The sequence below is a fragment of the Vibrio sp. 397 genome (genome assembly GCF_033339395.1).
Taxonomy (GTDB): domain Bacteria; phylum Pseudomonadota; class Gammaproteobacteria; order Enterobacterales; family Vibrionaceae; genus Vibrio; species Vibrio alginolyticus.
Window position 1 is genome coordinate 1 of the sequence record NZ_JAWOUN010000008.1, and the last position, 57,671, is coordinate 57,671.

Sequence of the window (57,671 nt, forward strand, 5' to 3'; positions counted from 1 at the left end):
CTTTCAACCACAGGCGCGTCGTTTACCGCATTCACAGTGACGTTAACCGTCGCTTGGTCAGTCAGTGCACCATCGGTCACGGTGTAAGTGATTTCGGCGTCACCATGGAAGTTCTCAGCCGGTGTGAAGACCAGTTTGCCATCAACAATCTCAACTGTACCTTGTGCTTCAGGTACAGACGCTGATTCAATCGACAGCTTATCACCATCAATATCGGTGTCGTTTGGCAGGACATCAATCGTTACTGAGCTATCTTCCTCTGTAATTGTTGTATCATTAGAGGCAATAGGCGCATCGTTAACTGAGTTTACTGTTACCGAAACTTGAGCTTCATCCTCTAACTCACCATCTGAGATGGTGTAGCTAATCGTTGCATTACCGTTGAAATTTTCAGCCGGAGTGAAAACAAGCTTACCATCGATAATCTCAACGATACCTTGCTCTTCTGGTACAGAAGCAGAGGTAATGATTAAATCATCACCTTCAATATCACTGTCGTTAGCGAGCACATCAATTACAACCAGGGAATCTTCGTCAGTTTGAATCGCATCATTAGTTGCTATTGGCGCGTCATTAACAGGCGTAATATCTAAGTTAGCAGTGCCATTAATAACACCACCATCATCATCAATGATGTCATAGGAGAATGACACTTCAGTGTCATCATCAGCTTCTGGGATGTAAGTCCAAGAGCCATCGCTGTTATCAATTAAGGTGCCATTCCCACTCTCAATAGTGACGTTTGTAATGACAAGAGTATCGGCATCATCAATATTGACATTAGATAGTAATTCTTCAGTAGTTATCGTGATTGGATCGCTATCTTCCTCAACAGCGCTTAATGTCACTGGAGAATTAGTAAGTGGCTTACTTGAGCCATCCCCACTTGTCTCGATACCTGTTGTGAAGAAGTCATTTAAGGTCAACGCTTGTGTTTCAGATAAGCCGAGGGATTCTAGGCCAATAGTTTCAAAGTTTGTTGAGGCTAGCACTTCAGTACCATCTCGTACAATCGTGGCACTATTTTGCAAACTGGAGCCACTATTTTCACCCGCTGCAGGTGCGAGTTCTTCATCAATAGCAGAAGGGTCTTGACCTTGCTCAATAGCACTAATAATCTGTGCTACATCGTCTGAAATATCTTTTAAACCTTGCTCTTGAGCAAGCTGAATTTTCAGGTCTTGAGGCGCAGCATCTGTCATTGCCACTATCACTTCACCTGGTAGAGGCTGCTGTCCTTCTGCAAGGACTCTCAGCTGCCCATCCAAACCTATTACGACGACTTGATTACCGAGTGGCACTAATGCTGTACGATCCATATAAACCTTAACCCTAAATAACTGTCAAGTTTTTGACTAACAATACTAATTTGCTATATATTGCCCGAATATATAGTGCAATAACAGCAATTTGATGCTCAATAAAGTAATTATGTGTCATACATCAATAAGAATCCAGATGCATAAGTGTTTTATTTTATTAAAATCTGGACACTCGTTTCTAGCCATTACCTCCATCTTTAATTTGAGATCTTAATTCAAGTTTTAGGCAGATTTAGTAGGTTGATTTATCAAAATTGAAACAAATGAACAGCGAATCAACAGGTTACTTCATCGCATATTAATGTTATTGTGCGCTAAATTATTGACGCTCTTATAAGTATTCCACTTATAAGCCCTATCACCTCGAGAATTTTTACCATTATCTAGGAGAATCACAGTGAAGTGGACTCGTGCCAACGCCTTTTGTATTGGTATGTTCACCGCTAGTCATGCTTTTGGGCAAACGCTAGAGCAAGCGGTTGAAAACACATTAAAAACCAATCCTGACATCAAAAGTGCGTTCAATGAATTCGTTAGCAAGCAGTATGTGAATGAAGCATCTGGTGGTGCTTACCTCCCATCCGTAGACTTAGATGCCGGTATCGGTTACGAAGGAATCAAACCTGCAGAGTCAGGGCGAGATTCAACCGATCTGACAAGAAAAGAAGCCACCGTGACACTAACCCAGCTAATATGGGATGGTTCAGCGACACTTAATGATATGGATCGAACAGCAGCTGATGCTGAATCGGTCCGTTATCAACTTCTAGCTGATGCCCAAGACACCGCTCTAGAGGTCGCGAAAGTTTATTTAGACTCAGTAAAAGCTTATGAAATTCTTACACTTTCCGAGAATAACTTGAAAGTGCATAAGAAGATCTATGAAGACATTAAAAAGCGAGTTAACTCAGGTATCGGTTCTACAGCAGACCTAACCCAGGTAGAGGCTCGTTTAGCAAAGGCTCACGGTAACTTGGTGGCAGCCCAGAACAACTTATATGACAGCCACACCACCTTTACACGCCTTGTCGGACAGTCACCACAAGGATTGATTTTCCCAAGAGCGGACCAAAACTTTATTCCCTACACCATCGATGAAGCGATTGACTTGGCATTCGAGTCACACCCAGTAATCAAAATCTCGGTAGCTGATGTGGACTCTGCAAAGTTCCAATACAAGCAATCTAAGGGAGCTTACTACCCAACGATATCGGTAGAAGCGGCTCAAACATGGCGTGATGATGCAAGCGGTATTGAAGGAAGCAGCGAAGAGACAACAGCGATGTTGCGCATGCGTTACAACCTCTTTAACGGTGGTAGTGACGTAGCCAACGCCGAAAGTTTTGCCTACCAACTAAACAAAGCAAAAGACCTAAGAGAACGTGCATACCGCCAAGTAGAAGAAGGCCTTCGTCTATCTTGGAGTGCGTTAGATTTAACACTTCAACAAAAAGAGTTCCTAGCGGATCACGTAGATTCGGCCTCTGAAACTGTCATCGCCTACGAAAAGCAGTATCGCATTGGAAAACGCACTCTGCTGGACTTGTTAAATACTGAAAACGAACTTTTCGAAGCGAGAAAGAACTACTTGGATGCTCGATACTCAGAGCAGTACGCCAAGTACCGCGTTATGAACGCGACTGGCCAATTGTTAAATGCCTTGCGTGTCGATGTACCTACAGAATGGAATGAAAAGGTGGAGTACTGATCATGAAACCAGTGAAGATTCTATTTGCATTGGGTATGCTCGCCATCACTCAACACGTTGTTGCTGAAGACGAATATGAGTATCGTCCTGTACCAAATGCAGAACAAATAGCAGATTTGCAAGATGACGATAACGATGGTGTCATCAATGCTCGAGATATGTGCCCAGGTACACCTGAAGGCTCAGAGGTCGACAACGACGGTTGTGGAGAATACATTAAAGCATCAGATAACATGCAAGTGCGGATACTTTTTGCTAACGACTCTGATGAGATCAATCCAGTCTTCAGAAGACAAGTCCGAGAGCTTTCCGACTTTTTAAAAGAGTACCCTACTACTTCGATAGAGCTGCACGGCTATGCTAGTAAAGTTGGTGGTTCAAAGCATAACCAAGATCTTTCTGAAAGACGAGCACGCAATGTCCGTGAAGCCCTACTAAGCTACGACATCGAACCGAGTAGAGTCCGCATTGTTGGTTTTGGTGACACTCACTTAGCACAACAAGGGACCGATGAAGTCAGCCATGCTTTAAATCGTCGAGTAACCGCATCAGTCGTTGGTTACAAAGGCGAGATAAAAAGAGAGTGGACAATATTCACAACTCTTCCAGAAAGGTAAAGTACCTGTTTTTGTTTGCTCTGCAAGCATAAAGCAAACAAAAACGAGTGAATACTTAACCTCAGAAAAGGAGCTTCGGCTCCTTTATTTTTACTCATTTCGACAACCGTATTATGCTTTAGGAATCGGCACTTTAGTGTTACTCTAGCCACGTCATAACAACGAGAGTTTTGAAATGAGCAAACTTACATCAGATATCCAAGCGAACCTTGACCTTTTTGTTGCAGAAACGAAAGAAAACCAATTGGTTTGGGGTTTACGCAATGAAGAAGGTTGGCTATCTTGCGATTCAACTGAATTCGAAAACAGCGAAGTCATGCCTTTCTGGTCTTCTAAAGAAGATGCAGAAGCACATAATGTTGAAGAATGGGCAGATTTTACTGTACTAGAAATCCCATTAGATATCTTTGTTGAAGATTGGCTTTTGACTCTTGCAGAAGATGGTGTTCTTGTTGGAACTAACTGGAACGATCAGTTAGAAGGCAAAGAAATGGAGCCTCAAGATCTAGCAAAGCTTTACATTGATTAAAGATTTCTGACCTCAACTTTATGTTGAGGTCTTTCTTTTTATGCCTCTTCTTTCAATATCTCGACCAAGTGCATAGTTTTACTACTCTTTTTCTTAGTACACCCAACTTAATCACAACGCTGATGCGTTAAAAGCGCTATGATAACTCAACTTTAAAGGCACCTTAAATTAAAGGCTCGTTTAAACATGCGCGTGCTCTATCCCTTGCTTGCGTCACTTTTGCTCACTCCAGTATATGCAAGCGACACTCAAGATATTGAACCAAACCAAAATATCACACAGTGGCACTCTGTCTACCAAACCACACTACGAAGCAACCCTGAGTCGGCATTGAGCATGCTTCAAGATCGCTACCATACAGCGAAATCGGACAGCGAAAAGCTCTACGTAAGTGGATTGATTTATGAATATATGTCAAACATAAATCAGCCTTACTACGGCAGCAGTCAAGTCTTAGACAACCATTTTTCTCAATTAGAATCAGAATATATTCTTGCCTTAAATGAACGTAAGCATGGTAGTTACGAGGCCTCAGTAGATAGCTTTTCTTCTTTGCGACAGACAATGAAGAAAATATCCGATTCCGAAGGCAAGGCTCTGATGAACTATCAACTTTGTTACACGCTGAATCAACAAGGTCGTTATCACAAAGCAAACTTTTATTGCTCATCCTTAGAGAGCCACTTAAATCATAAGCATCAAGAAAACTTCCCTGTTGATCTTGCTTTGCGCGTGGTAGCAAATAACTACAATTACCGCGGTGACTATGAAAAAGCCTTAAGTTTGTATCGACAGTTGATGGCCAACATGTCGACGCAAAGCGATCCTTCAGGGATTTACAATGACGTCGGCAATTTACTTGCAGAGCTGGGGCAATTTGAACAATCAGAGCAATATCTCATTCAAGCCTTACTGGTTCGCCAAGATGAAGGGACACCTCTTGAAGTTGCGCAAGTCGAACATAGTCTAGGAGCGATGTACAGAAAATCCAAAGAACTCGATAAGTCCATCAGCCACTACAAAAATGCATTAACGATTCTCGAACAACTTCATTACCCATACGGGCAAGGGTTGACCTATTTAGGGTTATCTGCTGCTTTGGCCGATTCTGGGCAATTGGATACCGCGGTAGATTACATTGGAAGAGCATTAAACATTGCCCAAACTTATGAGAATACGCACCTTGAAACAGAGGGTCATTTGGCTGCTGGATTGGCATATTTAAAGAACCATACACCCGAAAAATCGATTGAACACGGTACAATTGCGTTAAGATTAGCGGTAAAAAACGCTAGGCCCTTATTGCAAGCGCAAGCCCAATTACTCCTCTCAAAAGCATACCAAGCTCAAAATGATTACAAAAAGGCACTGGAGCATCACAAGGCCTACTCGACGATTGAACTAACGAACCGAGACGCGAGTAATATCAAGGCGTTAGAGGCACTAGATCTCTCTAAAAAAGAGTATGAATATGATCTACAAGTCGCGCAGTTGAACAACGAAACTCTTCTAAGTCAGTACCAGTTTGAAAAACTCACAGACCAACAACGCACTTATAATTTTGTTGTTTTCTGTTTATTGATTCTCCTCGCTCTGGCATTGATGGTTCAGCGACAAACACGCTTAAAAGCCAAAATAGACAGCTTAACGTGTGCATTAAACAGAGCGGCAATTATAGAGACGATTAAAAGCCAAACCTCCAAAGCGGAAGGAGACTTCCGCTACGTTCTAGCATTAATCGATCTAGATGACTTTAAGGCGATTAATGATCAGTACGGTCATCCGACTGGCGACTTAGTACTACAACAGGTATGCAAAGCGCTTAAAGCTAAACTTAATAAGGGAGATTACTTGGGTCGTTTAGGTGGAGAAGAGTTTATCTTGCTATTGAAAAACGTCGATGAGATTGACGTTCCCTTTAGAATACAAAGTCTGCATAAAACAATTTCAGAAAAGAGTGTACATTCGCTTAATGACCATCAATTGAATATATCTGCGAGTCTGGCCTATCTATCAACCTCAATGCCACTCACCAACTTTGATGAGCTCTATTCGATATTAGACCAAGCGTTATACAATGCTAAGAAGCAAGGAAAAAACTCCCTTGTGGACGCATACAACGAGCCGATCAGTTTAAGTGCTGAGTATATTCTCTAATAAAACCAAACCACCAGCGTAGTGGTTTGTTATAGGTGGAAGCATCAGTAAGCCATTCAGATGCAACACCATCATCAAGGAGTCTTTGTGCCCAAGGCAAGAAAAAACATTCAGTCTCTAGAGCGAGGTTTTCTAATCCTCGAGTTGCTCTCGATGAGTGAGTCTCCCCTATCATTACAGACGATCAGTAATGCGATCCAGTTAAATAAGACGACTGTTCACGGGTTACTTGCGACTCTACACTCTCTTGGATATGTATCCAAACACAACCATAGCTACAGCCTAGGGTTTAGATGCTATGAACTGTCTAAGCCGATTGAACAAAAAAACGAAGCTATCCGACAACATTTTGTTCCATTGCTGAAAAAAATGGCCCAAATGACTAACAACACTGCTTACCTCGCTGTACAAAGTGGCGCTAAAGAGTACTTGTATATCGATGCTATAGAGCAGGATAACCCTCTTACTATCCGTAGCCCGAGAGGGAAACGAGAAGGACTCACAACATCTGCGATCGGCAAGGTTTTTCTTAGTTTTGATGATGAGCTTCGCCGAACATTGCGCCTTGAAAGCCAAATATCCCCCACGTTAGAAACTGAACTTAATCAGGTTGTATTATCAGGTTACGCACTCGATTTAGAAGAGGCAGAGCCAAACCTCAATTGCTTAGCGCTCCCCCTTTACTTGGATGGTAAGGTCGTTGCTGTTGCAGGTGTCAGCGGTGCTGCCTCCGAACTGACGGTCACTAGGCTAAAACACTTTGCCAGCATCTTTCTCAAACTTTAAGATTTGACAATGTCGAATTCTAGGCCATTTTTATACTGTTTTGATTACATGCTTATACGTCGCCTCTAATATGGTCGTTGTTCAACTCAACAACGTAGGAGAAGCGATGTCTACTGTATTAATCACTGGCGCTAACCGTGGCTTAGGCTTGCAATTTGTCCGCCACTACCTTGGAAAAGGTTGGCAAGTTATCGCAACTTGTCGTTCACCAGAAAATGCTAAGCAGCTCAATGAACTAGTAACCCAATCTAATCAACTTCAACTGATGGCTCTAGACGTCGCTAACCAACAAGATATCGATCAGTTAGCCACTCGATTAGCGGATCGTCCGCTCGATCATTTAATTCTGAATGCAGGTGTATTAGGCGAAGAGTGTGCAACGCTTGGCGAAATGACCCAGAAAAAATGGCTAGAAGTACTAAACATAAATACCGTCGCACCTGCCCTGCTAATTCAAGCACTACAAGACAACGTTGCGAAAAGTCAGCACAAAACCATCGTGGGAATCTCAACCCGAGTTGCGAGTTTAAGCGATAACAGTTCAGGTAACATGTACAGTTATCGAGCATCTAAAGCAGCGCTTAATCAGGTTCTAGTATCAGCAGCACGCAATCTCGAATCGCGAGGAGTAAAAACTGTCGCAGTTCATCCCGGCTGGGTAAAAACCGATATGGGCGGTGAGGACGCAACCTTTTCTGCCGAGGAAAGTGTTGCTGGTATTGTTTCGGTCGCAGAACAGCTAACACTTGAGCAATCCGGAAGCTTCCGCGTATTTGATGGCTCTACAATCGAATGGTAACTGTTCTCTAAATGACGTCTCCCGGCCAAATTGAAGGCCGGGAGAATACAGTAAACTAATAGGCCAAAAAGATAAAAGCTCGCACTATCGTCAGACAAGCGAGCCGTTATCGTCTATGGTGTTGTACTACCGTCAAACGCTGAGGAAGTCAGCGATTGCAGAGGTGTCATTTAGACAATGATTTCCCGTGAAACTCACTCAATCATCCCACTCAGGCGCTAGCCCTTCAGGGTTTACTTCGCGGCCATTTCTTTCCAACGCATCTATCTTTGCAATCGTCTCTTCACTCAGATTAAGTTCAAGTGCTTTCAGGTTACTTGCCAAATTCTCTCGTTTAGTTGAAGACGGGATCACCGCGTAACCTTTTGACAAAGCCCAAGCAAGCGCGACTTGAGCGGGCGTGGCCTGATAGTCCTCAGCAATACCTGCAATAGTTGGGTCCCCAAGTACTTTCCCATATGCCAAGGTCATGTAAGACGTTACCTGAATATCGTTTTCCTGCATGAAGCTGACCAACTTACGATTTTGCAAATAAGGGCTAAGCTCGATTTGGTTAGTAACAATATTCTCTTTACCGACCACTTCTATCGCTTGTTGCAACAAGTCAATATTAAAGTTGGATACGCCAATATTACGGGTTAACCCTTGCGATTTAGCTTCAAGTAATGAAGCCATGTATTCGTTCAAGTTATTGTTATTGCCAGGCCAGTGGATCAAGGTCAAATCCACATAATCTGTATTTAGCTTTTCTAAGCTCTCTTTTAGACTTGGAATGAGTTGTTCCGTGTTCATGTTATCAACCCAGATCTTCGTCGTAATGAATAGCTCATCACGTGCAATACCGGACTGTGTCAATACTTCACCGATTTCTGCCTCATTACCGTAAATCTGTGCAGTATCAATTACGCGGTAACCCACTTCTAACGCATTACGGACTGAATCCTTAACTACTTCACCCTCTAAACGAAACGTGCCGACGCCAAATGATGGTACTTTCATCTAAATCTCCTGAATTATCGATTTTATAGTTGATTCGAAGCAAAACTTTACGCCGCAAGAAACTTTCCGTAAAGTTAACAATACTCAAATCTAATTTGAAATATATTCAACAATGAAAGCTACTCTAGATGAAATGCGCACCTTTATGGCCGTGGTCGATACGGGTTCAATCAGCTCTGCGGCTGAACTGTTATCGATGACCGTCTCGGCGGTGAGTCGATCGGTATCTCGGCTAGAAGCCAAACTCGAAACGACCTTGTTAAATCGCACAACCCGTAAGTTAGATGTTACTAATGAAGGAACGATATACCTCGATAAAGTCAGACATATTGTAGAAGCAGTAGAGAATGCCGAAGCACAACTGAAAAGCCAGAAATATAAGCCTTCTGGCCTCCTACGAATAAACGCAGCTACCCCCTTCTTACTGCACGTACTAACGCCGCACATTGCTAAATATCAGAGCTTGTATCCAGAAGTCGAAATCGATCTCAATTCCAATGAGGAAAATATTAGCCTTTTGGGAACAAAAACCGATATTGCTTTTCGTATCGGTGAGCTACAAAACTCAACCATGCGCGCGATATTTCTTGGTAAAAGTCGGATTCGAATCGTCGCAAGTCCAGAGTATTTAAGACAACATGGTACTCCAACCTCAATAGATCAGTTACTCAATCACAAGCTACTTGGATTCAACAAGCCGGAGTATCTTAAGGAATGGCCGATCATGGATGATAAGAACAAACTTCTGCGTATTATGAGTAGCCTAAGATCTGATAATGGCGAGACGCTAAGATGTTTAGCCTTACATGGTGCGGGGATAGCTTGCCTGTCTGACTTTATGACCTACTCTGACCGACAAGCTGGTCGCTTAGTGGGCGTGCTTAGTGAACACACGCATAATGTCGAACAGCCCGTTCATGCGGTGTATTACAAAAATGCCAGTACCTCACGCCGGATCAGCTCTTTTATTGACTTCATCAAGCAAGAAATCAAGGTAGAGAACCACCAGTTCCTTTAAAGACCACCGCTGTTTGTGGCAAAACACTTTTGTCTTTTTGCCGCTTTTTCTCACAACAAAAATCTCATAGTGTCCTGAATATCAGGGAGGCACCTTGCCTCCTAGTACTCACAGTAATAGTCAGGCTTCATAATGCATAAAGATTTAAGTAACAGATTCACCATCGGGGTTGAGCTCCCCCTAGATAATGACTGGACCCAAGAAGGCCAGAAAAAACGCCTGCTCCAACGAAAACCGTTCGGCGTACCAGACATGAGTGCACATAAACAGCGTATTATGTTAGCCGATAAGTTAGGCTTTAACGTAGCGTGGGTGAGAGATGTCCCGTTGTACGACCCTAACTTTGGAGACGCGGCACAAATTTATGAACCGTTCAGTTATCTTGGCTATCTCTCTGCGTCCACCGACAACATTCTACTAGGGACAGCAGCGATAGTATTACCGTTAAGACAACCTTGGCTAGTGAAAAAAGCCGCTGCGACCATCAACGAGTTAAGTGGTGACCGCCTGATACTCGGTGTGGCTAGTGGAGACCGCCCTAGTGAATATTCCGTTTTTAATGCCAACTTTGACAGCCGTGGCTCAGCTTTTCGAGAAAGTGTAGAGATTTTGAAAGATACGCAAAATGATAAGCTGGGTAACGATCTACAGTTATTACCCGAGTTTGCTGATATTCCTATCTATGTCGCAGGGTTAGCGCAGCAAAGTCCACAATGGATAGGAGAAAACCTAGACGGCTGGCTCGCCTACCCAGGCACACCTGATGATCATGAACACCGCGTTGCACTTTGGCGCTCCGTAGCGGGAAACAAACCCTACGCCAGCTTTATTCATCTTGATTTAGTCGATAACCCAAATGCACCAGTCGTTCGGCATCATTTTGGTATCCGGGCCGGAGTCAATGGCTTGAGCGATGAGCTAGAAAAAATGCAAGAAGCAGGAGTCAATCACATCGGGTTGCATTTCCGTCGTAATAGCCAACCAATTGAGAAATCAATGGAACAGATCGCTCAGTACGTGTTGCCACGCTTTAACTAAGATCAAATAAAAATATGTGCCACCTTACTAAGGGGTGGCACGCTAGGCTTGGCACTTGGAAAAACAAAAGCTGCAATAACGACAAAACTCTTTTGTTAAAACAACAATAATAGAGTTATTTTAAAGTAAGTCTTGGTTGAATAAAGTCGATGAACGCGGAAATACGTTTAGAGACTGAAGAAGATTTGTAGAAGACAGCATTGACCTGTTCTCGTCCAGTATTTGTGATTTTTTCCGATTCAAACAATGCCACTAACCGTCCAGAATCAAGATCATCTTTCACCATAAAGCCAGATAAACATGCAATGCCGTTCCCTGCCAGCACTAACTGTCTAACCGTTTCACCACTGCTGGATAGGATATCAGGCTCTATCATCTCAAACCCTCGTAATGGCCACTGATTTAACACTTTAGCGCCAGAAAAACCGATCAAGTTATGACTGCGCAAATCGCTCACCGCTTCAGGGAAACCTCGTTTAGATAAATAACCAGGCGTGGCAACGATAAATAGTGGGCTTGTTCCTAAAGGTTTAGCATGCAGTGTTGAATCCGATAATCGTCCAATACGTATCGCCACATCGGTTCTTTTTTCCAATAGATCCACAAAACCCTCATTAGAGGTAAGATCGAGTTGAATATCAGGATAAGCCTCTTTAAATGGCTGAATTAAAGGCACGAGTTGATGTAAAACAAATGGGCTAGCGGCATCAACTCTTAAGCGCCCCTTGGGTAATTCACCTCGTGTGATGATCTCTTCTTCAGCTTGCTGTATTTGTAGTAAACCTAAGCGAACCGCTTCAACAAACTGATGCCCTTCCTCAGTAACTTCCACTCTGCGTGTCGTGCGATTCAGCAAGGTTACCCCCAACTGTGATTCAACTTTACTAACCGCACGAGATACCCTAGCGACTTGAATACCTAGTGCATCAGCAGCGGAAGAAAATCCACCACTATCCACAACTGCCATAAGAATCTCTAATTCATCTGATCGGGTTAACATTTCATCCCCTTTCCTAACTGCGCATTTCCTTCACTTATAACAAAAGTATTTTGTAATAAACACCATTTTTCGCAACGAATAACTCTTTAATAATACACGACATGGAGACGGGCTATTCGTTTATCCATTCATATTCAATGATTATAAGAGAGAGTTGTTATGCCTTTAGCTTTACTTGCATTGACGCTGAGCGCCTTTGCTATTGGAACCACGGAGTTTGTAATTGTCGGTCTGATACCGACTATGGCCTCCGACCTCAACGTATCATTACCTTCAGCGGGTCTTTTAGTTAGCCTGTACGCACTTGGTGTCGCGGTTGGTGCTCCCGTTTTAACAGCGCTGACTGGTAACTGGAAAAGAAAGTACGTTCTGCTTTCTGTTATGGCACTGTTTGTTCTTGGCAATCTGTTAGCCTGGCAAGCACCTGGATACAACACACTAGTTACAGCAAGGATACTGACCGGGCTTGCACACGGTGTGTTCTTTTCGATCGGCTCGACTATCGCCACTGGCCTAGTGTCAAAAGAAAAAGCCGCTAGCGCAATTGCTATTATGTTTACCGGTCTCACCGTAGCTCTAGTGACGGGCGTGCCACTTGGCACCTGGATTGGCCAGACATTTGGTTGGCAGGCAACCTTCCTAATCGTCGCGATCCTTGGAATCATCGCACTGATAGGAAGCGCTCTGCTAGTGCCGAGTAATCTGAAACAACCACCAGCAACCAAGCTGTCATCGCAAGTAAAAGTCTTGACTCAGCCTCGTCTACTTTTGGTGTACGCAATCACCGCGCTCGGTTACGGTGGTACGTTCACAGCCTTCACTTACTTGGCTCCTATTTTGGAAGAAGTTTCGGGGTTTGGCTCTAGCGCTATCAGCCTAATTATGTTGGTTTATGGTGTATCAGTCGCATTCGGCAACATCTGGGGCGGAAAGATGGCCGACTCTATGGGGCCAATCAAAGCTCTGACAGCGATTTTCTCGGGCCTAATTGTGGTATTGCTCGTGTTTAGTGTCACAGCATTTAATCCAATTTCTGCAGTAGTGACCATTCTTGTCTGGGGTGCCTTTGCCTTTGGTAACGTTCCAGGACTTCAAGTTTATGTTGTCAAACTAGCAGAGAAATATTCACCTGATGCAGTCGACGTCGCTTCTGGTCTCAACATTGCTGCATTTAACGTAGGTATTGCACTGGGTTCTTGGGGCGGTGGCCTTATCGTGGCCAATGCTGGGCTGATGCACACACCTTGGATTGGCGCGATCGTAGTATTAGGTGCTCTACTACTAACCCGTTTCAGCGGAATGCTAGACAAGCGTGGAGAGCAGCACGCAACGGCACACTGATTCACGTTCCGAATCTATAAAAATCACTTAAATTAGCCCGGCATTACGTCGGGCTTTCAATACAGAGTTTAAATACACCATTGACTGAGGTAGAAAGTTTATTCTACCCTTAGGTAAAACAAACGTTCTACCTGGTGTATCAAATAGTGAAAGAAAAAATCGCAGCAAGCCTAGAAAAAGCATTCAGTCAGTATGGCTTCGCCGAGCCTAGCGTACCCCAACTCAAAAACGCCTGCGAAGTCAGCCTGAGAACCCTGTACAAATACTACCCCTCCAAGGAAGCGATGATTGTTGCAGCTCTCGAGCATCGCCATCAAAGGTATTTGAGTTTTTTGCTCGAAGACGCCCCTGCCAATGGAACACCGGCTGTATTACACCTATTCACTCGCCTCGAGGATTGGATGAAGGAGTTTGCACCGAATGGCTGCATGTCCATCAATGCATTAGCAGCCTATCCAGAAAATCTATCTATTAATCAAGCAGTAAAACAACACAAATTGGCGGTTCGTCAGCTTATGGTCCAACTAAGTCAGCGAGAAGACCTCGCAACCACACTCTTCTTGTTACATGAAGGTCTATCCAACGCATGGCCGGTTCTCGGTCACGCTGCCTTTGCATCCGCTGAACACACTCTGCTAGAACTAATGAAGGAGAACAATCAATGACCACAATCCCGAAAGTAATGAAAGGCGTCCAACTTATCGGTCATGGTGGGCCAGATATGCTTCGTTACCGCGATGATATACCTGTGCCAGTCCCCTCGCCTGATGATGTATTGATCCAAGTAGCCGCCGCCGGAGTCAATAACACCGACATCAATACCCGAACAGCATGGTATTCTAAAAACGACGCCAATAGCATGGATGCAAGTTGGTCAGGAGACGCGCTATCTCTCCCTCGAATCCAAGGTGCCGATGTATGCGGTACCATCGTCGCTGTTGGTGAGAATATCTGCCCATCACGAGTCGGCCAGCGCGTGCTCATCGAACCATGTATTACGCGCTTCAACAGTCAAGCACTTAGCTTGCCTTGGTACTTCGGTTCAGAATGTGATGGTGGCTTTGCTCAGTTCACTGTTGTTGACAGTAAACATGCATATGCAGTGAATAGTAGTTTATCGGATATCGACTTGGCCTCCTTCCCTTGTTCTTATTCAACTGCAGAGAACATGCTTGTCCGCTCTAATGTCACAGCGAGCGATACCGTACTGATTTCAGGGGCATCCGGTGGTGTTGGCTCTGCCGCAATCCAACTGGCGAAGGCGCGTGGAGCATACGTCATTGCTATCGCCAGCCCAGAAAAGAAAGAACAGATCACGGCATTAGGAGCAAACCAAGTTATCCCTCGCGATGCAAATTTGCCGGCGACTCTCGGAGAAAACAGCGTTGACGTAGTGATTGATTTGGTCGCAGGAGAGCAGTGGCCACAATTTCTTCAGGTACTAAAGCCAGGATCAAGATACGCTGTTTCCGGCGCCATAGGCGGCCCAATTGTCGAGCTGGATGTAAGAACTCTTTACCTTAAAGACCTAGCGTTATTTGGTTGTACCGTTTTGGCACCAGAAGTATTCGGTAACTTAGTTCGCTATATCGAACAGAACGCAATTCGTCCCTTAGTCGCGGAGTCATTTCCCTTGAACCAGATAGGTCAAGCGCAAGAAGTATTTTCACGCAAGCAACATATTGGGAAACTGGTTTTGGAAATCACATAGCTTTTGTGATTAACAACGACCTATACAAGTCATTGTAATTTGAGAACCCTTTAAGCATTCTACAAAATGTTCAGTAATTAGGAGTGCGCTACGGTTGGCTTAGCTTGTTATCCCTTTTCATCACGCTAAGCCAGCTTGTAAAAATATGCGGTGTTTGCTTCTGAGTTATAAATGTTTAATACCAACATTATCTTACTTCTGGCGTTCATGAACAGAACCGAGATCTGAACGACTTCGGTGTTAAACCTACGATTCTATTAAATATTTTCCTGAACGCGCTCACATCTTGGTAACCCACTCTAAATGATATTGCGTCAAATGTTAGGGTTGTCGACTCAAGTAAATCACAAGCTTTTTGTACTCTTAAGCTTTGTATGTATTGGTTAACATTGAAACCTGTCGCCTTTTTAAAGCGTCGCTGCAATGTCCTTTCTGTTAAACAACTCAACTCTGCAAGCTCTTTATTGCTCAGTTTTCCTTGATAATGATCGTTTATATAGTGCTGTATTTGAACAATTACCTCATCACCATGTTGGAAGTTTGGAGTAAACTGTTGATAAAAGCGTTGCTCTCTCGGACCAGTATCAATAACCAACATTTTTCCTAACAGGCGCATTACTGCCGGTGACGCAAATAAGGAAACCAACTCCAAACCTAAATCCACCCATGACATCATACCCCCAGCCGTAATGATCGTTCCTTCGTTAATAAGGATGGCTTCTTGTCTTACGTGGATATCGGGAAACTGACTCGCTAATGAAGGAGCCAAGCCCCAGTGTGTCGTACAAGACTTATTGGTCAACAACTGGGTTTGAGCAAGAATAAAAGTACCAGCGCAGGCGGAGGCTAAAATCGCACCTTTACTATATTGGACATTTAACCAGTCGAGTAGCTCTGGCTCTGGTTCTAAGTAATATTGACCAGTGCCGCTAGGCGGAATCATTACCGCTGTTTTCACATCGAAGTGCGTGTTTGACCAGTGATCCAATATCTCTACTTCAAAGTGCACATCAACGCCCAATTTAGCCGCCGCACGGTTTGCCATCTCGAAGAGTTCGCTTAAACCATATACGGAGGCTTGCGAGCTATCTGGGTAATTAACGAGTGCTATTTTCATTTTCAATTATCTTCAAGTGTCGCTTTTTGACTCTTTTGTGTCATTTTAGACTCTAAAGAAGGTAGCTAAAAGTCTTTATATTATTCGTACCGCAATGATCCTGAATAAAAGGAAAAGAAAATGACTCAAAAAGCCCTACTTGTAATTGATTTGCAAAACGACTATTTCCCAGAAGGAAAGTTTCCTTTATGGAATACAGAATCAACTTTAGACAATGTTAAGAGAGCAATAACTAAAGCCAATGAGCAAAACATTCCTGTGATTCATATTCAGCATATTGCAGATCCTGACATGGGTATTGCCCCATTCTTCAATGAAGGCAGCGACGGTGCCAATATTCACCCAGAAGTTCTTGCTTTAGCGCCGAATTCCGAAATCGTGGTAAAGCACTTCGCAGATAGCTTTGAAGGAACACGTTTAGAAGAAGTATTGGCAAGCAAAAATGTAACGGAGTTACTTGTATGCGGAATGATGACACAAAACTGCGTGACACATACTGCTATTTCAAAATCTGCGGACAAGTATGATGTTTCTATCTTAATGGATAGCTGTACCACGGTCGATGAAATGATTCACAACATTGCACTTCACGCTGTCTCAACGAGAGTTCCCCTCGTAACTATTGAAGATAAGCTGTAATACACGCAAAACCTTTCGCTCACACAATGCGGGCGAAAGGTCACACATATATGCACTTCCATTGATATTTGCTTACTTTGTGTTAAACATTGGTTTCCAAATAGTTACAAGGAAACGTTTATGAAATGGATAGTCGTATTGTTTATTAGCTTATTTTCAGTTTTCAGCCATGCGAAAGAGTGGAAACAAATTCGCTTCACTGTTGAAGGGGCTTACCCCCCATTTAGCTGGACGACAAAAGAGGGAAAGCTAGAAGGGTTTGAAGTCGACCTCGCTAACGCGTTATGCAAAGAGTTAGAAGTAAAGTGCGTTATCTCAAAAATGGATTGGGATGGCATCATCCCTTCTCTCCTTAGTCGCAAGAACGATGCGATTATTGCTGCAATGACAATCACAGAAGAACGAGAAAAGAAAGTCGATTTCACCGTCCCTTATGCAAAAGTACCGACTCGTTTTGTAATGAAAAATGATAGAGAAATCAACATGGATGACGGCAGCCTAAATCGTTTATCTATTGGAGTTCAAAGAGCCACAATTGGTGATAAGTACCTTTCTGCCTTGTATCCAGATATTGATATTCGTCGTTATGGTACGTTCGATGAGGCATTTACCGATCTACTCAATGGACGGTTAGATGCTGTATTTGGCGGCTCAATCGGTTTAAGTGCTGGTTTTCTTGAAACTGCACAAGGTAAAGGCTATCACTTTACTGGACCAGCGTTTACAGAGGAAAAGTGGTTCGGCCGTGGCATTGGCGTAGCAGTGAGAAAACAAGACAAAGAATTAAAAGCATTACTCGATAGCGGAATACAAAAATTGATCCAGAGCGGTAAGCATAAAACCATCGCCAGCAAGTATTTCTCCTATAGTATTTACGAGTAACCTCGTTATTTTTTTATAGTCTGCGCGGTATAGGAAACTTCCCTTTCCCTATATGGCGACAAAAACAGAGCCCTCGAGCAATCGCCCGAGGGTTATTTTTATAAAAAAGCCCAGCTATATAAGTAACCGGCTCCCATGGCCATCGTTAAGATAACGATTAGGAAGGCAGCGATCATTTGGTTCTTAAAAATTGATTTCAACAAAATCACTTCTGTAAGACTTGCGCCAGCACTACCAATAATAAGCGCCATAACAGATCCAAGAGCCATACCTTTTTGTACTAGTGCCGCGCTAAGTGGAATGACCGCCTCTGCACGGATGTACAATGGAATACCAATGATTGCTGCGACCGGAATCGCGTACCACTTCGCTTCACCAGCGAACTCCGCAATGAACTCCGTCGGGATGAAGCCATAGATAAATGAACCAATCGCAATGCCCATCATGAGATAAGGGAACACTTGCTTAAAGTCTTTCCAAGTTGATTGCCAAATACGTACCCAGCGGCTAGGCTCTTTCTCTTCCACGACTGTCGCTGTTGCACTACCGCCAGATGAACAGCAAGACACTTCCACTTTAGGTTCAGGTTTTGGTGCATCACCACAACAAGATGTTTTCGCCGCAACTGGCGTAGGTTCATTGCAGGCGCTGGTATCACAGCTTGATGCTGGTCTCGCTTCTTCTTTTTTCTTGCTTGAATCGCCACAAGAAGTACCGCACGAAGAAGAACCTACCGCTTGATATGCTTCTGGTTTGACGTAACGTTCAAACCCTAGTTTTTCAAGTACATAGCCTGCTACCACTGATACTGACATCGCGATAGCAAAGTAAAATACCGCAACTTTCCAACCAAAAGTCACCACAAACAAACCAATAATCACTGGGTTAAGCAACGGGCTTGCAAATAAGAACACCATCATAGGTCCAAAACCAGCTCTTGCACGCAACAAGCCTTTTAAGAAAGGAATGGTCGAACACGAACAGAAAGGCGTAATCGAACCTAGCAACGCAGCAATGAAGTAACCTTTACCCTTTTTCGAGCTGAGAATAGATTGAATTTTTTCTGGCGTTAGAAAATCTTGCAACACACCGACAATGTAGCTAATTGCCAGAAATAAGATGATAAGTTCGGTTGCTAGAAACGCAAACATATCCAGCGCTTCTTTAGCCATAGTTATAATTTCTGTATTCACATTTACTCTCCTCGTCATTTTTCGCTAACAAGCTTACCTGATAGACAAGTCTTTATTTCGATATTTCTGGAATTATAGAATCACAAAACAAAAAATCAACAGAATATTTCCATAAAAATGGAATAATAAAACTAGTCATTACTTATCATAAAGTTACATGTCGTTAGCTATGCAGACTGGTTGTCTATGATAATTTCAGAGCATCTCGAATCCTTTTTATCAAACATAACCTAAAATTATCAAAATAAGAAAAAACCATAATTATTGCAGCAGCACCCTCTGAGTTAGTATGACTTTCGACCATTCTTAATAATAAGGAAAACCTATGAGAGCGATAACTTACCAACGAGATAACGATACTTTCTCTTTATCCGAATTACCTACACCAAAACTAGAAACCCAATTTGATGTATTGGTTAAAGTTAACGCTGTTGGTTTGAATCCTGTCGATGCAAAAATTCATTATTGGTCAGACATGGTCACTAACATGGATAACAATTTTGTTGGCGGGTTAGACGTATCAGGAGAAATAGTCTCTGTAGGCGATGCGGTCGTTGATTGGAAGGTTGGCGATAAAGTGTTGTATCACGGAAACATGAGACGCCATCACGGAGGATTCGCTGAATTTGCTATCCATGATTCAAGAACGCTTATAAAGCACCCTCAGGTTCCGGTTGAAGTAGCAGCATCTACACCTTGCGCAGCCTGGACCGCATATCGCGCTTTGGTAGACAAGCTCGATATTTCAAATCGAAGCAGCATTTTTATCGCCGGAGGTGCTGGCGGCGTTGGAAGCTTTGCTATTCAGTTAGCAAAGACATTTGGTGTTGAACAGATCATTGCTACTAGTTCAGAAGCTAATCACGCATATTTGTCCTCGTTAGGAGCAACCCATACGATTGATTATCATCATGAAGATGTAGTTCAACGAGTAATGGACATTACCGGAAATCATGGCGTTGAGGTTGCACTCGATTGTGTAGGCGGTGATAACGACCGAATTGCAGCCTCGGTGTTAACCTTTGAGGGAGAAATGGTGGAGCTCGTCAAGACTGTCGACCCTTCTCAATATCCAGATGCCTTCTTAAAAGGCTTGGGCTTCCACCAAATAAGTTTGGGCTCTGGTCATGTCTTTGGCGAGAGAGGGTTTGCAAGTATCGTTAATGCCGGAAAGGAAGTGTCTGAGCTATTAGAAAATGGAGAATTGGAAGTACCGAAACTGAAGATCATCGGCTTAGAGGATGTAGGTAACGCACTCTTGGACATGCGAAATCAGAGAACAGTTGGAAAGATTGTCGTTAATCTGAACCAAAAATAATTAATAAAAATCTCGAGGCACACTGGCAAAGTAATGAGCAAGTTAAAGCATCTTGTTACTTTGCCAGATACGAAAGACTTTTATTTTATCTATAACGATGAATGAAAAACAAAATCTCTTGTCATGCTTCCCTGCACTTCACCAAAATTAGGCGTTTTCGAGAGTGTCTCTCCAAGCCGCTAGCAATTTAATATGACGTGGTTCAATCCCACAGCAACCACCAATAATGCTTGCTCCCTGCGCATGCCACTTTTTAGCATACTCAAGATATTCAGTCGGAGAGAAATGGCGAACTTCCTGAATGGTCTCGTTGGCTTGGTGCGCTTGCTTTATCGGAGCAAAGCTATTTGCGAAAGCACCTATCGTCAATTCTCTACCTGACTCACTCAATACTGCTTGTGTATCTATGATCGCTTGCTCGACAACTTCAGGAATAGAGCAATTGAAAAAGATACCTGAAACATTTGTTTTCAACAGCGTATTAACCGCGACTTTAAGAGATTCCCCTGAGCGAAGGCGAGCCAAAGAGTTAGGCTCATCCATTAAGGTGAAAGCAAGATAATTGGGCTTATCTGTTTTGGCTAAAATTATTGATAGAACTTCAACTTCAGCGAGGCTAGACACGGTCTCAGCTAACCAAATATCAACATATTGATCTTGAGCTTCAAATAACTCAGAAGCCACTTCCAGTGCCCTTTTCGGCTCGAATAATTCAGGCCTGTAAGACCCCATTACAGGAGGAAGAGAACCCGCAACGAGCACTCTATCGTTAGAGCTGGTGACTACATCTCTGGCAATTTTGGCTGCAGATTTTGCTAACTCAGTCCCCCGTTTTGCATAGAGTTCCTCGCCTAAGTGAAATGGAACACATGCATAACTGTTGACAGTGATAATCTCTGCGCCAGCGTCTATGAAATTCTCATGTGCCATTTTTACATATTGTGGTGATTCAATTAGCGCTTGTGCACTCCAAAGCGGCTGAGAAAAAGGGGCGCCAATACGTTTTAACTCTCGCCCCATGCCACCATCTAAAATTGTTACTTTCTTCATTTAGACATCCATACCGCCAAACATCCATAAGCTCTATTCAAACACAATTTTTATCAATTCAAAATGAAATTGTTATGTTTAAAGTGAACAAAAACTTAATGGCTGATTAAACACTCTAGTATTTACCAGACCTTTCATTCGGACCAAGATAATGTTATCGCCATTAACTTCGAGTAAAAAGCCCATTATCTATGTCTCTCGGCGAGGCGGGCGTTACGAGCCACAATAGTGCATGAAGTGATTGAGGGACTAACCCTCAATCAAATTTTCTTTTTATTATAAGACCTTAGATAAAAACTTCTGTAATCTAGGATTGGAGGGGTTATCAAAAAATCGCTCAGGAGAGTCAGAAACCAAAAGCTCACCATCTTCCATAAACAACACCCTATCAGCGACCTCTTTTGCGAAACCCATTTCATGAGTAACCACGACCATGGTCATTCCGTCCTTGGCCAAATCTTTCATCACATCAAGAACTTCTCCAACCATTTCAGGGTCTAGTGCTGATGTGGGTTCATCAAACAACATAATGTTGGGCTTCATTGCTAACGCACGAGCGATTGCGACGCGCTGCTGCTGTCCGCCTGATAAATGATTAGGATAATTATCCATTCTCTCCGACAGACCAACTTTATAAAGCAAATCTTTTGCTTCTTTCTTCACCGATTCAGGGTCACGTTTAGAAACCTTTAAAGGTGCCAACATGACGTTCTCTATCGCCGTTTTATGTGGAAAAAGGTTGAAGCCTTGAAATACCATGCCCACATCAGCGCGTAGTTTATTGATATCCGTAGATTTGTGGTACATATCGATACCATCTACGATTATAGACCCACTATTTATTGTCTCTAATTGATTAATCGTCCGTAAGAATGTTGACTTACCAGAACCTGACGGTCCTACGATGACAATCACTTCCCCTTTTTCTACATTTACCGATACGTCCTTGAGCGCATGGCAGCCATTAGGGTAAATTTTATTAATTGTTTTTGCTGAAATAATGTATTCCATTAATGACTCCACCATTAATCACTTGCTGCCAATTTCTTTTCTAACGTTTGTATTGCCCAAGATAAGGTACTAGTCAGAAGCAAATAAAGGGCCGCTACGGTAAACCAAACTTCAAATGGGGCAAAACTACCACTTACGACTTCCCTGCCCGCTTTTGTCAGATCAGTAATCGAAATCACGGAGACAAGTGAGGAATCTTTTATCAGGTTGATAAACTGCCCGGCTAAGGGAGGTAATGTCTGCTTAAACGCTTGAGGTAAAATGACATAAATCATCGCTTTGGGATAATTCATTCCTAGTGAACGCGCCGCTTCCATTTGTCCTCTTGGGATTGACTGGATTCCTGACCGCACAATTTCTGCGACATAAGCGGCGGTAAACACGGAGAGCGCTATCACTCCCGCAGTAAAACGCTCAAGGTCAAGCACAGTACCAATAAAGAAGTAAACGATAAAAATCTGTACTAAAAGAGGCGTTCCACGAATGACCTCGACATACACAAGCGCCAGCTTTTTTAATGCCAGATTGCTGGATATACGCATTAGTCCGACAACTAAGCCCAACGCTAGAGCAATGATAAGTGACCAGAGTGAGATTTTAATGGTCGTCACAACACCATCTAAAATTGGGCCAGAGCGCCACTCTTTTATAGTTGCTAAGGTATCTCCTTCAAAAATAAGATCACCTTCATAGACGTCGACAGACTTATATTGGCTTAGTTCAAGAACAATATCACCATGAATACTCTCCAGAGCCAGTTGGTTATTCTCGTCGAGAATGATGTTCCCATCGACAGGCGCGGTAATGGATGAAGCAGCGTTAGTGGCAATATAAGGAAGGACACGCTCCCAATTCCAGCTGTAATCGATTCGCTTACCTGACAGATAGACAAGACCGCAAATTGATAGCAAAACAAGAACAAAAACAGCGTTCCACAATAGGGATTTAAAGTTATTTTGCATGTGATTCCGAGAATGACTTTGATTAAAGTTGGTTGGGTATTTGAATAAAGAAAAGCGTTAGCTTCACAGCGCGAACCGTTTGGTTGGCGATGAACCAAGCCAGAAGCTAGCCGCTCCTCTACAATAACAATATGATTACTTAACTTGCTTTAACCATTTATCGTCGTTAAACCACTTATCGTAAATGCGATCGTAAGTTCCATCGCCCTTAATTTGACGTAAATAGTTGTTTAAGAAGTTAAGCGTATCTGGATTTCCTTGCGGCACAGCCCAACCCAAAGGCTCGTAAGTAAACGGTTTAGCCAAGTGCATTAACTGCCCTTTGTTTTCCGCCACATAAATAGAGTTGTAAGGAAAGTCATAAACAAACGCATCTACCTTTCCGTTGGCAACCTCAAGTACCGCTTCAGACTGAGTTTCGTATAGATTTATCTTAGCTTTCGGAAGGTATCGTTTTACCGCTTGCTCACCCGTTGTCCCAAGCTTAGTTGCAACAACATATTCTGGACTATTGAGATCTCGGTAACTAGACACTTTACCTTCATGTTTGAGATCTACGAGAATGGATTGACCAATAACCACATAGGGATCAGCGAAATTCACCTGAGTATTTCGCATAGGTGTGATAGTCATCCCGCCCATAATCATGTGACACTTACCAGTCAACAGTGTTGGGATAATGCCATCCCATGAAGTGTTTACCGGCACAAACTTAACATCCATGGCACGCGCCATTTGCTTACCCAAATCGATATCAAACCCGATGTACTGCCCATTTTTTGCTGTCATTTCAAAAGGCATATACCCAGAATCAAAGCAGACTTTTAGCTCCCCTGTACTTTTGATGTCGTCTAAAATTGGGTCTGCATTAACCGTCGTCGAAACAGCTAACCCCAGTGCAGCAAAACACAATAACTTTTTCATGGATATTCCTTTATCATTTGTTGTAAAGTTTTTTTATACACGACAAAAGAATAAAAAACCACAAACAATGACTTTTTAATCACTAGAATTTGTAGGATCGTTACTAAGCTGGAAGATTTGAATGAAAATCTATACCAAGCCATTGCAATTGAATTGCATGCATTAAGTGATTAAGTTGTAGGCAGGTCACTATAACGACAAGAAACATAAGCTTTGACTGAATAGTCAGCGTTTCCGAGAGTGGTTTAATTATTAACGAAACCATACAGATATTCGCTTTTTCACATTGACCGTAATGTCAAAAGTGCTTGAGTTTTATTGTTGACAATTCTTCCATAGTCAATGGTCACAAATGTGATGTACAGCACATTTCTATAGTGGCACTATCACCTTTGTCGAGAGATATTAACAAGGATTAGTTGGACATCTTGACTTTGTAATACAAATAAAAAGGTGACTATATGAAAAAACTAATGACGCTCTCATCACTATTATTATTCAGTTTATCTGCTACTGCTGGCATTCATGTCGAACACTCTACAAACAAAGTTGTTCTCAATGACTTTACGACAAAAGATGCCGCTTATAGCTCTGCGTTTGATCTTGTCGATGAATACCAAACGCTATCAAAACATGAACTTAGAAATCGTCTAAACATCATTGGAAGCGGTTTCCCTCGTGATATTGCAATCGATGATAGTAAGGTGAGAGTTGAAGAATACGCACTTAACCGTGATGAAGTTAAATATCGTGCAATCATAAACTTCAATTATCACTTCAGAACAAGTGACGGCGGTAAAAACTAAAAATCATCTGCACCTTTACTTTCTTAGAGCCCTTCCTATTTTAAGAAAGTAAAGGTGTCTAATCATATTGAAACGACGGCTTTTCATAAATCGCTCTCTCCTTACATAAGCAGTATCAATCCCTACCTCTATCGTTTACATAAAAATCATTTTTCCAATCTTCACTGAGATACATTTCGTCGTTTGGGGCTTTGTCATTCGCTTGGTTCGCCATATGGATTCCACATCACTTAAATGAAAAAGACCCTTGAAATTGAGTTCACTTTTTTATGAAGATTAACTCAACCTAAGATTGACAATTGTCGTTATATTTTTCTCGTTTATAGCAATATATAAAAAACTCTTTTTGTTTTAATTAACCATAAAGCGTGAAAATAAAAAAAGGCAACAAGACACTTCTTGTTGCCAAAGAAAAAATACATCATTCAAAAAATATGAAAATGAAAACTAGCAGTGGACTAGCTAACAAAACCATTATATTCAAAACACTTAAACAAGTAACGATCAATATAATCCATTATATATGGATGAAAATCAGCACTTATGAAATTACACCGATAAATAAAAAAGCCTGAAAATAGTTTCAGGCTTTTTAGCTTTATTAATTTTTTAGAATGAATATCTCGCAGCTATTGCAAGAATATCGTCTTCATTGTCTACATCTGTAATTCTGTATTCTGCTAGTGCTTTAAAATTAGAAGTCAAATCGTACTCTGCACCTAGTGAGTAGTAATCGACGACATCTTCATCATCACGCTCTAGATTGTTATATCCAACTAGTGCCCAAAGCTTATCTGTTACTTCATAAGTGGCAACTGCTTCAATACCGGTGTAATCAATATTACTTTCAGAACCATCTTTAGCCCAGTTTTCACCATCACTGTATAAAACAGAGGCATAAAACTTGTCGTATTCAAATGCAATAGCACCCGTTAGCAGCTCTGCATCTTCTGCACCCGATTGCCCTTCACCTTCGTTGTAACCAAGCGCAACTTTGAAGCCATATGGCAACTTGTAGTCCGCCGCCGCACCATAAGAAGCTGCATCTGTTGACACTTCATCGTTTTCAGCCTGATAGCTAACATGAATATTCAAACCTTCATAGCTTGTCGTTAGCTTAAATACTGAATCGGAGCGACCGGTACCATATAGATCCGCACTTACGCCAGCAGCTTCATTACCAAACTCCGGGAAAATATCCGTGTAATCAGATACTAAAGTGACCGCACCGTATTGACGTCCATAACTTACTGTTCCGTAATCTGCACCAACTCCTACATAGCCTTTTCGGATATCAAATTCATCATCTTCAATCCCATCAGCATCTCTGCGATTAGACTTAAATTCCAACTCATATAAGCCGAAGGCATAAAGATCTTCATTTATTTTAGACTCACCTGAAAGTCCTACACGAATGTAGCTATTATCTCCGTCAGCATTTTTATCATCAGAGAAATAATACATCCCTTGCGCTCGGCCATGAATATTTAACACTGATTCTTGATCTTCATAAACTACGGCTGAATTTGCAGCACTTGCAGAGAAAAGTGCTGCGATTGCGATCGACGTTCTTGTCATTTTCATTTAATTACCACTACTTGTGTTGTTTGAATCGAGTGAAATTATGAACAGTGGCAATTATTTTTAAAGTGCAAATTCAACCATATTCTATGGATAAATATAAACAAGCCCTCAATCTAAAACATTATGTCCTAGTACTCATATTAGTTGAGATAATCCATCCAAACAGGAGGCGTCCCTATTATTTTTTGAACAGTATCAATGAACAGTTTGGCTAATGGTTGTTGATTTCGGTGAGTATACATTGCATATATTTCTCCTATTGCGGGAAGATTATAATCAGGAAGCAACTGTACAAGATCTTGTTTACTCAAACTCTCCTGAAGAAAGAACTGCCCTATTAAAGCATACCCTAGATCAGATTTTACGGCATCGAGCATTAACTCAGTTTCATTCACGAAGTACTGCCCGTTGATATTATACGTTCTAACGTCGCTTGATGACTGGCTTGGCGCTATACGTAGCTTATCCGCCTTAAAGTTAGCATTAGAGTATATTACTGCTGGCATTTTTATAAGCTCTTCTGGAGAGCTCGGAGTTCCATACTTGTCAATAAAACTCTTTGATGCAACCAGTGCCATATTATTGCTTGCCAACTTACGTACTATCATGTTGGACTCTCGGATTGGTCCGATACGAAACACAACGTCAAAACCTTCGTGGATAACATCGACTCGATTATCATCGAGCAGCAGCTCTACAGTAATGTTTGGGTACTGTTTTATAAACTCTTTAACTGCCTGATTTAAGTATGCTCTGCCAAAGAAAGTGGAGCTTGATATTTTCAAGTTACCCTTCGGTTCATCCTGAAATGTAGCAGCAATACTACGAGTTTCGGTTAGAACCTCTCTTACTTTCTTGGCTTGCGCCACCATCTCAACACCTGCATTGGTCAGGGATAGCGAACGCGTGGAACGGTTTAACAGCCGTAAGCCCAATTCATCCTCTAGCTTTTTGATCTGTTTTGACAAAGCTGAACGATCTATATGATTTCTGTCAGCAGCTTTAGCAAAAGTTCCGTATTCAGAGACATCCAGTAGTAATTCAAGTTGGCCTGCGAGATCCACTGCACAATTCCTTATTTAGTTTTTATTCTTTATGTGATGGGAAATGGATTTTACAAAATTAATTTCAATTTTTTATGGTTCAAATTGCATCAGTGAATTGCAAATAATGCACGAATTAAAAACGCTTTAATTTTCGTCGCTATCTTTAGCTTCTGTTTAGTTATTCCTATCTATTATGGCTTATTACATTTAACAATACTCCACGTCTTTAAAACCCTAAACTGACCTTTTTCAAACCAAAAAAATGAGCATTTTGACCAATATTTAATCGTGCATTTTTATCACTACTCTATGTTCGCTGAGGGCCTATTTACCCATAGGTACAATGAATACAATGCCGTTCCTTTTAGTATGAACAGAATCATTTAGGGCGCGACAAATGTTAAAGAAAGTTTTCGGCATTGGCCTTTTATCCGTTTTAGCTGCTTGTGCAGACGAAGAGATAACCAAACAACCTAATACTCCCTTACCTACGATAGACGTCTCCAAAGTCATCTATGAGCCCGTTCAATCGTGGTTCACCTTTACAACAAGGCTTCAAGCCCCAGAGAAAGTTTCTTTAATGCCACGCGTTTCCGGAGTTATTGAAACGGTAGAGTTCAAAGACGGACAGAGTGTCAACAAAGGCGACTTACTCGTCACTCTTGATGATCGAACCTTCAAAGCTCAGGTCTCACGACTTGAAGCGCAAGTTAAGAGTGCTCGAGCTGCGCTAGAGCAAGCAGCAAACGAACAAAAGAGAGCCGCTCAACTTGTTAAGCGAAAGGCCATCTCAGCGGAACAAGCAGAGGCCCGAGATACCGCAGTAAAACAACGCTCTGCAGAACTAATGGCCTTGCGTGCTCAGTTAGAATCCGCAAAGTTAGATCTTGAGTTTACGAAGATATATGCCCCTATTAGCGGCACTATTTCAAGAGCATTCATTACTAAAGGAAACAATGTAAACGCAAATCAAAGCGTTATATCAAACATTGTCTCTAACGATCAGGTATATGCATACTTTGATGTCGATGAGCGAACTTGGAACCGTTACTTCTCGACAATCAATGCCGACTCTAACTTACCTACTCGTCTTGAACTATCTGGACAAAATGGGCAGGAGTTTTTTGGACGCGTTGACTTTGTCGACAACTCCATCAACGAAAACACCGGTACTTTGCAGGTTCGAGCGGTATTCGATGCAACAAAATCAAACTTAAAAGTGGGATCGTTTGGCCGAGTTCAGATATCAACAACCAAACCAGTTGAACGAGTTCTCGTTCCAGAGCGTTCTATTGGCACAGATCTAGAAAACCGCTTTGTATTAACACTCAATGAAGAGAATACGTTGCAATACAGCATCGTAACCTTAGGCGAACGTTACGGAACATTTCGTGCCATCGAGAATGGCTTGAACGCCGACTCAGTTATTGCGGTAAATGGCCCAGCAAAAGTTGGCCCAAATAGCAAAATCACACCAAAAAATGTCACGCTAGATATTAGCAACACTTCATTGATTATGGCTTCAAACTCAACATCGTTGCCAAACAAACGTTTAGCTCAAGACTAAGAAGACAACCGAATGAAATTTGCACACTTTTTTATTCAAAGACCCATATTTGCCTCTATGTTATCGCTATTGATATTAATAGTAGGCGCAATTTCACTTTTACAGTTGCCTGTGAGTGAATATCCAGAGGTTGTCCCTCCTACAGTGGTAGTTACAGCAAACTATCCTGGTGCGAACCCAAAAGTAATCGCAGAAACAGTTGCTACGCCTCTGGAGCAAGAAATTAATGGTACAGAAAACATGTTATATATGTTTTCGCAGGCAACCAGTGACGGCAGAATGACATTGACCGTAACCTTTGCTTTAGGTACGGACTTGGACAAAGCTCAGGTTCAAATACAAAACCGCGTCACTACAGCTTTGCCCCGATTACCAGAAGCCGTCCAACGGTTAGGAGTTGTTGCCGAAAAAGCCTCTCCTGATCTCACTATGGTTGTGCATATATATTCTCCAGATTCTAGCCGTGAAGTCAGTTATTTAGCTAACTACGCTAATTTAAACTTGAAAGATGAGATAGCTCGGCTCGGAGGCGTTGGTGATGTGCGCCTTTTCGGTGGTGATGAGTACTCAATGCGCTTGTGGTTAAATCCAGATGAGCTCGCTTCTAGAAATCTAACCGTAATGGACGTTGTCTCAGCCGTCCGATCTCAAAACCAACAGGTGGCAGCAGGCTCATTAGGTGCGCAACCAGCCGCTAATGAAAACCAATTCCAAGTTTTGTTGAACGTAAAGGGCCGTTTGGAGAATATTGATGAATTCAACGACATTGTAGTAAAAGTTGACGAAACAGGGGCTTTGACACGTCTTAAAGACGTTGCACGCGTAGAGCTAGGTCAAAACTCTTATGCACTGCGCGCCTTGTTAAATGGTAAACCAGCGGTGGCGATGCCCGTATTCCAGCGCCCTGGTGCTAATGCTATTGAGCTATCTAATCAGGTTCGTTCAACCATGGACCGTTTACAAACAGCCTTTCCAGCTGGAGTTTCATATGAAATAGCCTACGACCCGACCGTCTTTGTTCGTGGTTCGATAGACGCGGTGGTTCATACTCTGCTAGAGGCAATTGTACTTGTTGTTGTCGTAGTCATTTTGTTTTTGCAAACATGGCGCGCGTCTATCATCCCTATCATTGCGGTGCCTGTTTCATTAATCGGTACGTTCGCCGTAATGCAAATGCTTGGAGTATCGATTAACACGCTTTCGTTGTTTGGGCTTGTTCTCGCCATAGGCATCGTCGTCGATGACGCCATTGTCGTCGTCGAAAACGTGGAACGGAACATCCATAATGGACTTGCACCACTAGAAGCAACGAAACAAGCAATGACCGAAGTTACCGGGCCAATTATTGCAATTGCTTTAGTGTTATGTGCGGTGTTCATCCCGACGACCTTTATTACAGGGTTATCCGGTCAGTTTTATAAGCAGTTCGCACTAACAATTACGATCTCGACGATTATTTCAGCAATTAACTCGTTGACGTTATCGCCTGCTTTATCAGCACTGCTATTACAAGATAAGAACGCAAAACCCGATCGGCTAACCAAGCTCTTGGATGCGGTTTTTGGTAAGTATGTTTTTGCGCCATTCAATAGAATTTTTGAGTATAGCTCGAACCAATATCAAGCTCTGGTCAAGAAGCTGATTCGCTATAGCCTTGTTGTTGTGGTGGTATACATTGCGTTACTCGGGGGAACGGTTTCTCTATTCAAAGCTGTTCCTGGAGGATTCATTCCTCAACAAGATAAGCAGTATTTAGTTGCGATCGCCCAACTTCCAGATGCAGCAAGTTTAGATCGAACAGAGTCCGTTATTAAAGAAATGGAAAACCTCGCGCTGGCAACACCTGGCGTAGCACAAACCATTTCTTTCCCAGGCTTATCGGTCAATGGTTTTACTAACAGTCCGAATAGTGGCATCGTTTTTGTTACGCTTGAGGACTTCGATAAACGAAATGATCCAACTCTCGGAGCAAATGCGATTGTTGCATCTTTGAATAAGAGCTTTTCAATCATTGATGAAGCCTTCGTTGCGATTTTTCCACCACCACCAATCCAAGGACTTGGCTCTACTGGCGGCTTTAAACTTCAAATCGAAGACCGTGCGAACAAAGGGTTTGATGAGCTCTTCAAGCAATTGAACTTGATAATAAGTGAGGCATCAACAAGACCCGAGCTGATGGGATTATATTCTACATTTCGCATACAAGTGCCGCAGATGGACATCCAAATAGATCGTGAACAAGCGATGCTGCAAGGTGTTCCTCTAGAGCAGGTTTTTGATGCGCTTCAAGTTTATTTAGGATCATTATACGTCAATGACTTCAATATGTTTGGTAGAACATACAAAGTGAATGCCCAGGCAGACATGAACTATCGTCTCGAACCTGACCAAATACTTAACTACAAAGTAAGAAATGCTGCCGGACAAATGGTTCCTCTCGGCGCTGTACTGGAGATCATACCCACGATTGGGCCTGACCGCGTGATGCACTATAACGGCTACCCTAGTGCAGAACTAAACGGCAGTCCTGCTTTTGGTTACAGTTCAGATCAAGCCCAAACGGCTATTGAGGAAGTACTGGATAAAAACCTAGCAGAGGGAATGGTTTATGAATGGACTGATGTAACCTACCAGAAGATTTTGGCTGGTAACACGATGGTGTATATATTCCCACTTGTTGTTTTGTTAGTTTTCATGGTGCTAGCTTCGCAGTACGAGAGTTTAAAACTGCCATTCGCTATCATTTTGATCGTTCCTATGACCATTTTTTCTGCACTAGCAGGTGTTTGGTTCATTGGTGGTGACAACAATATATTCACACAAATTGCTTTGATTGTCCTTGTGGCTCTAGCGTGTAAAAATGCCATCTTGATGGTGGAGTTCGCTAAAGAACTTAAAGACAATGGCCAAGATACCTTATCAGCGATTTTGGAAGCATGTCGTTTACGTCTTCGGCCGATTCTAATGACATCAATTGCATTTACCGCTGGTGTTATTCCATTAATGATTGGTACAGGGGCCGGAGCGGAAATGCGACAAGCAATGGGTATTGCCGTATTCTCGGGTATGGTAGGCGTAACGGTATTTGGATTACTACTCACACCTGTTTTTTATATGTTAGTCAGTCGAAACAAAAAACGTCAAACACTATAACCATAATATAAATACTCATTTAAATTCATACTAAAGGGAGCTATTGCTCCCTTTTCTTTTGGTTATTAAGTATATTAATAATTTCTAGACAGAGCAGCAGTTATACATGAAACTAATACGCTAATATCTAACTTGGATAAACATTGTGGATTTAGCAAATAAACTACACCTGCTTTTAGAAGTCTCTAAAGCTGGATCTTTTGCAAAAGCAGCAGATGGGATGAATATCGACCGCTCTGTTTTATCTAAACACATCAAGCAGTTAGAAGAGCACTTAGGCGTTAGGCTATTAAACAGAACGACTCGCTCTCTTTCATTAACACAAGTCGGCCAGCAAATAGTAGAAAAAGCAGACCAAATATCTCAACTCCTTGATGATACTCAACAAATAGCGGAGAACTTTCAGACTGAGCCTTCAGGGAAAGTACGAATTTCAAGCTCAACATTATTTGGAAAACTCTATCTACAACCTTCGATAGAGAAGTTTTTACATAAGTACCCAAAAGCAAGTGTTGAACTAATGCTAGATGATCTTCATGTAGACGTGATTAGAAGTAATTTTGATATTGCTTTTCGAATCGGACCTATGAGGGATTCATCAATGGTAGCAAGAAAATTAGCAAAAAATACGACTGCAATCATTGCTTCTCGAAATTTAATTGAAAAACATGGTAACCCAGAAACGCCTGATGAGTTAGTTAAGCTACCTTTTATTATTTATTCAAATGGTAATTTTATTGTCGATAAACTTAAATTCTACGACAAAGCAAAATCAGATGGTTTAGATACATACCCAATATCAGGGTCATACATGGTAAATGAAGCTGAGCTAATAATTGAAAGCGTAAAGTCAGGTCTGGGCGCAGCACTTATAGGTCAATTTATGCTCCCTAACAACCTAGAGTCTTCTAATTTAGTTCAACTTTTACCAGAATATGAAACTCAAGATTTTGGTGATATTTATGCCATGTACTCACACCGTCAGCAATCACCATTGGTTAGGGCATTCATTGATATCGTTCAAGAAGAAATTGGCATACCACCAATATGGGAAAAGCATTTCAATAAAAGCTAGGTGATTCTATTTAACCAAAATTAACAGTAAATAAAAATCAAATAAAATCAATAATTTAAAACAGGAACATTTAAAATTCATAGAAGTTTAATGTTAAGTGAATTAAGTTCCATTCTAAATGGCGCTTAATTCACTAAATATAAAACATTCTTGATTTATAATACTAACAAATCCATCACCTATACAAGTTACGATGTATATTAAAGAAAAACACACCTCGGTCACTAGTTTGTTAGTATATAAAATATCTTATCTTATTTTTTTGGTTATTTATACGTTAGCAACGATTTATTTTAGCGTACAAATGGACAAAAGCACATCGGAGAACTCTCTTATAGAAATGACTCAAATAGCATTTGTGCTTTTTTCATCGTTAATGTGTTTGTATAAATCTAAGGAATATCTTGAACTCAAACACATATTAGTAATAATGTCTTCATTTTTTATGGTTATATTCGTTAGAGAAATGGACTACCACATAGAGCAGTATTTTCCTCACGGTTCATGGAAGTACCCTGCTTGGATTATAATAGTCTCGGTCTGTTATTTTTGTTTTAATAACATAGTTAACATAAAAAATGAGGTAAAATTTTTCATTTCTCATTCTAGCTTCACGACATTAACAATTGGATTTTTCATTGTTTTCTTATTCTCACGCTTTGCAGGGTATGGTGATTTTTGGGTCGAGTTCATGGGGAACTCATACAATAGAGATGTGAAAAACTTGGTTGAAGAAAGCTTAGAGTTACTAGGTTACGCGATACTTTTAAACGGTGTTTTACTTATTAAAGTAGAAAATCACTAAGTATAAATAAGAGTTCAGAGCTTGTAGTTCAAGCTTTGAACTTTTTGGTTAAAAAAAAGCAGCAAATTATATTTGCTGCAAATGATGAAAAAAACAATATGCGTAAGTTAACTTCCTAGCAATGGATGCGTTAACGAGTTAATAATAACGAACCGTAACAATTAAGTCTCGTTGAAAATAATCCATAAAGAATGGCATTTATTACACTGTTAATTATGTAACCTTATCTAATCTAGTTATCACACGCCGTCGTTTTTATATCTTATCTCTTTCCGTCAATAAATAGCTCTTCACCTCAGATCCCATTTATCATCCCACAACAGTCGGATTCACAACAAAGCAATAAAAATCAATAAATTATAAGTAGCCACTTAAAAAGTAAAAAGGAGTAAAAACGAAACTATGTCAGATAGAACATATTAAAGATCACCGACTCTAAGTAGAAAACCGTTCATACTCGTTACGCATACAATCAATAAAGACTTCCATCGCCGGCGTCACACACTTCCCAGCATGATAAGCACAGAGTGGCTTGATCATCTGTGAAAACTCGGTGAATTCAAGCTCTTGTAAACTGCCCTCTTGCAACTCTTTTTCAACCGTAAAACGAGGTAAGTAAGAGATACCAATATTACTCTCAACGCAATTTTTGATCGTATTAATACTGCTAAGTTCGATCATGTTGTCGATGCTAATATCACGCTCCTGAATAATGCTCTCAAACATCCGTCGAAAAAGGCACTTAGGGCCATTGCTTATAAACCCTAAATCAATATGTTGCTCTCTCTTCTTTAAATCTAGCCCTTTTAAAAGCGGTGAAGCAACCAATACCAGTGGCTCCTGCTCAAACTCGTGGACCTTGAGCGTATCGTCATTACCTACTCGATAAAACACACCTAAATCAGCTTTATCCGCTATCAACTCATCTCGAATCTGATAGCAATTTTGTGATTGCAGAGAGAGTCGGACATTGGGCGCCCTGATCCTGAACTCTTTTAAAACATTAGCCATCTTATAAGCAAGTTGAGTCTCAGCAACCAGCACTTTCAATTCACCGGTCGGCTCCGAGTTTTCTTGCTGTGCTGTTCCCTCAATATTTTCCATCACTCGCGCCAGTTCATAGACGTAAGGCAGTATCTTTTCTCCTGCTTGAGTCAAAACCATCTTACGCCCTATTTTTTCGAACAGCTGCAAAGACAGATCTTGTTCCAACTGCTTGATTTGAAAGGTGACGGTTGATTGCGTGCAATAAAGCTTCTGTGACGCTTTTAGAAACGATCCTTCTTCAACAATAGCTTTAAAAGTAAGAAAGCGTTTTAGATTCATGACTAGACTCCACAACCAACAGTTCAATAAATTAAAAGTCTAAGTTTTAATTTATTCAATTTTTTAATCAATTGTAGCGAAGTATAGTGCAGTAAAAACAGGAGAGATAGAGATGACCGCCATCTACACCGCATTTTTTACTTACGTAATCATTACTTCAATTACACCAGGGCCAAACAACATTTTATCGCTCAGCATCGCGACGCAATATGGACTAAAACGCTCTACAAAAGTGATTTCGGGGATGTTTTGTGGCTATGTTGTTTTGATGCTACTTTGTGGCGCTTTCACGTATAACATGATCAGCCTCTTGCCCGTGATTACACCTTGGCTAACATGGATTGGAGCAGCTTACATTGTTTGGTTGGCTTGGGGGCTTGCTACGAGTGAGATCAAAACTTCATCGGATAATTCTAAAGGTATCAGTTTCTTAACAGGTTTAGGTTTGCAGTTCGTTAATGTGAAAATCATTCTTTATGGAATTACCTCTATTTCTACGTTCGTACTGCCCCACACTCAGAATATCTACTGGATCTTAGCGACTAGCCTCATTCTTGCTTTGATCGCACTTCTTAGCAACGTAGTTTGGGCCGTTGCAGGAAAGCTACTTCAATCGCAATTCCAGAGATATGGCAAAGTCATCAATATGAGCTTAGCAGCAGCTCTGATCTATTGTGCGACACAGTTATTTACTTAAGTATATAGTTGATCATCAAGAACAATATTGCTCTTCAACTTAGACGACTACGTTTATGTGAAGAGCAAATTCTGCTCTACAAATCGCTGCGGTTTCTCGTGCCCTTACTCGCTCCTCCCGCGCCTCCATACGGCAGTTTTTGAAGAAGTAGATTCAACGTCACTTAATCAACCTAAAGATACGAAATCTTGTTTAGCTATACATACACGGCCTTGGCGACCTCGGCAATAACTAAGCATTACTTAGTATACACAAATCAGAAAAACTAAGATAATCTTAGTCATCCAAGTCCTTCGTATGAACTTTAAGTGTTGTTTAATAACCCACTCCCAGCCCGCCTTAAGCATGCGCGTAAACAAGCGAATCTGTCCCAAAAAGCACTGGGCATCCGTATCGGCATGGATGATAGTTCTGCAAGTGCAAGGATGAACCAATACGAAAGGGAGCGCCATACTCCCGACGTAAAAACGCTCAAACTTATCGCAGATGAGCTAAACGTACCTCTAAACTATTTTTTTTGTGAAGATGAAATCACCGCTGAACTTGCTGTGAATCTCCACAAGCTGTCAAATGATGACAAGCAAAGAGTGCTTGAGAGCACAGCCCAGTTGATTGCGGACGCAATCGCTACGAACAAGTCGAGTACGTAATTGGGATTAAACGCCTAAGAATACGTATCAATACCAAAGAATCAAAGAGCATAACTAAGGGTTCAACATGGCTACAACAAAAGCACTTGTGGTTTTTTCCGGTGGGCAGGACTCTACGACCTGCTTAATCGATGCATTAAATACATATGATGAGGTTCATGCTATAACGTTTGATTATGGCCAGCGTCATTCAGATGAAATAGATATCGCTATCGAATTAGGTAAGCAACTTAACATCAAAAGCCACAAAGTCCTGGATGTAAAATCAATTAATGAGTTAGCGATAAGCTCGCTGACAAGAGACAACATTCCGGTATCTAATGACTTAAGCGACGCTAACGTACCCAATACATTCGTTCCAGGGAGAAACATTCTCTTTCTTACTTACGCATGTATCCATGCTTACCAGCTTGGTATTCAAGACATCATTACGGGAGTTTGCGAAACAGACTTTAGTGGTTACCCTGACTGCCGAGACAACTTTATTCGCTCTCTAAATCTCTCTTGCAATTTAGGTATGGATAAAGCCTTCAATATTAAGACTCCTTTAATGTGGCTTACTAAAGCAGAGACCTGGGCTCTAGCTGATAAGCACAATATGTTGGAGTTTGTCCAAAACAATACGTTAACATGTTACAACGGAATCGTTGGTAAAGGCTGTGGTGAATGCCCAGCGTGCCTACTGCGACAAAGCGGCTTAGAAGAATACTTAGCGAGCAAATAGTCTTTGTTAGCGGTAATAGCGCTGGGATAAAACCTTTTGCGTTAGCTTCTAAACGTTTTATCTCAGCGTGAAACTCCAGCCAACAGAGCTTTATTTTGATGCCGCCAGATTGGTGGCATCAATTAAATGCGAAACGATTGTCGAACCAAAGATAGCACTACACCACAACAGCCAACACTGCTTAGCTTTTACAACGCTATAAATTGCTTAGATATATCGACAATGTTTCGATAGCAAAGCTACCAACGGCATTACTCGCGAAACCGGGATTAGATAGAAAAGCTACCTCGAATGATGACGAGTCTCTCGTCTAAGCAATACTCAAATATTTATGAGTTTGAACAGACAAACGCCAATTGCGGGCAATACACGTATCAATACACAATTGCGTAGCACGAGGCTTCTGGCTAATTGGTTGTAGTGCAATGATAGTCTCAGCCGCTACGTTCGCATTTGCTAAAAGATCATCAAGGTGGTCGATGTCTTTCTGGGTACCGACTGGATGCTTAATCTCATTTGCCCGCTCTAACGCGCTATTAAGCACTGGTAATTTACCTTTCATTGCTACTTTTGGTGACACTGTCACCCACGTATTTTCTGAAGTAATCACTTCTGATGTGCCACTGGTTTCAATTTGGCATTGGCACCCCATATCTTCAAACGCCTTTGTTAAAGGGCGCAGATCATAAATACAAGGCTCTCCACCAGTAATCACGATATGCTTAGCATTAAAGCCTTGCTGTTGATATTGCTCTACGATGTTCTCGGCAGATGCAACACACCACGTCGGAGAGTCTTCCGTTTTCACCAGAATATCGCCTATTTGACGTTGATCATTCTCATCTGCATACCACGTTTGTTTGGTATCGCACCATGAGCAACCAACCGGACACTCTTGAAGCCGAACAAAAACAGCAGGGACTCCAGTGAAAACCCCTTCCCCTTGGATGGTTTCAAACATCTCATTTAGCTTATACAACGCAGAACTCACTCAACTCATAACATTTCGAGGCGAAGACCATAATGGACACGCGTGTCTAGGTCAATTTAAACCAAAAATTAATTGTTAAAATAGACCATTTTGTAGTTTCATAGCGTAATGAATATAGGTTTCTGGTTAACGTTAAACCAAGCCTTATTCACTGACAGCTCCCAAAAAACTTTAAGGTAAGAAATGATGTATAAACTGATCGCACTAGATATGGATGGCACGCTACTCAATAGTGATAAAGCCATTTCTGAAGAAAACAAACAAGCGATCGCAAAAGCTCGAGAAGCAGGCGTTACTGTCGTTCTCGCTTCTGGTCGCCCATTAGAAGGAATGCAAGACAAGCTCGACGAACTGAATATCCATTCCGATCGAGATTTTGTTCTTTACTACAACGGTTCGATGGTCAAGAACGTAGGCACAAACGACATCATCCACCAGCAAATCATAGATGGTAAAGCTGCAAAATTGGTGGCGCGAAAAGCCGAAGAGCTAGGTGCGTACGTCCATGCTTTTAGTCAAGTTCATGGTTTAATCACCAACGAACACAACCCTTACACCGATATTGAAGCAAAGATAAATGGCTTAAATGTCACCGAGATGAACTTCGAATCACTAGAAGACGATCATCCAATCATCAAAGCTATGATGGTTGCAGAGCCAAGCAAACTAACAGAAGTTATAGCAGCACTGCCAGCTGAAATGCGCGAAGCGTTTACGGTTGTTCAAAGCGCTCCGTTTTTCCTTGAGTTTCTTAACCCTGCGAGCAACAAAGGTATTGGTGTTGCCGCAATTGCCGAGTATCTGGGAATTAAACCGGAAGAAGTTATCTGTATGGGTGACGCAGAAAATGACCACCACATGCTGAAATACGCTGGCCTTGGTATCGCGATGGCAAATGCAATGGAAGAAACCAAGCAAATCGCTGACTACATTACGGCAAGTAATGATGAGCACGGTGTCGCTAAAGCTATAGAAAAGTTCGTGCTCAATGCATAGCCCTTTCCGCCATGTCTGTTGCGTTAAGCTTCTTACGTTTAACATCCCTAGCCGTCCAAGATAGGCAAGCGGCGTTGTTCGTGGACTAAACGTGTAAAAGCCTTGCTGTAATGCAAGGCTTTGTTTTTACTTAAATACTAATAGATAACAAATACAGCCATCAATCTAGCAACGTTTTGCTCGGTTGGTTTTCACAAGTCAGCTTCCTTGCAAGCAGCATAAATAACAACATTAATAATGGATAATGTAACGTCGACAAGACTAATGACCACAAACCGCTAAACGATACGATATTAGCCGAGTACAAATAGAGTTGATCAACAAGCAACAATGCCAGCGTCACAAAGATCATCTGCCGAGTATCTAAATGTGCTTTCGACTCTTTAAATGTCATGACCAACGCTGATGCAGTGATTAAAATTGCTAGCCAGCGACCAAACACAGGTAATGGCCAGATGACGGAGATGACCGCTGTTGCCACAGTCATAATGAACCAGACGCCTTTTGAGCTTAGAACTTGATCAACGTTCACATCTTGATTTGTTTCCAATCGAAGAACATGCCAAGCCACCAAGCTGCCTAACAGCGCGCCAAATAACATATCTAAAATAAAGGCACTGCCGAGGAAAAACTTACCTAACACCACTGTAAGAGTGATGAACACGAAGACTGCCGTTGTTCCATTCAAACCGAAATACTGGGTTCTATGAAACAAGAACGTCAGAACACAAAACCACACAGCGATAGGCAAGCTAGGAAAACTAAAGCCAAAGCTGTGCGTTAACTCCATCATTGGTATATAGACATGTGGGCGCGGTAACGAAAAGCCTTGTTGAGCGACAAGCACCATAAGCGACGTTGCACTAATTGCAAAAAAGAGTCGGTACACAAACCGGCTACCAAAGCGCATCATGGCAAAAGGAAATAGAAAGAGTAGTACCGTCGGTTCTGTCAGGTCTGTAACCAGTTTCGAGATCTGACTAGCTACCTCGTAACTCGTTTCTGACAACGCCCCTACCCAACTCTGTAAATCTATCAGCCACGCCAATTCAACCTGACGAAATGAAGGCGCGGATTCGATCAACTGAGTCACATAAGATACTGATTGCTTGGTAGCTTGATCAAAAAACTGAGTGGCTTGTGGCCATTGCTCAGGATAACGATATAAAGATGATGGTAATTCAGATGGGCTAAGCAACATCGCTGACGCAACTTCTACTCCATAATGAGGGGCAAACCAAATAGGCAGTTCATTTCCACCTAAAGAATTATTCATAGAAAAAGCGATAATGTCAGAGTCTGATATACAGTCGTAAAAAACCGCAGTGTCCGTTCTGCCAAGCTCCTCTCCAACCGTAACCACTATACCGGTTTCTTCCCACGTTTCTCGTTGAGCAGCAACTTGTGGAGACTCACCATCAATGATGGTTCCGCCAGGTAGAGAAATCTTATCCGTTAATACTTCATGAACTAGCACTAACTTGTCATCAGCGCGAACAATACAGAGCGCTCCTTTAACTTCGCTCGCAGTGGCTTTAGCCGTAGAGATCGGTGAAACAGGTAACAAAATAAAACAAAGGATGAGTAATAACAGCTGTCTCAACACAAAATATGACCTTAAATAAACATAATGATAACCATTGAATCATGGCAGTTAATCTTATCTTTTTCGACAAAAATTAAGTAACGAGTTATGCCAAACTGAGTTGATCGCGTAAAACCCGATCTCAACGCTCACTGGAGAATAATTTAATGCAAACCTGACAAAGATCAGACAAAACATAAAATGTTGATCGCAATTCTGCCAGTTATATAAAGATAACGTCAGGACAAAGTCATACACATTTTGTGGGTTCTCATAGTTGACACAATAAAAAAGGGCTTATTATTCGCAAACAATAAACCCCAGTTATAATAACTATGTACTGATCGTTGAAACCAAGAATGAATCTTATCTCATGGTCAACGAATCAAATTCACTGGCCCGATCGTTAGTTAGACTTGCAATTCGCATCGCCTACTTTTTGCCAAACACCCCAAGGCCCTGAGTCTGCTGGATTATCACCTTGAGTCCACCACTGCGCTTGCCAAACTTTACCATTCCAAGTAACCGTATCTCCTTTGAGATACACTAAGCTGGCTTGCCATACAGTTGTACAGCTATCTGTGGGAGGCGTTGTCACCGTTTTCGCTTGAGCGGATACTAACGCTTGGTATTGTGTGCTGGTCTTATCAACGTTGAAGTTCAAAGCCACTCTTGCTTCTCCGCTCTGAGTAGCACCAAATTCAACATCAACACGACAACTTGCATTCATTGCTAACGTCGCCTGAGAGCACTGATCATTGGCAATAACAGCTGCATCAGTAACACCCGAAGCAAACGCGCGAACATTTTCCACAGTGAACGTGGTGCTCCCTGAATTCTGGATAACAAAGCTATGTTGCTGTAACTCCCCAACATTAAATGATGCCAGTGTCTGTTCGGTGGTGTATCCAACAGAAACATTCTCTTTTGGTGGTGTTGCTGTTCCGATAACACCATCGACAAAATTGCGCATAGCAGCGATATCGCTATAAACCCCATACATACCAGGACGAGCACAACCTATTCCCCAACTGACCACACCAAGTTGAGTAATTACACCACTGCGATTAATGACGATTGGACCACCACTATCTCCCTGACAAGAATCTATCCCACCTTGAGGAATACCCGCACAGAATGACACTTCTCCAACCGTTGTGTAGTTGCCACCGGCTTGACGGCAAGTCATATCCGACACAAGTGGGACGTCAACCTCTTGCAATCGAGACGGAGAGCTTCCTCCTTCAGAAGTTCGCCCTAAGCCAGCAACACTAAGCCAATCTCCGATGCTCGCGTATTGCGTTAGACTGCCATTCGCAATCTCAACTGAAGAAACACCTTGAGGCACAGAGTCGAGCTTCAATACCGCGAGGTCATGAGAAAGCGTCGCGCGGCGATATGCCGGGTGCATATGGATCTCACTGACGTTTGCACGAACACCGTCACTACCGTTATAAACAACGCCACCGATTTTAACCGCTATCTGATTCGGAGAATCACCCTCAACACAATGCGCAGCAGTCAGGACGTAACCATTCCCGATATAACTGGCCCCACAATATGATCGGTTACCATAACGACTAACAATTTGGGTGTAGAATTTCCAGTCACGTGGGTCGGCAGTTACTCCGCCTACGATCTGGGGTTGGATAGTATGATTTTGCGTCTGTGACAAATCATCAGCACTTGCGAACATTGGCAAAACGGCTAAAGCAAGTAACGATTTTGTTAGTTTCAAAATATTGTCCTCTTGTTTTTGTAAGCACGATCCTCGTGCTACTAATAAACAAGCAGACAAAAACGCTGATACCAATGCAGGTGCATATCAATTTATTAACATTGCGAGCAACTTATAGAGAAAAGTCTATTGACGAACTGAATGATTTCAATTCGATAGAACCTAAATCACAATATTAAAGTTAAATACGATTATTCGTTCAGCGGTTTTCTTAAATAGTGGATATGATGTGCAAATCCTTGTTTTTCATACAAAGATATTGCGCCCTGGTTAAAATGCCATACTTCAACAAACATCTGTTTTGCACCGTAATCAGAGAACGTTGACTCAATTTTATTAATCAATGCCTGCGCCGTACCTTGTTTTCGATATTCAGGCAGCACATAGAGCTCATCCACACTTCCCATCATAACTGGCTGGCTGACGGTAGAAATAAGTTCACAGAAGTGACCAGAGATAAAGCCAATAATTTCATCTCCTTGTTTTGCTACGTAAACAAGGCACTCAGGGTCGTCAATATATCGAGCAATGCTTTTTTCTTGTTCTATCTCCTCTGCCGTTTTGAAAAGCTCAGGAGATTGAAGATGATGCTCATCATGAAGCTCGAACATAAGATCGTTGAGCAACTCTAGGTCGCTAAAACACGCAGGTTTAATCGCAAACGTGGTCATACAAAGGGTCACTAAAAATGGAATGGCTGTAGTTTGTGAGGAAAACGTCGTATTGGCAAGTCACAAATGCTTTCACGATACGTTTGTACTGTTTGAACAACAAAAAGGCCCCTGTACTTAATAAACGTACAGAGGCAGAACCAACCTACAGAGTTCGAGGATCAGGGGTTAGTTAGAATTGAGTTTTTATCAGCGTCGTAGCACTCGCTCAATTTCGTTCAAGCTACTTGGGTCATCAATCGTTGACGGAACGGTGTATTTTTCACCATCAGCTATTTGACGTATAGTTCGACGCAAAATTTTACCTGAACGTGTTTTCGGTAAACGGTCTACAACCAACGCATGCTTGAAGCAAGCAACTGCACCTATCTCACTACGCACTTTGCCAACAAGCTCACCTTCAAGGTCTAGCTCATCCACTTTGACGCCGTCTTTCAGTACAACAAAACCAAGTGGAAGCTGACCTTTTAGATCATCGTGGATACCGACCACCGCACATTCTGCAATCGCTGGGTGGCCTCCTACTATTTCTTCCATTTCACCTGTCGACAATCGGTGTCCCGCGACATTAATCACGTCATCAATACGTCCCATAATAAACAGGTAACCGTCTTCATCCAGATAGCCACCATCACCTGACACGTAGTAGCCTGGGAATTGGCTAAGATAACCAGTTTCAAAACGGTCATGATTACGCCAAACCGTTGGCAGACAACTTGGTGGTAGCGGACGTTTTAATGCGACAAAGCCTTGTTGGTTAGGCCCGACAGCCTCTCCAAGTTCATTCAGAATCTCGACCTGATAACCCGGAATGGGCTTCGTCGAAGAACCAGCTTTAACTGGCATCATTTCGACACCTGTCGGGTTGCCCGCGATGGCCCAGCCCGTCTCGGTTTGCCACCAGTGGTCAATAACGGGCTTGTCCGCTTTGCTCTGAACCCACTCCAGTGTCGGAGGGTCAAGGCGTTCTCCCGCCATAAAGATAGTTTTCAGATTCGACAAGTCGTACTGTTTTAAGTGCTCACCTTCCGGGTCCTCTTTCTTAATCGCACGAAACGCCGTTGGTGCAGAGAACAACGCATCTACTTTATATTCATCACACACTCGCCAAAATGCGCCAGGATCCGGTGTTCGAACAGGCTTGCCTTCGAATAGGATAGTAGTGCAACCGTGAATCAGTGGAGCGTAAACAATGTAAGAGTGCCCTACTACCCAGCCCACATCAGATGCCGCCCAAAAGACGCCATCTTGAGGAATGTTATAGATTGCGCTCATGGAGTACTTCATCGCGACAGCATGGCCACCGTTATCACGCACAACGCCTTTCGGCTTACCTGTCGTACCCGATGTATAAAGTATGTAGAGCGGATCGGTTGCTAACACCGGAACACAACCATGTGGCAGCGCTTGTTTGTACTCTCGCTGCCAATCTAAGTCTCTTTCTTGGTTTAGCTCAGCGTCGCACTCTGGACGTTGGAAAACAAACACTTTCTCAGGCTTCCAACGGCTGTCCATAATGGCTTTGTCTACCATTGGTTTGTATGGAATGACTTTGTTGATCTCAATCCCGCACGACGCCGTCATGATCACTTTCGGCTCTGCATCTTCAATTCGTACAGCAAGCTCATTAGGTGCAAAACCACCGAATACTACGGAATGAATCGCCCCCAAACGCGCGCAGGCAAGCATCGCCATTGCGGCTTCTGGGATCATCGGCATATAAATAACGACTCGGTCGCCTTTTTCAACACCTTGAGCAGACAGCATGCCAGCAATTTTTGCTACTTGGTCACGTAGGTCGCTATAGGTGTACGTGGCTTTACGACCTGTCACTGGCGAGTCATAAATGAGTGCAGTATTATCACCGCGTCCTTGCTCGCAATGGTAATCTAATGCTAACCAGCACGTATTCATTACACCATCTGGAAACCAACGTTCTATGCCGTTTTCATCAGATTTCAAGATAGTTTTAGGAGATTCAAACCAATCGATATTCTCCGCTTGAGCGCGCCAAAAACTCTCCGGTTCATTCTTCGCCCATAAGTATTCTTTTTCGTATGAAGACATATTGCTTCCTCCAGTATGTCCTGACATTGCTCTCGTTCTACTCAAAGATCGCTCTTTTAATCCAAAGATCGTCTCTTTTAATCGAAGACATAGAAGGGTACACGCACAAATCCCTCCATCAGTATTCTCGCACTTCGGCTCATAATGGCTTTTTGCACCACCCAGCCCTGCTCAGTTTGCTTCGCTTGTGCCCCAACTTTTAACGTTCCTGACGGGTGGCCAAAAGTCACGGACTCTTTTTCACCGCCACCAGCGGCTAAATTCACTAACGTTCCGGGCACACACGCAGCAGAAGCAATAGCAACGGCTGCTGTTCCCATCATTGCATGATGTAGCTTGCCCATCGACAGCGCGCGAACGAGCACATCAATATCCGACTCATTAACGGCTTTACCACTTGAAGACAGGTAACTTTTCGGTTTAGAAACAAACGCTATTTTCGGCGTATGTTGGCGTGTTTGAGCTTCTTCTAAATCAGAAATCAAGCCCACTTTTAACGCGCCATATGCACGGATGGATTCGAACATCGCTAATGCTGTGTCATCGTTGTTGATATCGTCTTGCAGCTCGGTGCCCTGATATCCTATCGATTCAGCATCAATAAAAATGGTTGGTATGCCCGCGTTAATAAAGGTCGCGTTAAACGTACCTACGTCCGGAACCACTAAATCATCGACTAAGTTGCCTGTTGGGAACATGCTGCCTTCGCCATCGGAAGGATCAACAAAATCCACTTGAATCTCTGCCGCTGGAAACGTGACACCATCGAGTTCAAACTCTCCGGTTTCTTGGACGAAACCATTGACGATTGGCACGTGAATCAAAATCGTTTTGCTTATGTTCACTTGCCAAACACGCACCGTCACAATGCCATTTTCTGGAATACGGTCTTGTGGGATCAGACCAGCATGAATGGCGAAAGGACCGACAGCGGCAGACAAGTTGCCGCAGTTACCACTCCAATCGACGAATGGTTTGTCGATCGACACTTGGCCAAATAAGTAGTCAACATCGTGATCGGCTCTGCTGCTGCGCGAAACAATCACTGTTTTACTGGTGCTTGACGTCGCGCCCCCCATACCATCAATTTGCTTCGAGTAAGGATCCGGGCTGCCGATAACTCGCAACAACAGTTTGTCACGCGCTGCACCTGCGACTTGTGCCTCTGGTGGCAAATCTTCAAGGCTGAAAAAAACACCTTTACTTGTGCCGCCACGCATGTACGTCGCAGGCACTTTGATTTGGCTCATTTTGCTAGGAGTACTGTTTTCCATAATTACTCCCTATTGCGCCAGGAAATCTTGAGCAAAGCGTTGTAAAACACCACCTGCGTTATACACATGCACTTCGTCAGCGGTATCTAAGCGACAGGTGACCGGAACATCGACTTTCTCACCGTTGCTACGTGTAATAACCAAGGCTAAATCTGCACCCGGCTTGATTTCACCAACCACGTCATACAGTTCAGTACCATCCAGTTCTAATGTATTGCGATTAACACCCGGCTTAAATTGCAGTGGTAACACGCCCATGCCAACCAAGTTAGTTCGGTGAATACGCTCAAAGCCTTCTGCAACGATTGCTTCTACACCAGCCAATCGAACGCCTTTTGCTGCCCAGTCACGAGATGAACCCTGACCATAGTCAGCACCTGCAACAACAATCAGTGGTTGCTTTCGGTTCATGTAGGTCTCAATCGCTTCCCACATGCGAACCACCTGCCCTTCTGGCTCTACACGCGCCAGAGAACCCTGAACCACTTCACCGTTCTCTTTCACCATTTCGTTAAATAGTTTCGGGTTAGCAAAGGTCGCTCGTTGCGCCGTTAAGTGATCGCCACGGTGAGTCGCGTAAGAGTTGAAATCTTCTTCTGGCACACCCATTTTCGCTAAGTATTCACCTGCTGCGCTGCTTGCGAGAATCGCGTTGGATGGTGATAAGTGATCAGTGGTGATGTTGTCGCCCAGAATCGTCAATGGACGCATACCAGACAATGTTCTTTCTCCCGCTAGCGCACCTTCCCAGTACGGTGGTCGGCGGATGTAGGTACTCATCGGACGCCAGTCGTACAGCGGGTTGGGATTTTGCTCTTGATCATTCAGCTTAAACATCTGAATGTAAACTTGCTTAAACTGCTCAGGTTTAACATGAGTACCGACAACTGCATCGATCTCTTCATCGCTTGGCCACAAATCATTGAGATAAATTGGTTTGCCGTTTTGGTCCGTGCCAAGCGCATCGCGCTCGATATCAAAACGAATCGTACCCGCTAGCGCATAAGCGACAACCAATGGTGGTGAAGCCAAGAAAGCTTGTTTGGCGTACGGATGGATTCGACCATCAAAGTTACGGTTACCAGAAAGCACCGCTGTCGCATATAAATCACGGTCGATGATCTCTTGTTGGATTTTTGGATCCAGCGCACCACTCATACCGTTACAAGTTGTACATGCGTAACCAACAATGCCAAAGCCAAGCTTCTCTAGCTCTGGTAATAAGCCCGCTTCTTCCAGATACAAGCGTGCAACTTTAGAACCCGGAGCAAAAGACGATTTCACCCAAGGCTTACGTACAAGACCAAGTTCGTTGGCTTTCTTCGCGACAAGGCCAGCAGCAACCACGTTTCTTGGGTTACTAGTATTCGTACATGAGGTAATAGCAGCGATGATCACTGCACCATCTGGCAACTCGCCTTCTTTCTCTTCCCACGCTCCAGAAATGCCGCGCTGTGCCAACTCAGAAGTTGGTAAACGACGATGAGGGTTTGACGGACCAGCCAAGTTACGGCTAACTGATGATAAATCGAACTCAAGTACGCGCTCGTAAACTGCGCTATCAAGATCGTCTGCCCAAAGACCGGTTTGTTTTGCGTAATTTTCTACTAAAGCAACTTGTTCTTCATCTCGACCAGTTAGTTTCAAGTAATTGATGGTCTGCTCATCAATATAAAACATGCCAGCTGTTGCGCCGTATTCTGGTGTCATGTTTGAAATCGTTGCGCGGTCTCCGATCGTTAGATCACGTGCGCCTTCTCCAAAGAATTCAAGATACGAAGATACCACACGCTCATTACGCAGAAACTCAGTAATCGCGAGGACAATATCCGTTGCGGTAATGCCCGGTTGACGTTTACCCGTCAGTTTGACACCGACAATATCTGGTAGACGCATCATTGATGGTCGGCCAAGCATGACGGTTTCTGCTTCCAGACCACCGACACCTATCGCAATAACACCAAGAGCGTCTACGTGAGGCGTGTGACTGTCCGTACCCACACAGGTGTCAGGGTAGGCAATGCCCTGCTTTGCTTGTACCACAGGAGACATTTTTTCCAAGTTGATTTGGTGCATGATGCCATTCCCAGCTGGAATCACGCTGACGTTTTCAAACGCTGTTTTACACCACTCAATAAAGTGGAATCGGTCTTCATTACGGCGCTCTTCAATCGCGCGGTTTTTGTCGAAGGCATCAGGGTCAAAGCCCGCATGTTCAACCGCTAAAGAGTGGTCAACGATCAATTGTGTCTCAACCACTGGGTTCACTTTTGCAGGATCACCGCCCTGATCTGAAATGGCATCGCGCAGACCCGCTAAATCGACTAGAGCGGTCTGACCAAGAATGTCATGACAAACAACGCGTGCTGGATACCAAGGAAAATCAAGATCGCGTTTGCGTTCTATTAACTGTTTCAGGCTATCTGTCAATGTGTTCGGGTCACAGCGACGGACCAGTTGCTCAGCTAGCACGCGAGAGGTATAAGGGAGTGTTTCATAGGCTCCAGGAGAAATGGCATTGACGGCTTCGCGTGCATCAAAATAATCCAGTTGAGTTCCCGGAAGCGGCTTACGATATTGGGTATTAATATTTGTGTTCATGGTTTGCTTCCATTCAGTCTTTACATCTTGCCTTCATCAAGGTTTTCCATTGCTCCAGAAACACAGTGATGAGAGGATCTCCTTCCTCTGTTAGAGAGAATGACAAAGGAAGGAGGTGGTCAACCAAAGCATATAATGCCCTCGTTGACCTTCGCGCTAGCGATTCTCGATAGGCACCCATTCTTGATGATCTGGGCCCGTATAATCGGCACTTGGGCGAATAATACGGTTATTGGCACGCTGTTCATAAACGTGTGCAGCCCAGCCCGTTAAACGACTCATCACAAAGATTGGGGTGAATAGTTTGGTTGGAATGTCCATAAAGTGGTAAGCCGATGCATGGAAGAAGTCCGCATTACAGAACAGACCTTTCTCTCGCTTCATCACTGATTCAACACGCTCAGAAACCGCATATAGATGAGTATCACCAACTTGTTTCGATAGCTCTTTGGACCATCGTTTTATTAAGGCGTTGCGAGGGTCACTTTCGCGATAAATCGCATGACCAAATCCCATGATCTTGTCTTTATTGGCTAGCATTTTCATGATGTTCGCTTCCGCCTCGTCGGGCGTTTGCCAATCTTCAATCATTTCCATCGCCGCTTCGTTCGCACCGCCGTGAAGTGGTCCACGAAGCGTACCGATTGCTGCCGTGATACAAGAATGGATGTCTGACAACGTTGATGCACAAACGCGTGCTGCGAATGTAGAAGCATTAAACTCATGTTCAGCATAAAGAATGAGCGAGCAATGCATCACTTGTTTGTGCAGCGCAGATGGCGCTTTGTCTGTAAGTAATCGTAAGAAGTAACCACCGATGCAATCTTCAGTCTGATCCTCGGTGTTGATACGCACGCCATCATGACTAAAGCGGTACCAGTAACAGATGATGGCAGGGAACAAGGCAAGCATACGTTCGGTTGCTTTCAGTTGCTCCTCGAAGCTCATTTCCTGCTCTAGGTTACCCAATACAGAACAACCCGTGCGCATTACGTCCATTGGGTGTGCGCTTGCAGGAATCAACTCTAAAGCTTGTTTTAGCTCGGCTGGCAAACCTCTAAGGCTGAGTAGATGTGTCTTGTACGCATCAAGTTCTTGTTGATTCGGCAAGTGACCGCGTAACAGAAGGTGAGCCACTTCTTCAAACTGTGCGTTGTTCGCAAGATCAGTAATATCGTATCCACGATAAGTTAGACCAGTTCCCGTTTTTCCGACAGTACATAAAGCTGTGCTTCCTGCGCTTTGACCACGAAGGCCTGCGCCACCTAATTCTGCTTTCTTTTCTGCAGTTTGAGACATTGTTTGAACTCCTTTTCTGTCTGACTTTTCCCTCTCTGGGGTGTTTTTAGCCAAACGAATTTCACGTTATTAGATGAGATAAATTCCGATTATCTTTTTCTTGGGCTTCCGTTTATTTTTGCTTTTCCCCCGCTATTTCCCTTCAGAGAATAACTGGTCAAGTTTGTCTTCATAGTCGTGGTAATTCAGGTGCTGATACAACTCTTTACGTGTTTGCATCGAATCAACCAGTGCTTCCTGATTACCCACTTCTAGCAAATGTTTGTAGACCGTTTCAGCAGCTTTGTTCATGGCACGGAACGCACTTAACGGATAAAGCACCATGTCCACTTTTGCTTTCGCTAGCTCATCGCAGCCATACAGCGGTGTCGCGCCAAACTCTGTAATATTCGCCAGAATAGGAACGTGCTTTCCGGTCGCTTGCTCAAGCGCATTTGAAAACTGAAGGTACTGGTCCAGCTTGTTCATCGCTTCGGGGAAGATCATGTCTGCGCCAGCTTCCACACACGCAATCGCACGCTCGATTGCGCTGTCCATGCCTTCAACAGCTAGCGCATCAGTACGAGCCATAATCACGAAACTTTCATCATTGCGTGCATCAACCGCGGCTTTTACACGATCAACCATCTCTTGCTGGCTGACTATTGCTTTGTTCGGACGATGACCACAACGTTTCTGTGCGACTTGGTCTTCCATGTGCACCGCTGCCGCGCCCGCTTTTTCCATCGCTTTGATCGTGCGAGCAATGTTAAATGCACCGCCAAAGCCCGTGTCGATATCAACCAAAAGAGGCAAATCACATGCGTTAGTAATACGGTCAACATCAACCAAAACGTCGTTTAATGTTGTGATACCGAGATCCGGCAATCCGTATGACGCATTTGCGATACCGCCACCAGACAAGTAGATCGCTTGGTGACCCAAGTTTTTTGCCATCATGGCGCAATACGGGTTTATAGTGCCGACAATTTGTAGTGGATTATTTTGTTCAATGGCGAGTCTGAATTTCGCTCCCGGTGTTAAGCTCATGACGAATTCCTTCTAGTCTTTGTCTAAACTTTCTGTATGTATAATTTGAGATTGGATGAGCTTTCGACTTCCTGATATGTGTCTTCTCATCAACATTTCTGCAAGCTCTTCATCGCGATTGCGAATGGCTTCCAAAATGAATTTGTGTTCGGTGAGCGCCTCATTCGGGCGAGATTGTGCACGTGGCGACTGGTAACGATACATCCGTAATAAGTGATAGAGTTCATCACACAGCAGAGATATTAACTTACTGTTTCTGCTCGCTTGGATGATGCGATAGTGAAAATCAAAGTCACCATGTTGATGGAAGTAAGACGCGCCTTCCATTTGGTCTATATGCTTGGAATGTGTCGACAATAGCATTTCCAAGCTTAAGAGCTCTTCTTGCGTAATGTGTCGCGCAGCTAACCTTGCCGCCATGCCTTCCAATGCTTCTCGAACGGCATAAAGTTCTATCAGCTTTTCCGGAGAAAAAGTGGTCACTCTAGCCCCAACATGAGGAATTCGCTCGATGAGCCCTAGCCCCTCTAAGCGCATCAATGCTTCACGCAAAGGCCCACGACTGACTTGATATTTCTTTGCTAGCTCAGGCTCTGATATCTTATGGCCAGGCTTCACGTCGCCATTAACAATGACTTCAATCAGTGTTTCGGTCAGCGTTTCGGATTTGGTGTGTTCTTTCTCAGAACCCAGCACTTTATAACGAGCTTTCAACTCAGAGTTCATATTCAGATACTCTTGTTACCGACATCGAAATGTCTACAATTTCTTAACCTGAATATAAAGTAGTCGATCAAAGTGTCGACAATCAAGTAAATTGTCGACAATTTAGACTAAGGTCGTAATTTAAATGGGCCAAAAATGCCTATTAAGTGCCGTTTTTAGCAGAAATCAAGAATGGGGAATTCATATTGTCGACAACTTATAAACCTTTAAGCTTATGATCTAAAAACTAAAAGCTCAGCTGTCGAACAATAATCGGATAAAAAACTATTCTTTAGGTACAAATTGATCAAAGACTTGTTGCGAAGTCATCTTTTGTGAAGCGGAATTGAGGTCATAATAAGCTGGCTTTTCATCGGTAAAAATCTCTAAAGTGAGTTTGAAATCTGGGTTATCGAACAAACCAGCGGAAAGAATGTACTCACCTGTCGGCAACAAATGATAGAAAAGGTTTGTGCCGCATTCGCCACAAAAACCTCTCACCGCCCAGTCAGACGATTGATAACGCTTTGGCTCGGCCCCCTTAAACGTTACGTTAGGACCACAATGCACCGCATGGAGTGCGCCACTCGACCATTTTCGACACATAGAGCAATGGCACAGGCTAACCTCATTTTTAACCTCAGCGATGACTTCAATTGCGCCGCACAAACACGTCCCTTTCATTCTCTTTTCCTCGTTCATTTTCCGTCATTTTATTATGGCCTACCAAAGCGTAAAGCCGCGTGACCTAACACCAACTTCTCGCCGTGAACTTTATGAACAAAATAACCGAAATGCTCAATATTCTCTTTATATCTCTTTTACAGACAGATATTTAACACTTAATTAACCTTTACACCAAGTTCAGCTTTAACGCTTACAAGGCATGACAACTGAGCAAAAACAATAAGGCTCAACTAAATAGAGTCGCTAACATAAGGAACGTGAACATGTTAAAGGTACTCAAACCAACGCTCGCCGCTTCAATCATCGCAGCTTCATTTTCATTCAACGCTCTTGCTGCAGATATTGAAAAAATGCACTTTCTTATCCCTGGAGGTGCCGGTGGCGGTTGGGACATGACCGCCCGAGGTACTGGTGATGTATTAATAAAATCAGACATCGTCGAAACCGTATCATTTCAAAACCTATCTGGTGGTGGCGGTGGCAAAGCAATCGCACATTTGATTGAAACGGCTGATCGTCAAGAAGATACACTCATGGTGAACTCAACACCGATCGTCGTTCGCTCGCTCAGTGGGATCTTCCCACAATCTTTCCGCGACTTGACTCCTGTTGCCGCAACGGTTGCCGATTATGGCGCCATTGTTACATCAGCCGATTCTCCTTACAGATCTTGGGAAGATGTCGTTAAAGCTTTTAAAGAAAACCCTCGAAAAGTGAAGGTTGCTGGTGGCTCTGCTCGTGGTTCTATGGATCATTTGGTTATAGCAGCGGCTTTCAAAGGTGAAGGTTTTGATGCGCGCAAAGTTCGTTACATTGCCTATGATGCAGGTGGAAAAGCCATGGCTGCCCTACTTTCAGGCGAAACACAACTGCTCTCTACAGGGTTAGGTGAAGTACTCGAAATGTCTAAGTCTGGGCAAGTGAAAGTGTTAGCGATTACAGCACCAAAACGTTTAGAAGCTGCGCCTAACATTCCAACTCTCACCGAATATGGTAATGAAACTGTCTTTGCTAACTGGCGTGGATTCTTTGCAGCACCAGGCACAAGCCAAGAAAAGCTAGATGAATGGAATGCCGCATTTACTAAAATGTATAACACCGACGAATGGCAAGTCGTTCGAGACCGCAATGGTTGGATCGACAACTATAAAGCGGATAAAGCATTCTTCGCGTTTCTTGAAGATCAAGAGCAACAGATGGGTGACTTAATGCGCGAGTTAGGCTTCCTGAAGTAACAATCGAATTGGGGTCCCTCAGATACCAACCTCAATGAATAACGTAGGTTGGTATTTCCCCATTGTATTTGCACTCTAAGTTTCACCGCATATGGACATTGTCGACAATCGGCATGCACACTCCTTTGTTTATATACCCAAAGCGGCTCGACTAGCAGCGAAATGCTTAATTGTTAATGGTTTAGTTTATTCATTGACGTCCATATGCGGTCTTTTTTACTTTTGTTAGGAGTTGAATATGTCTCGTTCAACCAACTTTTTCACCAAAGAATATTTGCTCTGTCGTGACCGTGTCGGCGCAATGATCTTTCTACTCTTCTGTCTTTGCTACGGTTATCAAACCTCGCAGATTCCATTGTTTCCAGGTGATGAGTATGAACCATTCACCGCACGTACTCTGCCAACCATCTTGACTTACGTTGGTGTCGGCCTTTCTTTGCTATTGCTGGTGACAGGACAACCAGATAAACAAAGTGGCGCAGTGCTGACCTTCAATTGGAAGTTACTGATTGCATTTTTAATTTTAATGGCGCTCTACGGCGTGGGCCTGACTTACTTAGGTTTTGTGATAGCTACTGCCTTCTTTTTATTGGCTGGCTTTTATCTGCTCGGGGAAAGACGTAAACCCGTTCTGTTTGGCGCGTCGTTTCCATTCGTGATCGCGTTCTACTTATTACTCACTCAAGGTTTGGACATCTATCTCGAACCGGGTTTGATTTTCACCATCTGGTAGTCAAAGAAAGGACTGAATTATGTTAGATGGAATTCTACAAGGTTTATCCACCGCAGTAATGCCAATGAACATTATGATGGTGATCGTGGGCTGCTTCGTCGGTACATTTATCGGCATGTTACCTGGACTTGGGCCGATCTCAGCCATTGCTTTGATGATCCCAATTACTTATGGCCTAGAGCCCTCCTCTGGCCTTATTTTAATGGCGGGTGTTTATTACGGTGCGGTATTTGGTGGCTCTACATCGTCGATTTTAATTAACGCGCCGGGTTGTTCTTCAACCGTGGTCACAGCATTCGACGGCTACCCAATGGCTCAAAAAGGCCAGGCAGGTAAAGCATTAGCTTTGGCAGCTTATTCGTCTTTCACTGGCGGTACGCTATCTGCCATTATGTTGCTTGTTGCCGCACCAGCATTGGCTAGCGTCTCCCTTAGCTTCCAATCGTCGGACTATTTTGCGTTGATGCTACTTGGGTTATCAGCAGTCGCGGCTTTTGCGGGGAAAGGTCAGGTAATCAAAGCGTGGATGATGACCATTCTTGGTTTGATGCTATCTACAGTTGGAATCGATAAAGGCGTAGGCGTTGAACGCTTTACCTTCGGTTTAACGGATTTAATGGATGGCTTTAGCTTCTTGTTGCTTGCAATGGCGACATTCGCACTGGGTGAGACACTGATGGGCATCCTTAAACCATCAAAAGACACCAGCAATGAAGAACAAGAAAAGCTGAGCAACATTGGCTCAATGAAAGTGACCAAGGAAGAAATCAAAGATGTTGCGCCTGTTTCAATTCGCTCTTCAATATTAGGTTTCTTCACTGGCGTTCTTCCTGGCGCAGGGGCAACCATTGCTGCTTTTTTAAGCTATGGTATGGAGCGCAACCTCGCACCTAAAGAGAAAAAGGATGAGTTCGGTAAAGGCAGTATCCGTGGTTTGGTTGCGCCAGAGTCTGCGAACAATGCAGCATCTAGTGGTTCATTTGTACCGCTATTAACGCTTGGTATTCCGGGCTCTGGTACAACAGCAATAATGCTCGGTGCGCTGATCGCTTATGGTATTCAACCTGGCCCTCGCCTATTTGTTGAACACCCAGATGTGTTCTGGTCAGTGATCATTTCCATGTACTTCGGCAACATCGTACTTGTGATCCTGAACTTACCATTGATTCCGTACATTTCAAAGCTTTTGGCGGTTCCAAGAACGGTGCTTCTACCGATGATTTTATTCTTCTCAATCACCGGGGTTTATTTGGTCTCTTTTAACACTATGGATGTGTTCGTGATGCTGATTGTGGCTATGGCTGCCATTGCACTTCGGCTCGCTAACTTCCCGCTCGCACCTTTATTGCTGGGCTTCATCCTTGGAGGATTAATGGAAGAGAACTTACGCCGCGCATTAATGATTTCAGATGGAGAACTGAGTTTCCTATGGGAGCGTCCTATTACCCTTACCTTTACTGTTTTAGCTGTATTGGTATTGGCAAGTCCACTAATCGTAAAGCTGATTCAAAAGTTTAAAGCACAGCCAGTCAGCGTTGAGCAGTAATCGCTGTCTCTTTCAACCTAGATAAAGCCATCCATCGTGATGGCTTTATCTTCCGCCCTCCAAATCGTTCGCTTATTGTGCAGATGGTATTGACAAATCACTGTCGTTATATGAAGGTGATTGTATGAACACACACTTAGCGCAACTTAACCAACGAATTATCATCATTCCATAGGAATGGTGGGATTTTTTGATGCGCTCAGTATTTATCGAACCCACCCATAGCGGTGGGTTTTCTGTCTCTACCGTATGGGAAAAGCTCTCTTGGAGGCGGTCACAATGCAAAAAATAGCAGTTTTTGGTAAACCCGGCAGTGGAAAATCGACGGTAAGTAAAGCAATCGCGTCTGCTACCGGTCTTCCTCTTCATCAATTAGATTCAATAGTCTATAAACCAAACGGTGCTCCCGTTGAGCGTAACGTTTTTGATGAAGCCCATAGCAATATACTAAGCTCAGATCGTTGGATTATAGATGGCCTTGGACCGATCAGCTCTTTCAACGCTCGTTTAGATGCAGCCGATACTCTCATTTATATTGATCTACCATACTCCGTAAGCTATTGGTTTGTGACGAAACGTCTCCTTAAAGGACTATTCATAAAACCTGAAGGTTGGCCTGATGGTAGTTCGGTACTGAAAGGAACGTTACAAAGCTACAAAGTTCTTCAGCAATGCCCCGCATTCTGGAATGATGACTTTATGTATCGCCTCGAAGGGTACTCTCAAAGTAAAGCCGTTCATGTCATCAAAAACGTTACAGAACTGAACAATTTTGTTTTAGAGCGGGTAAAGTAAACCTCATATCAGAACATTAGAGCATGTAGGTTAGATCATCTGAAGCTCTAACAATAAAAAAGAACATAACAAGGATTGTTTATGCTTTTAGAACTCTCACTTTTATTCATTGCTGGCGTAATTGGTGGGATCATTAACTCCATAGCGGGAGGCGGAAGCTTTATT

50 protein-coding genes (1 of these 50 running past the window's edge) are annotated in these 57,671 nt (G+C 43.0%); 27 read left to right on the top strand and 23 right to left on the bottom strand.

The annotated features are described in order from the left end of the window. The coding region (locus R7P36_RS13880) for a cadherin-like domain-containing protein (protein WP_225491914.1) at positions 1-1,319 on the bottom strand (1,319 nt) is incomplete at its 3' end. A gap of 400 nt (positions 1,320-1,719) precedes the next feature. Between R7P36_RS13880 and R7P36_RS13885 the strand changes: the two genes are divergently transcribed. From R7P36_RS13885 to R7P36_RS13910, 6 genes are all read left to right on the top strand, one after another. Next, positions 1,720-3,030, top strand: coding sequence for a TolC family outer membrane protein (locus R7P36_RS13885; RefSeq protein WP_017821962.1), 1,311 nt, complete (start codon positions 1,720-1,722; stop codon positions 3,028-3,030). Between the two features lie 2 nt (positions 3,031-3,032). Then, the gene (locus tag R7P36_RS13890) at positions 3,033-3,647 is read left to right on the top strand and encodes an OmpA family protein (RefSeq protein WP_005377354.1); all 615 of its coding nucleotides are present in this window, start codon (positions 3,033-3,035) and stop codon (positions 3,645-3,647) included. A gap of 175 nt (positions 3,648-3,822) precedes the next feature. Continuing rightward, complete coding sequence (locus R7P36_RS13895) at positions 3,823-4,176, top strand: DUF2750 domain-containing protein (RefSeq protein ID WP_005377352.1); 354 nt, start codon at positions 3,823-3,825, stop codon at positions 4,174-4,176. A 186-nt stretch (positions 4,177-4,362) separates the two neighbouring features. Beyond that, the gene (locus tag R7P36_RS13900; RefSeq protein WP_213899504.1) at positions 4,363-6,333 is read left to right on the top strand and encodes a diguanylate cyclase domain-containing protein; all 1,971 of its coding nucleotides are present in this window, start codon (positions 4,363-4,365) and stop codon (positions 6,331-6,333) included. Positions 6,334-6,420: 87 nt separating this feature from the next. Then, complete coding sequence (locus tag R7P36_RS13905) at positions 6,421-7,119, top strand: IclR family transcriptional regulator (RefSeq protein ID WP_176310981.1); 699 nt, start codon at positions 6,421-6,423, stop codon at positions 7,117-7,119. 106 nt (positions 7,120-7,225) lie between these two features. Then, positions 7,226-7,918 carry an SDR family oxidoreductase gene (locus R7P36_RS13910; protein ID WP_176310982.1) on the top strand — a complete coding sequence of 231 codons (693 nt, stop codon included), beginning with the start codon at positions 7,226-7,228 and terminating at the stop codon, positions 7,916-7,918. 198 nt (positions 7,919-8,116) lie between these two features. Here R7P36_RS13910 and dkgB read toward each other — a convergent pair whose 3' ends face one another. After that, complete coding sequence (gene dkgB / locus R7P36_RS13915; RefSeq protein ID WP_017821668.1) at positions 8,117-8,917, bottom strand: 2,5-didehydrogluconate reductase DkgB; 801 nt, start codon at positions 8,915-8,917, stop codon at positions 8,117-8,119. A 112-nt stretch (positions 8,918-9,029) separates the two neighbouring features. On the opposite strand from dkgB, the gene R7P36_RS13920 reads away from it, so the two are divergent. Further along, a complete protein-coding gene (locus R7P36_RS13920; RefSeq protein WP_005377343.1) occupies positions 9,030-9,935 on the top strand; it encodes a LysR family transcriptional regulator in 906 nt (301 codons plus the stop codon). A 132-nt stretch (positions 9,936-10,067) separates the two neighbouring features. Further along, complete coding sequence (locus R7P36_RS13925) at positions 10,068-10,973, top strand: TIGR03571 family LLM class oxidoreductase (protein WP_213899505.1); 906 nt, start codon at positions 10,068-10,070, stop codon at positions 10,971-10,973. 115 nt (positions 10,974-11,088) lie between these two features. Here R7P36_RS13925 and R7P36_RS13930 read toward each other — a convergent pair whose 3' ends face one another. Further along, positions 11,089-11,973, bottom strand: coding sequence for a LysR family transcriptional regulator (locus R7P36_RS13930; RefSeq protein ID WP_005377338.1), 885 nt, complete (start codon positions 11,971-11,973; stop codon positions 11,089-11,091). 159 nt (positions 11,974-12,132) lie between these two features. Between R7P36_RS13930 and R7P36_RS13935 the strand changes: the two genes are divergently transcribed. The 3 genes from R7P36_RS13935 to R7P36_RS13945 all read left to right on the top strand — a co-directional run bounded on the left by R7P36_RS13935 (position 12,133) and on the right by R7P36_RS13945 (position 15,025). Continuing rightward, positions 12,133-13,314 carry an MFS transporter gene (locus R7P36_RS13935; protein ID WP_017635963.1) on the top strand — a complete coding sequence of 394 codons (1,182 nt, stop codon included), beginning with the start codon at positions 12,133-12,135 and terminating at the stop codon, positions 13,312-13,314. 143 nt (positions 13,315-13,457) lie between these two features. Further along, entirely contained in the window at positions 13,458-13,979 is a 522-nt protein-coding gene (locus R7P36_RS13940) for a TetR/AcrR family transcriptional regulator (protein WP_031777252.1), read from the top strand. Then, positions 13,976-15,025 (top strand): alcohol dehydrogenase family protein, encoded by a 1,050-nt coding sequence (locus R7P36_RS13945; protein WP_213899506.1) that lies wholly within the window; start codon positions 13,976-13,978, stop codon positions 15,023-15,025. Before R7P36_RS13940 ends, R7P36_RS13945 begins: the two co-directional genes overlap by 4 nt. A gap of 205 nt (positions 15,026-15,230) precedes the next feature. Here R7P36_RS13945 and R7P36_RS13950 read toward each other — a convergent pair whose 3' ends face one another. Continuing rightward, a complete protein-coding gene (locus R7P36_RS13950; protein WP_193843576.1) occupies positions 15,231-16,142 on the bottom strand; it encodes a GlxA family transcriptional regulator in 912 nt (303 codons plus the stop codon). Between the two features lie 120 nt (positions 16,143-16,262). Here R7P36_RS13950 and R7P36_RS13955 point away from each other — a divergent pair, with 120 nt between their 5' ends. Next, positions 16,263-16,781, top strand: a complete 519-nt coding sequence (locus R7P36_RS13955) for a cysteine hydrolase family protein (RefSeq protein ID WP_054577005.1) — start codon at positions 16,263-16,265, stop codon at positions 16,779-16,781. Between the two features lie 120 nt (positions 16,782-16,901). Then, positions 16,902-17,663: a transporter substrate-binding domain-containing protein gene (locus R7P36_RS13960; protein WP_086046774.1), complete on the top strand. Its 762-nt coding sequence runs from the start codon at positions 16,902-16,904 to the stop codon at positions 17,661-17,663. A gap of 98 nt (positions 17,664-17,761) precedes the next feature. Here R7P36_RS13960 and R7P36_RS13965 read toward each other — a convergent pair whose 3' ends face one another. After that, positions 17,762-18,835 (bottom strand): permease, encoded by a 1,074-nt coding sequence (locus R7P36_RS13965; RefSeq protein WP_245398179.1) that lies wholly within the window; start codon positions 18,833-18,835, stop codon positions 17,762-17,764. A 346-nt stretch (positions 18,836-19,181) separates the two neighbouring features. Here R7P36_RS13965 and R7P36_RS13970 point away from each other — a divergent pair, with 346 nt between their 5' ends. Next, positions 19,182-20,174, top strand: coding sequence for a zinc-binding dehydrogenase (locus tag R7P36_RS13970; protein ID WP_005377328.1), 993 nt, complete (start codon positions 19,182-19,184; stop codon positions 20,172-20,174). Between the two features lie 147 nt (positions 20,175-20,321). Here the strand turns inward: R7P36_RS13970 and R7P36_RS13975 are convergent, their stop codons facing one another. From R7P36_RS13975 to R7P36_RS13990, 4 genes are all read right to left on the bottom strand, one after another. Next, on the bottom strand, positions 20,322-21,224 hold the full coding sequence (locus R7P36_RS13975; protein WP_054577002.1) for a homocysteine S-methyltransferase family protein: 903 nt from the start codon (positions 21,222-21,224) through the stop codon (positions 20,322-20,324). A gap of 276 nt (positions 21,225-21,500) precedes the next feature. Further along, on the bottom strand, positions 21,501-22,235 hold the full coding sequence (locus R7P36_RS13980; protein ID WP_005377326.1) for an amino acid ABC transporter ATP-binding protein: 735 nt from the start codon (positions 22,233-22,235) through the stop codon (positions 21,501-21,503). Between the two features lie 14 nt (positions 22,236-22,249). Then, positions 22,250-23,197: an amino acid ABC transporter permease gene (locus R7P36_RS13985; RefSeq protein ID WP_054579516.1), complete on the bottom strand. Its 948-nt coding sequence runs from the start codon at positions 23,195-23,197 to the stop codon at positions 22,250-22,252. Between the two features lie 135 nt (positions 23,198-23,332). Continuing rightward, on the bottom strand, positions 23,333-24,121 hold the full coding sequence (locus R7P36_RS13990) for a transporter substrate-binding domain-containing protein (RefSeq protein ID WP_005377324.1): 789 nt from the start codon (positions 24,119-24,121) through the stop codon (positions 23,333-23,335). Between the two features lie 461 nt (positions 24,122-24,582). On the opposite strand from R7P36_RS13990, the gene R7P36_RS13995 reads away from it, so the two are divergent. Continuing rightward, the gene (locus R7P36_RS13995; protein WP_104979228.1) at positions 24,583-24,927 is read left to right on the top strand and encodes a DUF3316 domain-containing protein; all 345 of its coding nucleotides are present in this window, start codon (positions 24,583-24,585) and stop codon (positions 24,925-24,927) included. A 609-nt stretch (positions 24,928-25,536) separates the two neighbouring features. Here the strand turns inward: R7P36_RS13995 and R7P36_RS14000 are convergent. Beyond that, positions 25,537-26,511 carry a porin gene (locus R7P36_RS14000; protein ID WP_005377322.1) on the bottom strand — a complete coding sequence of 325 codons (975 nt, stop codon included), beginning with the start codon at positions 26,509-26,511 and terminating at the stop codon, positions 25,537-25,539. Positions 26,512-26,651: 140 nt separating this feature from the next. After that, a complete protein-coding gene (locus R7P36_RS14005) occupies positions 26,652-27,575 on the bottom strand; it encodes a LysR family transcriptional regulator (RefSeq protein WP_213899508.1) in 924 nt (307 codons plus the stop codon). Between the two features lie 379 nt (positions 27,576-27,954). Here R7P36_RS14005 and R7P36_RS14010 point away from each other — a divergent pair, with 379 nt between their 5' ends. The 3 genes from R7P36_RS14010 to R7P36_RS14020 all read left to right on the top strand — a co-directional run bounded on the left by R7P36_RS14010 (position 27,955) and on the right by R7P36_RS14020 (position 33,352). Beyond that, the gene (locus R7P36_RS14010; protein WP_054579512.1) at positions 27,955-29,124 is read left to right on the top strand and encodes an efflux RND transporter periplasmic adaptor subunit; all 1,170 of its coding nucleotides are present in this window, start codon (positions 27,955-27,957) and stop codon (positions 29,122-29,124) included. Positions 29,125-29,136: 12 nt separating this feature from the next. Next, positions 29,137-32,277, top strand: coding sequence for an efflux RND transporter permease subunit (locus R7P36_RS14015; RefSeq protein WP_176310989.1), 3,141 nt, complete (start codon positions 29,137-29,139; stop codon positions 32,275-32,277). A 145-nt stretch (positions 32,278-32,422) separates the two neighbouring features. Beyond that, a complete protein-coding gene (locus R7P36_RS14020) occupies positions 32,423-33,352 on the top strand; it encodes a LysR family transcriptional regulator (RefSeq protein WP_033906145.1) in 930 nt (309 codons plus the stop codon). Between the two features lie 1,240 nt (positions 33,353-34,592). On the opposite strand, the gene R7P36_RS14025 is transcribed toward R7P36_RS14020, so the two are convergent. After that, on the bottom strand, positions 34,593-35,483 hold the full coding sequence (locus R7P36_RS14025; protein ID WP_170897336.1) for a LysR family transcriptional regulator: 891 nt from the start codon (positions 35,481-35,483) through the stop codon (positions 34,593-34,595). A 112-nt stretch (positions 35,484-35,595) separates the two neighbouring features. Here R7P36_RS14025 and eamB point away from each other — a divergent pair, with 112 nt between their 5' ends. The 3 genes from eamB (at position 35,596) to queC (ending at position 37,554) form a co-directional block, all read left to right on the top strand. After that, positions 35,596-36,180: a cysteine/O-acetylserine transporter gene (gene eamB / locus R7P36_RS14030; RefSeq protein ID WP_025768137.1), complete on the top strand. Its 585-nt coding sequence runs from the start codon at positions 35,596-35,598 to the stop codon at positions 36,178-36,180. 308 nt (positions 36,181-36,488) lie between these two features. Continuing rightward, entirely contained in the window at positions 36,489-36,830 is a 342-nt protein-coding gene (locus R7P36_RS14035) for a helix-turn-helix domain-containing protein (RefSeq protein ID WP_025768136.1), read from the top strand. A gap of 67 nt (positions 36,831-36,897) precedes the next feature. Next, complete coding sequence (gene queC, locus R7P36_RS14040) at positions 36,898-37,554, top strand: 7-cyano-7-deazaguanine synthase QueC (protein ID WP_005377298.1); 657 nt, start codon at positions 36,898-36,900, stop codon at positions 37,552-37,554. 310 nt (positions 37,555-37,864) lie between these two features. Here queC and queE read toward each other — a convergent pair whose 3' ends face one another. Next, positions 37,865-38,515: a 7-carboxy-7-deazaguanine synthase QueE gene (queE, locus tag R7P36_RS14045; protein WP_005377296.1), complete on the bottom strand. Its 651-nt coding sequence runs from the start codon at positions 38,513-38,515 to the stop codon at positions 37,865-37,867. Between the two features lie 216 nt (positions 38,516-38,731). Here queE and R7P36_RS14050 point away from each other — a divergent pair, with 216 nt between their 5' ends. Then, a complete protein-coding gene (locus R7P36_RS14050; RefSeq protein ID WP_017821691.1) occupies positions 38,732-39,541 on the top strand; it encodes a Cof-type HAD-IIB family hydrolase in 810 nt (269 codons plus the stop codon). Between the two features lie 160 nt (positions 39,542-39,701). Here R7P36_RS14050 and R7P36_RS14055 read toward each other — a convergent pair whose 3' ends face one another. From R7P36_RS14055 to R7P36_RS14100, 10 genes are all read right to left on the bottom strand, one after another. Further along, a complete protein-coding gene (locus tag R7P36_RS14055) occupies positions 39,702-41,147 on the bottom strand; it encodes a bifunctional NUDIX hydrolase/phosphatase PAP2 family protein (protein WP_104979233.1) in 1,446 nt (481 codons plus the stop codon). Between the two features lie 385 nt (positions 41,148-41,532). Next, positions 41,533-42,864: a trypsin-like serine protease gene (locus R7P36_RS14060; RefSeq protein ID WP_031781180.1), complete on the bottom strand. Its 1,332-nt coding sequence runs from the start codon at positions 42,862-42,864 to the stop codon at positions 41,533-41,535. A gap of 191 nt (positions 42,865-43,055) precedes the next feature. Next, complete coding sequence (locus R7P36_RS14065; RefSeq protein ID WP_005377290.1) at positions 43,056-43,535, bottom strand: GNAT family N-acetyltransferase; 480 nt, start codon at positions 43,533-43,535, stop codon at positions 43,056-43,058. Positions 43,536-43,724: 189 nt separating this feature from the next. Beyond that, positions 43,725-45,602: a propionyl-CoA synthetase gene (locus tag R7P36_RS14070; RefSeq protein WP_170897335.1), complete on the bottom strand. Its 1,878-nt coding sequence runs from the start codon at positions 45,600-45,602 to the stop codon at positions 43,725-43,727. A 77-nt stretch (positions 45,603-45,679) separates the two neighbouring features. Then, positions 45,680-46,876 (bottom strand): 2-methylaconitate cis-trans isomerase PrpF, encoded by a 1,197-nt coding sequence (gene prpF, locus R7P36_RS14075; RefSeq protein WP_170897334.1) that lies wholly within the window; start codon positions 46,874-46,876, stop codon positions 45,680-45,682. A gap of 9 nt (positions 46,877-46,885) precedes the next feature. After that, entirely contained in the window at positions 46,886-49,477 is a 2,592-nt protein-coding gene (gene acnD, locus R7P36_RS14080; RefSeq protein ID WP_170897333.1) for a Fe/S-dependent 2-methylisocitrate dehydratase AcnD, read from the bottom strand. A 156-nt stretch (positions 49,478-49,633) separates the two neighbouring features. Next, entirely contained in the window at positions 49,634-50,776 is a 1,143-nt protein-coding gene (prpC, locus tag R7P36_RS14085; protein WP_005377283.1) for a 2-methylcitrate synthase, read from the bottom strand. A gap of 132 nt (positions 50,777-50,908) precedes the next feature. Then, positions 50,909-51,805, bottom strand: a complete 897-nt coding sequence (gene prpB / locus R7P36_RS14090) for a methylisocitrate lyase (RefSeq protein WP_005388185.1) — start codon at positions 51,803-51,805, stop codon at positions 50,909-50,911. Positions 51,806-51,817: 12 nt separating this feature from the next. Next, entirely contained in the window at positions 51,818-52,531 is a 714-nt protein-coding gene (locus tag R7P36_RS14095; protein ID WP_005377279.1) for a GntR family transcriptional regulator, read from the bottom strand. A gap of 264 nt (positions 52,532-52,795) precedes the next feature. Beyond that, positions 52,796-53,194, bottom strand: coding sequence for a GFA family protein (locus R7P36_RS14100; protein ID WP_005377278.1), 399 nt, complete (start codon positions 53,192-53,194; stop codon positions 52,796-52,798). A 266-nt stretch (positions 53,195-53,460) separates the two neighbouring features. Between R7P36_RS14100 and R7P36_RS14105 the strand changes: the two genes are divergently transcribed. The 5 genes from R7P36_RS14105 to R7P36_RS14125 form a co-directional block, all read left to right on the top strand. Next, positions 53,461-54,432 carry a tripartite tricarboxylate transporter substrate binding protein gene (locus R7P36_RS14105; protein ID WP_054575022.1) on the top strand — a complete coding sequence of 324 codons (972 nt, stop codon included), beginning with the start codon at positions 53,461-53,463 and terminating at the stop codon, positions 54,430-54,432. Positions 54,433-54,670: 238 nt separating this feature from the next. Next, positions 54,671-55,165 (top strand): tripartite tricarboxylate transporter TctB family protein, encoded by a 495-nt coding sequence (locus R7P36_RS14110; RefSeq protein ID WP_054701645.1) that lies wholly within the window; start codon positions 54,671-54,673, stop codon positions 55,163-55,165. Between the two features lie 19 nt (positions 55,166-55,184). After that, positions 55,185-56,711 carry a tripartite tricarboxylate transporter permease gene (locus tag R7P36_RS14115; protein WP_005377271.1) on the top strand — a complete coding sequence of 509 codons (1,527 nt, stop codon included), beginning with the start codon at positions 55,185-55,187 and terminating at the stop codon, positions 56,709-56,711. A 279-nt stretch (positions 56,712-56,990) separates the two neighbouring features. Continuing rightward, entirely contained in the window at positions 56,991-57,506 is a 516-nt protein-coding gene (locus R7P36_RS14120) for a hypothetical protein (RefSeq protein ID WP_005377268.1), read from the top strand. A gap of 81 nt (positions 57,507-57,587) precedes the next feature. Next, positions 57,588-57,671, top strand: the beginning of a protein-coding gene (locus tag R7P36_RS14125) for a sulfite exporter TauE/SafE family protein (RefSeq protein WP_005377266.1). The gene runs 687 nt beyond the window's last position; 84 of the gene's 771 nt are visible here — the first part of the coding sequence; it begins with the start codon at positions 57,588-57,590; its stop codon lies off the right edge, out of view.

Bases quoted from the DNA above. Each gene is read 5' to 3' on its own strand.
- R7P36_RS14105 (WP_054575022.1), top strand. From the start codon at position 53,461: ATGTTAAAGGTACTCAAACCAACGCTCGCCGCTTCAATCATCGCAGCT.
- R7P36_RS13910 (WP_176310982.1), top strand. From the start codon at position 7,226: ATGTCTACTGTATTAATCACTGGCGCTAACCGTGGCTTAGGCTTGCAA.
- R7P36_RS13925 (WP_213899505.1), top strand. From the start codon at position 10,068: ATGCATAAAGATTTAAGTAACAGATTCACCATCGGGGTTGAGCTCCCC.
- R7P36_RS13900 (WP_213899504.1), top strand. From the start codon at position 4,363: ATGCGCGTGCTCTATCCCTTGCTTGCGTCACTTTTGCTCACTCCAGTA.
- R7P36_RS14110 (WP_054701645.1), top strand. From the start codon at position 54,671: ATGTCTCGTTCAACCAACTTTTTCACCAAAGAATATTTGCTCTGTCGT.
- R7P36_RS14100 (WP_005377278.1), bottom strand. From the start codon at position 53,194: ATGAAAGGGACGTGTTTGTGCGGCGCAATTGAAGTCATCGCTGAGGTT.
- R7P36_RS13890 (WP_005377354.1), top strand. From the start codon at position 3,033: ATGAAACCAGTGAAGATTCTATTTGCATTGGGTATGCTCGCCATCACT.
- R7P36_RS14115 (WP_005377271.1), top strand. From the start codon at position 55,185: ATGTTAGATGGAATTCTACAAGGTTTATCCACCGCAGTAATGCCAATG.
- R7P36_RS14095 (WP_005377279.1), bottom strand. From the start codon at position 52,531: ATGAACTCTGAGTTGAAAGCTCGTTATAAAGTGCTGGGTTCTGAGAAA.
- queC (WP_005377298.1), top strand. From the start codon at position 36,898: ATGGCTACAACAAAAGCACTTGTGGTTTTTTCCGGTGGGCAGGACTCT.
- eamB (WP_025768137.1), top strand. From the start codon at position 35,596: ATGACCGCCATCTACACCGCATTTTTTACTTACGTAATCATTACTTCA.
- R7P36_RS13975 (WP_054577002.1), bottom strand. From the start codon at position 21,224: ATGAAGAAAGTAACAATTTTAGATGGTGGCATGGGGCGAGAGTTAAAA.
- R7P36_RS14025 (WP_170897336.1), bottom strand. From the start codon at position 35,483: ATGAATCTAAAACGCTTTCTTACTTTTAAAGCTATTGTTGAAGAAGGA.
- R7P36_RS13995 (WP_104979228.1), top strand. From the start codon at position 24,583: ATGAAAAAACTAATGACGCTCTCATCACTATTATTATTCAGTTTATCT.
- R7P36_RS14015 (WP_176310989.1), top strand. From the start codon at position 29,137: ATGAAATTTGCACACTTTTTTATTCAAAGACCCATATTTGCCTCTATG.
- dkgB (WP_017821668.1), bottom strand. From the start codon at position 8,917: ATGAAAGTACCATCATTTGGCGTCGGCACGTTTCGTTTAGAGGGTGAA.
- R7P36_RS13920 (WP_005377343.1), top strand. From the start codon at position 9,030: ATGAAAGCTACTCTAGATGAAATGCGCACCTTTATGGCCGTGGTCGAT.
- R7P36_RS13985 (WP_054579516.1), bottom strand. From the start codon at position 23,197: ATGCAAAATAACTTTAAATCCCTATTGTGGAACGCTGTTTTTGTTCTT.
- R7P36_RS14000 (WP_005377322.1), bottom strand. From the start codon at position 26,511: ATGAAAATGACAAGAACGTCGATCGCAATCGCAGCACTTTTCTCTGCA.
- R7P36_RS13990 (WP_005377324.1), bottom strand. From the start codon at position 24,121: ATGAAAAAGTTATTGTGTTTTGCTGCACTGGGGTTAGCTGTTTCGACG.
- R7P36_RS13930 (WP_005377338.1), bottom strand. From the start codon at position 11,973: ATGTTAACCCGATCAGATGAATTAGAGATTCTTATGGCAGTTGTGGAT.
- prpC (WP_005377283.1), bottom strand. From the start codon at position 50,776: ATGTCTCAAACTGCAGAAAAGAAAGCAGAATTAGGTGGCGCAGGCCTT.
- prpB (WP_005388185.1), bottom strand. From the start codon at position 51,805: ATGAGCTTAACACCGGGAGCGAAATTCAGACTCGCCATTGAACAAAAT.
- R7P36_RS13980 (WP_005377326.1), bottom strand. From the start codon at position 22,235: ATGGAATACATTATTTCAGCAAAAACAATTAATAAAATTTACCCTAAT.
- R7P36_RS14070 (WP_170897335.1), bottom strand. From the start codon at position 45,602: ATGTCTTCATACGAAAAAGAATACTTATGGGCGAAGAATGAACCGGAG.
- acnD (WP_170897333.1), bottom strand. From the start codon at position 49,477: ATGAACACAAATATTAATACCCAATATCGTAAGCCGCTTCCGGGAACT.
- R7P36_RS13950 (WP_193843576.1), bottom strand. From the start codon at position 16,142: ATGAAAATAGCACTCGTTAATTACCCAGATAGCTCGCAAGCCTCCGTA.
- R7P36_RS13895 (WP_005377352.1), top strand. From the start codon at position 3,823: ATGAGCAAACTTACATCAGATATCCAAGCGAACCTTGACCTTTTTGTT.
- R7P36_RS14050 (WP_017821691.1), top strand. From the start codon at position 38,732: ATGTATAAACTGATCGCACTAGATATGGATGGCACGCTACTCAATAGT.
- R7P36_RS14120 (WP_005377268.1), top strand. From the start codon at position 56,991: ATGCAAAAAATAGCAGTTTTTGGTAAACCCGGCAGTGGAAAATCGACG.
- R7P36_RS13960 (WP_086046774.1), top strand. From the start codon at position 16,902: ATGAAATGGATAGTCGTATTGTTTATTAGCTTATTTTCAGTTTTCAGC.
- R7P36_RS14010 (WP_054579512.1), top strand. From the start codon at position 27,955: ATGTTAAAGAAAGTTTTCGGCATTGGCCTTTTATCCGTTTTAGCTGCT.
- R7P36_RS14065 (WP_005377290.1), bottom strand. From the start codon at position 43,535: ATGACCACGTTTGCGATTAAACCTGCGTGTTTTAGCGACCTAGAGTTG.
- queE (WP_005377296.1), bottom strand. From the start codon at position 38,515: ATGTTTGAAACCATCCAAGGGGAAGGGGTTTTCACTGGAGTCCCTGCT.
- R7P36_RS13970 (WP_005377328.1), top strand. From the start codon at position 19,182: ATGAGAGCGATAACTTACCAACGAGATAACGATACTTTCTCTTTATCC.
- R7P36_RS13945 (WP_213899506.1), top strand. From the start codon at position 13,976: ATGACCACAATCCCGAAAGTAATGAAAGGCGTCCAACTTATCGGTCAT.
- R7P36_RS13935 (WP_017635963.1), top strand. From the start codon at position 12,133: ATGCCTTTAGCTTTACTTGCATTGACGCTGAGCGCCTTTGCTATTGGA.
- R7P36_RS13965 (WP_245398179.1), bottom strand. From the start codon at position 18,835: ATGGCTAAAGAAGCGCTGGATATGTTTGCGTTTCTAGCAACCGAACTT.
- R7P36_RS13955 (WP_054577005.1), top strand. From the start codon at position 16,263: ATGACTCAAAAAGCCCTACTTGTAATTGATTTGCAAAACGACTATTTC.
- prpF (WP_170897334.1), bottom strand. From the start codon at position 46,876: ATGGAAAACAGTACTCCTAGCAAAATGAGCCAAATCAAAGTGCCTGCG.